The organism is Paenibacillus sp. GCM10027628, from assembly GCF_042676385.1.
Lineage (GTDB): Bacteria > Bacillota > Bacilli > Paenibacillales > NBRC-103111 > Paenibacillus_E.
This window is the reverse complement of record NZ_JBHTHA010000014.1, coordinates 115,343-166,086: the sequence shown is the minus strand read 5'-3', so window position 1 is coordinate 166,086 and position 50,744 is coordinate 115,343. Positions and strand designations below refer to the sequence as shown.

42 protein-coding genes and 2 pseudogenes (1 of these 44 cut by a window edge) are annotated in these 50,744 nt (G+C 46.5%); 7 read left to right on the top strand and 37 right to left on the bottom strand.

Annotated elements, in window-relative coordinates; all coding sequences use genetic code 11:
- Window positions 1–8,569 (bottom strand): non-ribosomal peptide synthetase (locus ACFQZT_RS14725; protein WP_379301057.1); only part of this gene is annotated, 8,569 nt, incomplete at its 3' end.
- A gap of 31 nt (window positions 8,570–8,600) precedes the next feature.
- Window positions 8,601–9,404, bottom strand: a complete 804-nt coding sequence (locus ACFQZT_RS14720) for a thioesterase II family protein (protein ID WP_379301055.1) — start codon at window positions 9,402–9,404, stop codon at window positions 8,601–8,603.
- Between the two features lie 467 nt (window positions 9,405–9,871).
- Here ACFQZT_RS14720 and ACFQZT_RS14715 point away from each other — a divergent pair, with 467 nt between their 5' ends.
- Entirely contained in the window at window positions 9,872–11,464 is a 1,593-nt protein-coding gene (locus ACFQZT_RS14715; protein ID WP_379301053.1) for a PGAP1-like alpha/beta domain-containing protein, read from the top strand.
- 97 nt (window positions 11,465–11,561) lie between these two features.
- Here ACFQZT_RS14715 and ACFQZT_RS14710 read toward each other — a convergent pair whose 3' ends face one another.
- The 11 genes and pseudogenes from ACFQZT_RS14710 to ACFQZT_RS14660 all read right to left on the bottom strand — a co-directional run bounded on the left by ACFQZT_RS14710 (window position 11,562) and on the right by ACFQZT_RS14660 (window position 21,951).
- Window positions 11,562–13,007 (bottom strand): alpha/beta hydrolase family protein, encoded by a 1,446-nt coding sequence (locus ACFQZT_RS14710; protein WP_379301051.1) that lies wholly within the window; start codon window positions 13,005–13,007, stop codon window positions 11,562–11,564.
- Between the two features lie 79 nt (window positions 13,008–13,086).
- Window positions 13,087–13,746 carry a 4'-phosphopantetheinyl transferase family protein gene (locus ACFQZT_RS14705; protein ID WP_379301049.1) on the bottom strand — a complete coding sequence of 220 codons (660 nt, stop codon included), beginning with the start codon at window positions 13,744–13,746 and terminating at the stop codon, window positions 13,087–13,089.
- Between the two features lie 45 nt (window positions 13,747–13,791).
- Window positions 13,792–14,991 (bottom strand): ABC transporter permease, encoded by a 1,200-nt coding sequence (locus tag ACFQZT_RS14700; protein ID WP_379301047.1) that lies wholly within the window; start codon window positions 14,989–14,991, stop codon window positions 13,792–13,794.
- The gene (locus ACFQZT_RS14695; RefSeq protein ID WP_379301045.1) at window positions 14,988–15,677 is read right to left on the bottom strand and encodes an ABC transporter ATP-binding protein; all 690 of its coding nucleotides are present in this window, start codon (window positions 15,675–15,677) and stop codon (window positions 14,988–14,990) included. The genes ACFQZT_RS14700 and ACFQZT_RS14695 overlap by 4 nt, the downstream gene beginning before the upstream one ends.
- Complete coding sequence (locus ACFQZT_RS14690) at window positions 15,674–16,783, bottom strand: efflux RND transporter periplasmic adaptor subunit (protein WP_379301043.1); 1,110 nt, start codon at window positions 16,781–16,783, stop codon at window positions 15,674–15,676. Before ACFQZT_RS14690 ends, ACFQZT_RS14695 begins: the two co-directional genes overlap by 4 nt.
- 104 nt (window positions 16,784–16,887) lie before the next feature.
- Window positions 16,888–18,996, bottom strand: a complete 2,109-nt coding sequence (locus tag ACFQZT_RS14685) for a hypothetical protein (protein WP_379301041.1) — start codon at window positions 18,994–18,996, stop codon at window positions 16,888–16,890.
- A gap of 178 nt (window positions 18,997–19,174) precedes the next feature.
- Window positions 19,175–19,345, bottom strand: a complete 171-nt coding sequence (locus tag ACFQZT_RS14680) for a hypothetical protein (protein ID WP_379301039.1) — start codon at window positions 19,343–19,345, stop codon at window positions 19,175–19,177.
- A 98-nt stretch (window positions 19,346–19,443) separates the two neighbouring features.
- A pseudogene (locus ACFQZT_RS14675) lies at window positions 19,444–19,587 on the bottom strand (epimerase); the annotation flags it as partial.
- A 91-nt stretch (window positions 19,588–19,678) separates the two neighbouring features.
- Window positions 19,679–20,461, bottom strand: a complete 783-nt coding sequence (locus ACFQZT_RS14670) for a transporter substrate-binding domain-containing protein (protein WP_379301037.1) — start codon at window positions 20,459–20,461, stop codon at window positions 19,679–19,681.
- A 16-nt stretch (window positions 20,462–20,477) separates the two neighbouring features.
- Window positions 20,478–21,254 (bottom strand): amino acid ABC transporter ATP-binding protein, encoded by a 777-nt coding sequence (locus ACFQZT_RS14665; RefSeq protein WP_379301035.1) that lies wholly within the window; start codon window positions 21,252–21,254, stop codon window positions 20,478–20,480.
- A 19-nt stretch (window positions 21,255–21,273) separates the two neighbouring features.
- Window positions 21,274–21,951 (bottom strand): amino acid ABC transporter permease, encoded by a 678-nt coding sequence (locus tag ACFQZT_RS14660; RefSeq protein WP_379301033.1) that lies wholly within the window; start codon window positions 21,949–21,951, stop codon window positions 21,274–21,276.
- A gap of 184 nt (window positions 21,952–22,135) precedes the next feature.
- On the opposite strand from ACFQZT_RS14660, the gene ACFQZT_RS14655 reads away from it, so the two are divergent.
- Complete coding sequence (locus ACFQZT_RS14655; RefSeq protein ID WP_379301031.1) at window positions 22,136–22,498, top strand: winged helix-turn-helix transcriptional regulator; 363 nt, start codon at window positions 22,136–22,138, stop codon at window positions 22,496–22,498.
- A 2-nt stretch (window positions 22,499–22,500) separates the two neighbouring features.
- Here the strand turns inward: ACFQZT_RS14655 and ACFQZT_RS14650 are convergent, their stop codons facing one another.
- The 15 genes from ACFQZT_RS14650 to ACFQZT_RS14580 form a co-directional block, all read right to left on the bottom strand.
- Window positions 22,501–23,925 (bottom strand): hypothetical protein, encoded by a 1,425-nt coding sequence (locus tag ACFQZT_RS14650; RefSeq protein WP_379301029.1) that lies wholly within the window; start codon window positions 23,923–23,925, stop codon window positions 22,501–22,503.
- A gap of 225 nt (window positions 23,926–24,150) precedes the next feature.
- Window positions 24,151–24,888, bottom strand: a complete 738-nt coding sequence (locus ACFQZT_RS14645) for a gamma-glutamyl-gamma-aminobutyrate hydrolase family protein (protein ID WP_379301027.1) — start codon at window positions 24,886–24,888, stop codon at window positions 24,151–24,153.
- A 19-nt stretch (window positions 24,889–24,907) separates the two neighbouring features.
- Window positions 24,908–25,762, bottom strand: a complete 855-nt coding sequence (gene opp4C / locus ACFQZT_RS14640) for an oligopeptide ABC transporter permease (protein WP_379301071.1) — start codon at window positions 25,760–25,762, stop codon at window positions 24,908–24,910.
- A 76-nt stretch (window positions 25,763–25,838) separates the two neighbouring features.
- The gene (locus ACFQZT_RS14635; protein ID WP_379301069.1) at window positions 25,839–26,789 is read right to left on the bottom strand and encodes an ABC transporter permease; all 951 of its coding nucleotides are present in this window, start codon (window positions 26,787–26,789) and stop codon (window positions 25,839–25,841) included.
- A gap of 24 nt (window positions 26,790–26,813) precedes the next feature.
- Complete coding sequence (locus tag ACFQZT_RS14630; RefSeq protein ID WP_379301025.1) at window positions 26,814–27,788, bottom strand: ABC transporter ATP-binding protein; 975 nt, start codon at window positions 27,786–27,788, stop codon at window positions 26,814–26,816.
- Window positions 27,785–28,795 (bottom strand): ABC transporter ATP-binding protein, encoded by a 1,011-nt coding sequence (locus ACFQZT_RS14625; protein ID WP_379301023.1) that lies wholly within the window; start codon window positions 28,793–28,795, stop codon window positions 27,785–27,787. Before ACFQZT_RS14625 ends, ACFQZT_RS14630 begins: the two co-directional genes overlap by 4 nt.
- The gene (locus ACFQZT_RS14620; RefSeq protein ID WP_379301021.1) at window positions 28,792–30,210 is read right to left on the bottom strand and encodes an amidohydrolase; all 1,419 of its coding nucleotides are present in this window, start codon (window positions 30,208–30,210) and stop codon (window positions 28,792–28,794) included. Before ACFQZT_RS14620 ends, ACFQZT_RS14625 begins: the two co-directional genes overlap by 4 nt.
- Window positions 30,211–30,230: 20 nt before the next feature.
- Complete coding sequence (locus ACFQZT_RS14615; protein ID WP_379301019.1) at window positions 30,231–31,895, bottom strand: ABC transporter substrate-binding protein; 1,665 nt, start codon at window positions 31,893–31,895, stop codon at window positions 30,231–30,233.
- A 53-nt stretch (window positions 31,896–31,948) separates the two neighbouring features.
- Window positions 31,949–32,755, bottom strand: coding sequence for a carbohydrate ABC transporter permease (locus tag ACFQZT_RS14610; protein WP_379301017.1), 807 nt, complete (start codon window positions 32,753–32,755; stop codon window positions 31,949–31,951).
- Window positions 32,756–32,767: 12 nt separating this feature from the next.
- The gene (locus tag ACFQZT_RS14605) at window positions 32,768–33,634 is read right to left on the bottom strand and encodes a carbohydrate ABC transporter permease (protein WP_379301015.1); all 867 of its coding nucleotides are present in this window, start codon (window positions 33,632–33,634) and stop codon (window positions 32,768–32,770) included.
- Window positions 33,634–35,001, bottom strand: coding sequence for a sugar ABC transporter substrate-binding protein (locus ACFQZT_RS14600; protein ID WP_379301013.1), 1,368 nt, complete (start codon window positions 34,999–35,001; stop codon window positions 33,634–33,636). Before ACFQZT_RS14600 ends, ACFQZT_RS14605 begins: the two co-directional genes overlap by 1 nt.
- Window positions 34,998–35,942: an amidohydrolase family protein gene (locus tag ACFQZT_RS14595; protein WP_379301067.1), complete on the bottom strand. Its 945-nt coding sequence runs from the start codon at window positions 35,940–35,942 to the stop codon at window positions 34,998–35,000. The genes ACFQZT_RS14600 and ACFQZT_RS14595 overlap by 4 nt, the downstream gene beginning before the upstream one ends.
- A gap of 2 nt (window positions 35,943–35,944) precedes the next feature.
- Window positions 35,945–36,193, bottom strand: coding sequence for a hypothetical protein (locus ACFQZT_RS14590; RefSeq protein WP_379301011.1), 249 nt, complete (start codon window positions 36,191–36,193; stop codon window positions 35,945–35,947).
- A 479-nt stretch (window positions 36,194–36,672) separates the two neighbouring features.
- A complete protein-coding gene (locus tag ACFQZT_RS14585; RefSeq protein WP_379301065.1) occupies window positions 36,673–37,221 on the bottom strand; it encodes an AAA family ATPase in 549 nt (182 codons plus the stop codon).
- A gap of 354 nt (window positions 37,222–37,575) precedes the next feature.
- A complete protein-coding gene (locus tag ACFQZT_RS14580; protein ID WP_379301009.1) occupies window positions 37,576–38,937 on the bottom strand; it encodes a DJ-1/PfpI family protein in 1,362 nt (453 codons plus the stop codon).
- 308 nt (window positions 38,938–39,245) lie between these two features.
- On the opposite strand from ACFQZT_RS14580, the gene ACFQZT_RS14575 reads away from it, so the two are divergent.
- The 3 genes from ACFQZT_RS14575 (at window position 39,246) to ACFQZT_RS14565 (ending at window position 41,291) form a co-directional block, all read left to right on the top strand.
- Entirely contained in the window at window positions 39,246–39,920 is a 675-nt protein-coding gene (locus ACFQZT_RS14575; RefSeq protein WP_379301007.1) for a cysteine hydrolase family protein, read from the top strand.
- Window positions 39,921–40,002: 82 nt separating this feature from the next.
- On the top strand, window positions 40,003–40,125 hold the full coding sequence (locus tag ACFQZT_RS14570) for a hypothetical protein (RefSeq protein WP_379301005.1): 123 nt from the start codon (window positions 40,003–40,005) through the stop codon (window positions 40,123–40,125).
- 659 nt (window positions 40,126–40,784) lie between these two features.
- Window positions 40,785–41,291: a hypothetical protein gene (locus ACFQZT_RS14565; RefSeq protein ID WP_379301003.1), complete on the top strand. Its 507-nt coding sequence runs from the start codon at window positions 40,785–40,787 to the stop codon at window positions 41,289–41,291.
- A gap of 115 nt (window positions 41,292–41,406) precedes the next feature.
- Here the strand turns inward: ACFQZT_RS14565 and ACFQZT_RS14560 are convergent, their stop codons facing one another.
- The 9 genes and pseudogenes from ACFQZT_RS14560 to ACFQZT_RS14520 all read right to left on the bottom strand — a co-directional run bounded on the left by ACFQZT_RS14560 (window position 41,407) and on the right by ACFQZT_RS14520 (window position 48,949).
- Window positions 41,407–41,769, bottom strand: coding sequence for a hypothetical protein (locus ACFQZT_RS14560; protein WP_379301001.1), 363 nt, complete (start codon window positions 41,767–41,769; stop codon window positions 41,407–41,409).
- Window positions 41,770–42,181: 412 nt separating this feature from the next.
- Window positions 42,182–42,991, bottom strand: a complete 810-nt coding sequence (locus tag ACFQZT_RS14555; protein WP_379300999.1) for an alpha/beta fold hydrolase — start codon at window positions 42,989–42,991, stop codon at window positions 42,182–42,184.
- Window positions 42,992–43,136: 145 nt separating this feature from the next.
- A complete protein-coding gene (locus ACFQZT_RS14550; protein ID WP_379300997.1) occupies window positions 43,137–43,823 on the bottom strand; it encodes a hypothetical protein in 687 nt (228 codons plus the stop codon).
- 322 nt (window positions 43,824–44,145) lie between these two features.
- Entirely contained in the window at window positions 44,146–44,352 is a 207-nt protein-coding gene (locus tag ACFQZT_RS14545) for a hypothetical protein (protein ID WP_379300995.1), read from the bottom strand.
- A gap of 66 nt (window positions 44,353–44,418) precedes the next feature.
- Entirely contained in the window at window positions 44,419–44,715 is a 297-nt protein-coding gene (locus ACFQZT_RS14540; protein ID WP_379300993.1) for a DUF5316 family protein, read from the bottom strand.
- A 136-nt stretch (window positions 44,716–44,851) separates the two neighbouring features.
- Window positions 44,852–45,149 (bottom strand): annotated as a pseudogene (locus tag ACFQZT_RS14535) (ApeI family dehydratase); the annotation flags it as partial.
- Window positions 45,150–45,308: 159 nt separating this feature from the next.
- A complete protein-coding gene (locus tag ACFQZT_RS14530) occupies window positions 45,309–46,988 on the bottom strand; it encodes a peptide ABC transporter substrate-binding protein (protein ID WP_379300991.1) in 1,680 nt (559 codons plus the stop codon).
- Between the two features lie 397 nt (window positions 46,989–47,385).
- Window positions 47,386–47,730: a hypothetical protein gene (locus ACFQZT_RS14525; RefSeq protein WP_379300989.1), complete on the bottom strand. Its 345-nt coding sequence runs from the start codon at window positions 47,728–47,730 to the stop codon at window positions 47,386–47,388.
- A gap of 352 nt (window positions 47,731–48,082) precedes the next feature.
- Window positions 48,083–48,949, bottom strand: coding sequence for a helix-turn-helix transcriptional regulator (locus tag ACFQZT_RS14520; protein ID WP_379300987.1), 867 nt, complete (start codon window positions 48,947–48,949; stop codon window positions 48,083–48,085).
- Window positions 48,950–49,092: 143 nt separating this feature from the next.
- Between ACFQZT_RS14520 and ACFQZT_RS14515 the strand changes: the two genes are divergently transcribed.
- Both ACFQZT_RS14515 and ACFQZT_RS14510 read left to right on the top strand, forming a co-directional pair.
- Window positions 49,093–49,755 carry a nitroreductase family protein gene (locus ACFQZT_RS14515; protein ID WP_379300985.1) on the top strand — a complete coding sequence of 221 codons (663 nt, stop codon included), beginning with the start codon at window positions 49,093–49,095 and terminating at the stop codon, window positions 49,753–49,755.
- 80 nt (window positions 49,756–49,835) lie between these two features.
- Window positions 49,836–50,744: the 5' portion of an aldo/keto reductase gene (locus ACFQZT_RS14510; protein ID WP_379300982.1), read on the top strand. 81 nt of this gene lie beyond the right edge of the window; only the first 909 of its 990 coding nucleotides appear in the window; the start codon lies at window positions 49,836–49,838; its stop codon lies off the right edge, out of view.

Genomic DNA, 50,744 nt, shown 5'->3' with positions numbered 1-50,744 from the left:
CTTCAGTCAGCTCCTTGCGGTTCAAATACCCGCGTGCGACGCCGTCCCCGCCTACGTACAGCTCGCCGACGACGCCGATCGGCACCAGCCTGCGCTGCGCGTCGAAGATGTAGCTCGTCAGCGTCGGGATCGGACGGCCGATGTTGCTCAGGTTCGTTTCGATTTCGCGATCCGTTATTTCTTTGTAAGTCACGTGCACGGTCGTTTCGGTAATCCCGTACATATTGATCAGCCTTGTGTCCGGATACTTCGCCTTCCACGGCTTCAACATAACCGGATTCAGCGCTTCCCCGCCGAAGATGACATAGCGGACGGCAAGCCCGCTATCTGCACGCTGCAGCTCCTCATGGATCAGCGCATAGAACGCGGTCGGCGTCTGGTTCAGCACCGTCACGCCCTCCTGCCGCAGCAGGTGCGCGAATGCCTTCGGGTTTTGCGCCGTAGTCTTCGGTACAACTACGCATCTGCCGCCGTGCAGCNACGTATAAATGATGTAGGCCATATCTTGCGGTCCGCCCATCGGTTCCAAATCTGCCGTATCCCCGGCGTACAGCTCGGTATCGCTCATGTCCAGCGTGACGCCGTCAAAAGGCACTTTTCCGATCAGATGAGGCTGTGCCAGCATAACGCGGGCACCGCTGTCCTCCAGCATGAACTGCGTGCGTTCCTGCGGATAGTCCGGATCCAGCGGCACATACGCCCCGCCGGCTTTGAGCGTCGCAATGATGCCGACGATCATGTCGAGCGAGCGCTCTGCGAGCAGGCCGACCCTGTCGTCCGGCCCAACGCCATGGCTGCGGAGTACGCGAGCCAGACTGTTTGCGCGTTCGTTCAGATCACAGTACGTCAGCTGCTCCTCGCCGCAGGTAGCAGCGATGCGATCCGGTGTCCTTAGGACCTGCGCCTCAAACAAGCCGTGGATCGTTTGATCCTGCGGGAATGTCGCCCCAGTCTGGTTAAACTCCTGCAACTGCTGAATTTTTTCCGCGTCAGTCAGCATATCGATATCCGCCAACCTGATATCCGAATCGGTAGTTACAACTTGCAAAAGTTGCAGAAAATGCTGCCCAATCCGTTCTGCAGTCGCACGCTGAAATAAAGCGGTACAGTATTCCAGGTGGAACGATAGTCCGTCATCGGTTTCGGCCGCCTCAAGCGACAGGTCGAATTTCGCGATGCCTCGTTCAAATTCATACGGCGAAACGGCAAGATCAGCGGTACGAATCGTATCATCCCCCGTATTTTGCAGCACGAACAAGACGTCAAACAACGGATTGCGGCTCAAATCACGGCGTACGTCAAGCTTTTCGACGAGCTCTTCGAACGGATAATCTTGATTTTCAAAGGACTTCAAGGACGCTTCCTTCACTTCCGATAAAAACTGCCGGAACGATTTATCGGCCTTAGGGAAGCTGCGGATCGCGAGCGTGTTGACGAACATACCGATTGTATGTTCAATATCCGCGTGCGGTCTTCCGGCAATCGGAGAACCGATGATCACATCTTCCTGGCCGGTATATTTCGCTGCAAGCACGTTATAGGCGGCAAGCAGCACCATGTAAAGCGTCGTCCCCGAATCCGCAGCCAGCTTGTGCAATTCCTTCAGCAGCACCATGCCTGTGTCAAAAGAGAGGCGTTCTCCTGCAAAGCTCTGCACGGGCGGCCTGGTATAATCAGTCGGCCAATCGAGTACGGGGATTTCACTGGCAAAAGCGTCCAGCCAGTACGTTTCCTGGCGCTTCAGCACCTCATTTGACAAGCGTTCGTTCTGCCATACGGCAAAATCTTTATATTGTAAACGGAGCTCAGGAAGGTCGCCGCCCTCATACAATTCGGCAAATTCACGAATGAGCACCGATACGGAAATACCATCGGAGATGATGTGATGCATATCGCATAGCAGCAAGTGACGTTCCGCAGACAAACTTACAAGACCAACCCTCATCAAAGGTGCTTGACCTAAATCGAATGGCTTAACGAAATCGTTTATGATTGCAGCAACGTTATCCTCATTCGCCTCGATAACTTCAACGTCGAACGGGACTTCAGCATGCACCTTCTGCACCGGCACGCCGTCCACGGTATGGAAGGAAGTACGCAGCGCTTCGTGCCTGCGGATCAGTCCCCGGAACGCGTCCGTAAACCGCTCACGATCCAGCTTTCCTTCCGCCAGCATGGCATCCGCCATGTTATAGCTTGTGCCCGTCTCATCCAACTGATGGATCACATACATCCGCTTCTGCGAAGGCGATACCGGATAATGCGCGCTTACCGGCGCGGGCTCTATGGCTAAATAACTCTGCTCATCCGAACGGAGCATGAATGCGGCGACAGCGGCAATCGTCGGCGCTTGGAAGAACGTGCGCAGCGGTATTTCGACACCGCACGCTTTGTGCATGTGCGAGATGAGCATCATCGCTTTCAGCGAGTGGCCGCCGAGCTGGAAGAAATCGTCATGAATGCCGATTTGGTCATGATCCAGCACCTCCTGCCACACGGAGGCCAGCTTCGCCTCCATCACATTCGTCGGAGCGACAAAAGTGCTTTCGAAGTGCATTCCGCCGTCGTGCGCCAACAGCGCTTTACGGTCCAATTTTCCGTTTGGCGTAAGCGGCATTTTGTCAAGCTGCACGAACTGGGAAGGGACCATATATGCCGGCAGCAAGGTTGACAGATGGCCGCGAAGCTCCGCAATCGTCAGCTCATTCCGCGCAACAAGATAGGCGCACAAATATTTTTGCTGCATGCGGTCGTCCCTGGCGATGACAACGGCTTCCTTGATGCTGCTGTGCTTCATCAAGCTAGCTTCGATTTCACCTAATTCGATGCGGTAGCCCCTTATTTTAACCTGATGGTCGCCTCTTCCGAGGAATTGAATGTTACCATCCGGCATCCATCTGGCCATATCGCCCGTGCGATACATGCGTCCCCCAGGCACAAACGGATTATCCACAAACTTGTCAGCGGTCAGCTCCGGCTGATTGTAATAACCGCGCGCAACCCCGGATCCGCCGATGCAAAGTTCGCCGGGAACCCCGATGGGCAGCAGTCTGAGCTGCGGATCCAGCACATAAAATTCCATATTCGGCAGCGGCTTTCCGATCGGCACATTGCCGAAGTACGGTAGTGTTGCTTCGGTGTGTTCGTAAAAGCTGGAATCGATACATGCTTCCGTCACGCCGTAGCTGTTCACAATTCGCATAGCACCGCCGAAGCGAGTACGCAGCTGGGCAAAATCTTCGGCAGAGCAGCTGTCCGAACCCAGAATAAGCAGCTTCAATTGGCTTACGTCCAGCCCCTGATCGTAAATATATTGCATCAAAGGCACGATGAGCGCCGGCGTCGATTCAAAAATATTGATTTGATAGTTCCGAATCAATTCGTAGAGCGAAGCCGGATCGAGCTTTACATCATTCGGACAAATGATCAGCTTGCCGCCGTTCAGCAAGGCTCTGGCCATATCCCCGGCAAATACGTCGAATGCGAAGCTCGCCATCTGCAGCAAGTTGACCTGGAACGTATCCAGCTGATACGCCTCTCTCCAGGCGAAAGCCACATTCGTGTAGCTGCCGTGTTCGATCATAACGCCTTTGGGACGGCCTGTCGTACCGGATGTATAGATGATATAGGCAAGTTGGTTCTCGCTAGGGCTGATCCCCAGATTGGACGAAGCTTCTGAGTATAACCCGTTATCCTCAAAACAGATGATTTCTTTATCAAAAACGACCCGGCCTGTAAGTGCCCGATTGGATAACAACAGCTCCGCACGGCTATCCGCCAGCATGTACCCGATCCGTTCGTCCGGATACTCGGGATCGATCGGCAAATAAGTGCCTCCCGCTTTCCAAACTGCGAGTACGCCGATCAACATATCAATTGAACGCTCCACCATAATCCCAACAACGCTCTCCGATTGAATCCCCTTCAGACGTAGCTTCCGCGCGAGCTGATTCGCCATACTATTAAGCGCCCGATACGTCAGCATATCCTGTTCGCAAACGACTGCCACCTGATCCGGCGTTTTCTTCGCCTGCTCTTCAAAGAGTTCCGGGAACGTCTTTCCTGACGGATATGCGCGGTGCGTCTCATTGAACCGTTCCAAGAGCAGCCGCTTTTCATCCCCCGTTACGATGGCGATATCCGTCAATGCGATATCCGGACTTTCCGTCACACTTTTCAAAATTTCGATATAATGTCCAGCCAGACGCTCCATTGTCGATTTCGCAAACAGCTTGGTGCTGTATTCCAGTTGGAAGACAAGCTCCAGTTCTTTCTCCGTCGCTTCCAAGGAAAGATCGAATTTGGCGATACGGTTATCCGGCATGGAAGGCACGAAAGTCAATGAATCGCCCATTTCCAGCTTCATCAGGTCTCTCATCTGTAAGCTGAACATCGTATCGAATAATGGATTCCTGCTCATATCCCTAGCGACATCCAGCTTTTCCAGGAGCAGCTCGAACGGATAATCCTGATGCTCGAAAGCAAGCAGTGCGTTCTGCTTCACATCCTCCAGAAAAGCGCGGAAACTCAAGCTTGCCATTGGCCGGTTGCGGAGCGCCAGCGTACCGACAAACATGCCGATCGTATGCTCCACATCCGGGTGCGGTCGGCCTGCCACCGGTGTCCCTACAACGATATCCTCTTGATTCCCATATTTGGCAAGCAGAACGTTGTATGCGGCAAGCAGCAGCATGTACATCGTCGTCCCCGTTTCTGCGGCAAGACGGTTTAGTCTGACCATCAATTGATGGCCCGTACCGAACATGATGCTGTCGCCTTCAAAGCTTTGCACCGAAGGTCGCGGGAAATCCGTAGGCATACCCAGTACAGGAATATCCCCGGCAAACGTTTCAAGCCAATATGCTTCATGCTTATTTAATGCGCCTGACTCCAAAGCATGGTTTTGCCAGACCGCAAAATCTGTATAAGGCACAGGTGTGGCCGCAGGTTCCATGCCCCGGTATAATGCCGCCAGTTCGCCAACGAGAATCTCGATCGACAGCGCATCGGAGATGATATGATGCATGTCAAACAGGAACAGATGGCGATGTTCGGCGATTTTGGCAAGTCCGATTCGAATTAATGGCGCTTGATCCAGTTCAAATGGCCGGACAAATTTAGAAACCAGAACCTCGATAGCGTCATCCGGCCCATGTTGATAATGTTGAATGGTAAAATTTACGTGTTCGTGTACTTTTTGCACAGGGTGTCCATCCAAGGTGTGAAAAGAAGTGCGAAGCATGTCATGACGAGCAGCCAATCGATTGAAGGCGGCTTCCAATTGACTTGGAACAAGCGGTCCTTCTACGGTAAAAACGCCAGGCATATTATAGGTCGTTCCCGTGCCTTCGAACTGGTTGAGCACATAAAGTCGCTTCTGAGATGAGGATAGAGGGTAAAATTCCTGCTGTTCAGCGGGTAAAATCGAGGTGTAAGTTTCTTTAGTCGCTTGATCGATATAAAGAGAAATCTCTGCAATCGTTGGCGTCTCAAACAAAACGCGCAGCGGAAGCTCTACGGATAGAAGCTGATGAATGCGCGAGATGATCTGCATCGCCTTTAAAGAATGTCCGCCCAGTTCAAAAAAGTTGTCTAGCAGGCCGATTCTCTCCTGCTCCAGGATCTCCTCCCAGATCAGAACAATCTGTTCTTCCGTTTGAGTGCTTGGCGGCATATATTCACGGCCCGTCACAGCGGAACCTGCTGGTCTTGGCAGTGCTTTGCGGTCAATCTTTCCATTCCCTGTCATCGGCATTTTATCCAAATGTACAAAATACGAAGGAATCATGTAGCCCGGAAGCTCCAGCGCGAGATGCATGCGCAGTTCAGAAACCATGAGCTCCGTATCGCTAATCAAATAGGCGCACAAATAATTTTGCCCCTGCGCATCCTGTTGCGCGACCACGATTACCTCCTGAATCCTGGGGTGCTGAAGCAATCTGGTTTCGATTTCGCCGATTTCGATACGGTGTCCGCGTATTTTCACCTGATTGTCGATCCGGCCCAAATACTCCATCTCACCGTTTGGAAGCATTTTGGCCAAATCGCCGGATCTGTACAACCGCTCGCCCGGTTTATACGGATTCATGATGAAACGCTCCTGCGTCAGTTCGTCACGGTTTAAGTAGCCTCTGGCAACGCCTGCTCCGCCTACGTACATTTCACCCACTACGCCCATGGGCACAAGATTCTTGTTTGGATCAAAAATATAGCAGGTCAACGTCGGAATCGGCGTTCCGATGTTGCTAACATTCGTTTCGATTTCCTGTTCGCCAATCTCTTTAAACGTAACATGCACCGTTGTTTCCGTAATGCCGTACATATTAATCAGCTTCGTCTCCGGATACTTGTGCCGCCATGGCTTCAGCATCATCGGGTTCAACGCCTCGCCGCCGAAAATGACATATCGGATCGCAAGCATGCTGTCTTCCAGCTGCAGCTCTTCATTAATCAACGCATAGAATGCTGTAGGCGTCTGATTCAGCACGGTTACATTTTCTTGCCGGAGCAGCCCGGCGAAATCTTTCGGATTTTGCGCAATAATTTTCGGAACTACCACGCATTTTCCCCCATACAATAGGGCGCCGTACATTTCCCATACCGAGAAATCAAAGCTGAACGAATGAAATACGGTCCAGGCGTCATTCTCGCTAAAGGTAAACTGCAGCTTGTCGTTAAATAGCAATCGGACCACATTGCGATGCTCGATCATAACTCCCTTCGGCTTCCCTGTCGTACCGGAGGTATAGATGATATAAGCCATATCGGACGGCTGATTGACGACCGGCAAATTGGTACTTTCACCATAAGAAAGCCGCTCCATATCGATCGCCAAAACAATCCCCGTAAACGGCGCTTTTCCCTGCCAATGTACTTCCGTAAGCAAAATCAGGGACCCGCTGTCCTCAAGCATAAACTGGATACGTTCTTCGGGATAATCCGGATCCAGAGGGACATAAGCGCCGCCTGCTTTTAATATCGCAAGGATGCCTACGATCATTTCCACAGAACGGTCTACCATCAGACCGACCCGATCGTCAGGCTTTACGCCGTAATCGCGAAGCATTCTAGCCAATCGGTTAGCGCGTTCGTTCAACTCACGGTAGGTAAGGCTCTCTCTGCCGAAACGGACCGCAATGCGATCCGGAACCCTCTCCGCCTGTAATTCAAACATCCCGTGGATGGTTTGCTCCGCCGGATAATCGGCATCAATCCCTGATAAAATATGCAACAGCCGATGTTTCTCCTGCTCCGTGCAGAACTCCAGCTCAGACAACGGCTTGCCCGGATTGTCTAGTACATCTTTAAGCAGCACAAGCATGTGTTCCAACATGGCTGAGATTTCTTCACGCGTATATAGGCCCGTACGATAATCGATATCCAGCTGCAGTTGATCGATATCCATACGATCTTTGATATGTATGATGAAGTCGTTGGCTTCGTGCCCATTGCCGAACGGTTCCGTCACATACTCGATCTGATCCTTTTTCTGCCACTCCATAACTTGGTATTCCACGAATACGCCGAACAGCCTGCTGATGTCGCTGTGCTTTTCCCGCAATTCATTAACAAGTACGTTATACGGGTATTTTTGATATCTGAAAATGTTCATCTGTTTTTTGCCGACCTTGCGAATGAATGACAGCGCGTCTAGCTCGGGTTCTACCTGCATCCGAAACGGCGTCGTGCTGACGAACATGCCCAGCATATTTTTTTCTTTCGCATTCGTACGATTGGAAAAATTGGTGCCAAGCACGAGATCTTCTTGAGAAGTAACGCGGTACATGTATGTAAATAGCATAGCCACGAACAGCGTAAATAAACTGACGTTATGTTCTTTGCAAAATCCTGTAATCTCATCGCGGAGCGCCGGTGGAATGATCATCGATTCTCTCGCCGCTTCCGTGTTGACTCGATACAAATCGTATGTTTTCAAACTTGTAAATTCCGGTATATGCTGAAATTCCTCATGCCAAAATTTTTGATCTTTCTGGTAACGGTCCGAAGCCTCGTATTCAGGCTCTGATTGAACGTAGTCCACATACGAAAACTGCTTATTCGGAAGTGTGTCCGTCCCATTCACAAGACTTACATAGATATCGATGATTTCGTTGACCGCCAGCACCATAGAGATCCCATCCGAGATCAGGTGATGTATTTTGATATATACACGACCTTCGCCACCGCTAATTTTGAGAATAGCGAACTCAAACAAGTCGGCATCGTGAAGGTGAAAAGGCACTCTCATGCCTCTTTCGCCCCATTCACGTACGAGTGCATCGGCATCATCTTGGCCGCTAAAATCATAGAATGGAATTTCGAAGGGCGCAAATTCAGCAATATACTGACGCGGTTCACTGCTGTGCTCATCCAAAACACGCAGACGAATGGAGTCGTTCAGCCTGACGAAGTCGTTGATCGCTTGTTTTAACAATTCATAATTCAAATTTGCATCTTTTAGATTTAACGTACCGCCCAGGTTGGAAATACTTTTGCCCGGATAAAATTTCTCCGTGTACCAAATTCTTTTTTGCGCATGAGTTAACGGGTGAGTCGGTTGGTTCGACATTGGGTTCCCTCCACCATGTATAGTTCTCTATCTAAAGCCAGATAACGTTTCCTGTGTGAACGACTTGCTTCTGAGTAGGGATCGCAGGGATTGGGTAAATGCTATCGATAACCGTCTGCATGACGTTGTCTTGCTCTTTATGCAGAAAGAAATGATCTCCGTCAAACATATGCAGATTAAATTCGTTAAGCGTGTGTTCATTCCATGCAGCCAAAGAGGCGATGCTGACATCGTAATCCGCATTCCCGCCGAATGCGGATATCAGGCACTGCAGCGGCTGATCCTGGGTGTAGGCATACGTTTCGCATACTTCAAAGTCAGCCCTGAGCCTTGGCAGCAGCAGCTGCATCAATTCCTGATGCTGCAGCACTGCTTCAGGCGTACCGTTCATCCGTCTCAACTCATCTTTGAACGGGGCATCCGCAAGCTGATGAAGCTTTTTCTTCGTATAAGGCAGATTAGGACCAGAACGTCCGGAAACAAATAAATGAACAGGGTGTTTTCCATATTTTTTGTTGATTTGGCGTGCTGTTTCATAGGCAATCAATGCGCCCATGCTATGGCCGAAAAATGCAAAGGGGATATGCAGCAACGGTTCGATTTCAACAACAATCGCTTGGACAATTTGCGTCAATGAGGTCATTGGGGCTTCAAGCCCCCTACTTTCTCTGCCAGGCAACTGAACGGGGCATACTTCAACTTGCTTTGGAAAAAAACGTGGCCATTCACGAAACACCGAAGCTCCGCCTCCGGCGTATGGAAAGCAAAACAAGCGAAGGTTGGCGCGGGAATTCACATTTGCGTTCAAGAACCATGAATGAAGTTTGGATGACATATCTCTACCTCTTCCACTCTTTTTTTACCACTTAGGAACCTTTAACTTCGTTAAAACCTAACAGATTGCTATTTCCCCCCAGTCACCAAAAATGTACCTGACCCTTATTTAAAGTTAATGTTGATTTATTAGCGTAGTGTTAACTGAATAAGAAATGTTTATAAAGAAAATACTGGAAATTATTAAATTTTATGTGAACGAACTATGAATTGCGAGAAAGTTAATACCGTAAAATATCAGCATTAATCTGCAAGAAGCCGCAATATACAAGCAATCCGCTCCAGCTTTGAGATTATTTAAATTAAATCTTCTTTATAAATATTAATTATAATGCAGCATAAAGCCCTCTCTTCATAAACAATTAAATTACATAATTAGGAAAATAATGCGATAATTAAATTGGCTGGCCAGCCATAATGAATCTGTACTGTAGAGTCCAAGATTGAATATGAATTGAGAGGAATGAAATGATGAAGAAATTTACCGCCTCCGTCATTCTAGCTTTCATGCTGGTAGTAAGCTTCGTGATCGCGCCTGCCACTGCCGCCGTCTCTAACCCTAACCTGTCCCGTGTCCCAGGTACATGGGCGCCTGGGGCGACGCCACCCAATCTGAATTCGAAGTTGCCCGTTATTTTATTCGTACAAGGTCTCGGCAGCAATGCCGGTTCTTGGTATGACACCAATGACATGTATCAGACAGCTTACAACAACGGATATCAGACGGCTTTTATCGAACTGAACGATTCGGGCGGAACGCCAAAAAATATGTGGGACAACGGACAGCTGTTGGCACAAAAAATTGCCGTCATTTCCCAATACTTTAACAAGAAGCTTGTGATCGTTGCACACAGCAAGGGGGGCGTGGATACGCAAGCTGCTCTTGTCCACTACAATGCTTATCCGTACGTTTCTAATGTGATTACGCTCAGCTCCCCGCATCACGGTTCTGAGTTGGCCGATCTTGCTTATTCAAGCTGGGCAGGATGGCTCGCCGACCTGATCGGCTACAAAAACGACGCAACTTATTCCATGCAAACCTCATACATGAACTACTTCCGCTCGCTTACTGACTCGAATGCGAATAGCTCTTTCAATAAGTTCTATACATTTGCCGGAACAGGCTGGGCCGAATCACCCAGCAGCTCCTACTTTGCCGGCGGTCTTTACTTATCCCTATTCGGGAATAACGACGGTGTGGTGACCGTAAACAGCTCTTATGTACCTAAAGGCACAATGGTTAAAATCGGAGAGTGGGACCATAATACGATCCGTAAAGGATCTTCGACATTTTCTTTATTCAAACCGTATTTAACCGCCACTGGCACCGCTTCAGCTAAAGTTAACGTTCCTGGCGACCTAGTCACGATAGCAAGCAATCAACCCTCCGATGCTTCGCAGGAGAAAACTGTCGGGACAGCGAGCAATTTGCTCGTACGTGGCGGAGCGCACAATGGAACAGCGAGTGAAAGCTTTCTCGTGGAAAACGATGTTCGGAGCATTACCATCGACTGGATCTCCGATCAGAAGGCAGACCAGGCGGAACTGATTTCGCCTACCGGGGCGCAAGCGAATATCAAAATTAAGTCATATCAAGAAGAACAAGTGTTCAAAAATGCTTGGCATCACATTGCCGAGGTGAAAAATCCCAAGCAGGGAGCATGGACATTCAAGGCGCAAAGCGCTAAACCCGGCGGCTACTTGATGGCCGTTCAATACGATTCCGATCTGGACAAATCGATTCAATTGAAGCTTAACAAGGAGAAGACGAAGGCTCAGATCGGGCGGGACAAGGCTTCATTCAAAGGAGGCAAGCTTAACGTGCAATACCAAGTTGACTTCACTCCTGATGGCATCCACAGTGACGGCAAAAAGCAAGCGACAAAATTAAAAGTCCTCGAATCTATAGAAGAGGACAGCGATATATCTCTTACCGACGCAAGCAGTCCGGGCGTCTACCAAGCTTCATTCATCGTAAAGGGGCAAACCGATAAGGGTGTTCCTTTCGAAAGAACAATGATTCGTTCCATCTACATCGACGAGAAGGGTGAAAGGCACTAAACCATTTCCTGTAAATGTTTGCACGATGAGTGGTACAAAGGGGCTCTCCCTCAGGTCGATTCAGACCTTGGGACAGCCCCGTTTTTTTTGCAGAATATCATTTTTTCATTACCGTTACTTCTTTAAATGGCGGTACCGGTTCATCCAAAAGCGCAGTGGGCATTTGCTTCAAATAAGTATCAAAAAATGCAAGCACATACCTATTGATAACATGTCGAGCCTGCATGGGGGATAATTGAAGTCCGTCCATGAGGCGAAGAGCCGGTGACCATAAATAATAGTCCGTAAAACTCATATGCTTAATCCCACGGATGGTTACTTCGTAGCCACGACCGTTCCCGAACAAGGCGCGATTTCGGAGCGGAATCTCTGTCTTATATTTGTCGTAAGCCTGTTTGGTAACTCCGATTTGCGCCAGCTGCTGTTCATTCGGTTCCAAATCTTTACTTGTTGCCTCTGCTTCTGTTTTCATCAGCATAAAAGGTTGCTTTAACCCGTTTACAACAGGTTTGCCGAAATGTGTTCCATCCATGTTGATACCGGCTTTTAGCCGATGATCCGCATTGAGCGTTTGAATCGTTGCCGCTCCTCCAAAGGAATGGCCCAGCATGCCGATTTGATCCAGATTTATTCTGCCGGTTAGCAGTCCTTGCGGATCTTGCTTGTTCAGCCTCTCAAATTGGTCCAGTACAAACTGCGCATCCTTCACCCAGACTTCGATCAATTGATCCCAACCGTCGATATCGATCACGGATGGGAGCTTTTTCGTCTTGGGCGCAACGCGCTGATCGGGAAATATGGTCGTCATCGCAAAATAGCTATGCTGTATGGCGGCGACAAGATAGCCGTGGCTTGCCAGCTCCTCCATTTGGGTCGTACTCGTAAACCGTGCTCCCGGCAGCCCGTGCGAGAATACGATGAGCGGATATGCAGCTTGCTCTGCAGAAAGAGGGGCATTCGCATAAGCGTTAGTTTGCACCAAACGTAAATAATGGGTCATGAATGCAGGGATGTTGTAATCCTGCTGAAGCACTTGACCTAACTGGCGGTACTCAGGTATATACAGCGCCTTTGAGTCGCCTAGTTTGTTTTGAGCAGGATACCATAATTGGACGAGAAGCTCTCTCCGATCATCAGGGGTGTCCGTCATTGTTTCCTCTCTTGAAGCGTCGATCCAGTGGTACGTGACCGTTCCGACCGAATAAGGACCGGATGGCGAATCGATTTTAAAAACGGGAATCAGGATCGGCAATACCGCAGAAACAGCCAATAAGAACGGCAGCAAGAAGCGCCGAATGGAGCTTGATCGCTTGCTTGGCTTATTATGCCGCCTTGCCTTTACCCATAAGTACAGCATATAGCCCGCTGTCAGCACATAGAACGGAATCATTTGCCATCTGTAGCCTTCGAAAATAAAGTGAAGCAGGGCCATTCCAGCAACGGCCAAGCAGCCTGCCAACCTAACTGCTTTTCGTCTAATCCAGCCATCAACAATCCATGCCACTAAATTGCTTACAAGCAGCATGATCTCGAATATTCGCATGGTCGCCTCCCTTCCGGTTGTCTCTTCCATTATGTGCCAATTGCACTCATAATATAAGAATTCGGAGGAGATTCGAAATTTATGTATCGAGCAGGTTAATGTTAACGGGAGTGACATGAGCAGGAAAATGCCGGGTTTTCGCACATAAGGATAGCTTATAGGCCGGATCAATCTCATATTGGAAAAAATGATAGTTCGGCATCTCGCCACCGGCAATCAATTGCATTTCGGAACCTTGCTTGAGGATGCTAAACGAATCCAAAGCGAGACTAAGCCCTCTCCCGTCTGCTTTGATCATACTTTCTTTTAACGTCCATATGTCAAAAAAATAATCCAAACGAAGCGAAGGAGGTGACGCTAACAATTGCATATACTCCATAGCTGAAAAAAATTGACGGGCTATTTGAAAATCAATCACCTGCATTTTCTCCACATCGATTCCCACGTCGTCAGCATCAATAGCACAAACGACCCAGTCTCCAGCATGTGAGACATTGAAGCAGACGGCGTCATTGCCGTCAAGAAACGGTTTTCCATATGCATTCACGCTAAAACGTATCAAATGGTGAGGCAGATTGGTCATCATGCCAATTGCATACTTGACCAATAGCTCCCCCACCAACGAGCGTACAGCGTCTTCATATTTCAACATCCGTCCTACCTTACGTTGCTTCTCCGGCGATAACTGATGGAACATCCGGTTAAACTTACATCTATCCAACTCTTGCGTTAGATGCACGGCAAAAACTTGCAGCGTGAGCAGATCATAACCCTCCCACTTCGCTTATTCGTATCTTAAGGATTCGATTGGCTGCATATTGGCCGCCTTTTTGGCGGGATACCAGCCGAAAAACAAACCGACAGCCGTGGAAAAACCGAAAGCGATCACGATCGTCCAGCCTGATAACACGAACTGCCACTTGGTGATCAATGAAAAACCAAGCGAACCTAGTACGCCGATGGTAATGCCCACCACGCCGCCAAGAAAGCAGAGAATGATCGCCTCCATCATAAATTGCTGCAAAATCAGCCCCGGCGTAGCTCCAATTGCTTTACGCGTGCCGATCTCTCTCGTGCGTTCTGTCACGGACACCAGCATAATATTCATGACGCCGACTCCGCCGACCAACAAGGAAATGCCCGCAATAGAACCAATCAGGATCTGCATGACATTAAATACGACATCGAGGTTACGCTGGAAGTCCTCCACCTTCTGAACTTCATAATCGCTGCTCTCTGCGTTGTGCGCTTTGGCTAAGAACTTCGTTATCGCTGTTCCCGCCTTATCCTTTTGCATCTGGGTGGTATCGGCGATGACCATGAGCGTATCGAGTTCATTGTTGGTGCCCTCTTTGAGCAGAGGCATGGCATCATAAGGCATATAAGCCGAATAATTTTTGCCGCTCAGACCGGATAAAATCGATTTATCGGACTTGTACACACCAATGATCTCGTATTTATTCCCATCCAGCGTGACCTTACGGTTCACGGCCTGTTCAGCGGAACCAAACTCGCTGACCGCATAATCCGATTCTACGACGATTACCTTTTGTCGCGATTTTTGTTCGCCTAAGGTAAAAAATCGGCCTGCTTCCATTTTCAAATTATAAAATTTGACGATGTCCGCAAAAGTACCGGTCATGTTAAATGTGATCGTCTCGTTCCCTGATTTGGAAGACATGGTTATTCCCAAAGAGCCTGAGGCTGCTTGAACGTTTTCCAGCCTGCTCACCTGCTTTAAATCCGCCGTCGTCATTTGGATTTTATCGGCTTTCGTCGCGTTCGTGGAAGGCGTAACGAAGAAAACGCCGGGGGAATATTTAGCGAGCTCCGATACGACGGAACCTTTGCCGATTTGCCCGATAGACACAACCAGGACCACCGACGCGACGCCGACAATAATGCCGATCATCGTTAACAAGGAACGGAGTTTGTTCACTCTCAAACTGTCCAAGGAAATCCATAGATTTTTCCATATACTCACAATCGTACACTTCCCTTTCGGCGATCTTCGATGATTTCCCCGTCTCCGAAACGTAAAATGCGTTTGGCATGCTCGGCTATGTCCATTTCATGGGTAATGACGATCACCGTAGACCCTTCATCGTTCAGCTGAGTAAAAAGCGCCATAATCTCATGAGATGACTTGTGATCCAAGTTTCCTGTCGGCTCATCGGCAAGCAGTATGGCCGGGTTCATCGTGAGCGCTCTCGCGATGGCGACGCGCTGTTTTTGTCCGCCGGACAGTTCGCTCGGACGGTGATGCACGCGCCCTCCAAGGCCGACTTTCTCGAGCAAGCTGCTTGCCCGTTCCTCCCGAACTGAGGATGCAACGCCTCCGTACACCATCGGGAGCTCCACATTGCTTTGAACCGATTGCCTGGCGAGAAGGTTGAAATTTTGGAATACAAATCCAATCTTCTTGTTTCGCACCTTGGCAAGTTCTTTTTCAGTCAACGATTGGACCTCTTGTTGATCCAACTTATACGTACCGCCACTCGGAATATCCAAACAACCCAGGATGTTCATGAGCGTAGATTTCCCTGATCCCGAAGGTCCGATAATCGCGACATAATCCCCTTTCTCGACAATCAGATTCGTCGGTTTAAGGGCCTGCACTTCCAATGCGCCATTGCGATAAACTTTATGAACTCCCTCCAATGCGATCATTTAATTGCCACCTGAACGCCGTCCAACACAATCGCAGACGGTCCTTCAATCAACTTCTCACCTGCTCGCAGTCCTTCGAGAACTTCGATAACTTCGTCATTTTCCTCCCCAAGCTTAACGTTGGTTCGAACGGCTTTATTGTCGACCACCTTAAATACGTAAGATTGCTGTCCTTCCCGCTTGACGGCGCTGAGCGGTACGATGATATGAGATGAACTTTCCATCGTGATTTGAACGGTTGCTTTGTATCCTGGACGAAGTTCCGGGGAAGGTTGGTCAAGATCGACCGTAAACTCTACGACCGACTCCTTGGCATCCAGCTCGGAAGCAACGGCAACCGGCGATATAGACGTAATGCTTCCGGCATAAGTATTCGAGAATGCGTCGCCAGACACTTTGACCTTCATCCCTATTTTAGCCAGATTGGCATCGTTCTCCGCCAAGTTGGCTTTAATTTGCAATTGTGAGACGTTCGTAATCATAAATGCGGACGTGCCGGTCGTCATTTCTTGTCCTTCTTTGACGGAAATCCCGGTCACAATACCATCGATTTCAGCCAGCAACCGGTTTTTTTCAAGCTTTTTCTGGATGTCATCGATGTTTGACTCCGCATCTTGAATTTTCAAATCGTACAATTTCACATCGGCAGTACTGTTTTCGTCGAAGGTTTCCAAGCTCGTTGTAGCACCCGTTTCGTTCATTTCTTTTTTCGCCGTTTCAAACGTTTGCTTTTTCACCTTTTCCTGATCCTTCAGAAACTTTTCCTTCTCGGCGAGATTCAATTGAAGTTGATACTTCTCTTGCTTCAGCTTCGCATCCAGATCCGTCGTGGACAAAGTAAGCAGCTCCTGGCCTTTTTTGACGGAATCGCCTTTTTTGACAAGAATCTTCTCAATGAAGCCTCCGGAAAATACAAAGTGTTCTTTGATGACTTTAGACTCGATTTTACCGTTCGCGAATACTTCTTTCGTGATGCTGCCTTCTTTCGCAGTGACGACTTTTACGGCAGCAGCCGTGCTTCCTTTTGAGGAAAATACGACTGTAACAAGTACTGCTGCAACTAAGACGACAATCACAAGTGCTCCCCAAAGCGCTTTTTTTAACAAGATCATTCTCTCCCTATTCTTAGACATCGTTACTTTTATACCAAAAAGCATTAAAGCTTCTTGGCAATAAAGCATGAGCTGTATAGTTGGAACCCTTCTATCGCTTAATCTGTTATAACGAACCAATCCGCCGCTTGAGTCGCTAACAGCCTTCTTTGTCCCTGAAATTCTTCGTATAAACTGAGCTTGTACTGCTTCAGGAAAGATGATTTGAAAATCAAATCGGCATCTGTTACTTGTATTTTGAAATTGTCGTGTTTGCCGAGTTTCAGCTTCGTGCCCCCTGTTTCGGGCGTTTCACCGTCCACTGGATCGATATCCTTCATCTCGAACCACTTTTCAAACGACTTTTGCCCGCTGCCGTCCTCAAATACGAGTACGAGCTTATGTCCGTCTACATTCGTTTCCAAATACCCCTCGCGACTGATTTCATAGTTGAATTTCATCGTAAACGTGCTATTTTCGATCATCGTACCAATTTGATTGAGCGATATTTGATAAGGATACACATCAACGTTCTTCAACGAGTTCTTCACATCGGTTTTCACTTCAGGAAGCATGAATGCCACTGGCTTTACATAAGAATCGGGTGCCCCGCCACTTTCCGTCAGCTTACCTTCCGTTACGGACTCACCGAGGATCAGTTGCATGTTTTCCATCGAAAATCCTTTTGGAAGCGAAGCCGATACATTCAGCAGCGCCGTGCCGTTTGGACTTATTTTATTCTTGACTTCGGCAACCAAGGCCGGGATGACCGTCCCGTCAGTTGCTCTAAAATGAGCGACCGGTATCGGGGTCACCGTATACCTTTTCTCCAAATTCGTCGCTTCCACTTGTGCGATTACCAATGAGCCCGTATTGCTTGCAAATCGATTCAGGTTGCGAATCCTATAACCGGTACTTCTTCCTTCGTCGGCAAGCGTGTACGTCTGATTCAAACGATGGAAGGGAATCGCCTGCAGCTCGGACTGGCTGGTAAACTCAACGACATCCGTAGTGACCGTGTCGCTTTCCTTCTCCTGCAGCACCAGTTTGACTCGCGAATACTTCGATGTGTAAGGGATTTTACCTACCATTTGCAAACTTAAGGACGAGCCGGACGCTATGCCGACTACATTCGCCGTTTGCACTACATTAGCTGCGATTTTAACTGCATCATCGAGAAGGAAGTAACCGGTCAAGTTCGGAATAGACAGCGTATCCGGGCCTTTGTTGCTTAAGGTCATATCGGCGCTCAACAGATCCTGATCCTCCCATGGAAGGCGGTATAAAGCATTCAATTCGGCGGTGTAAACGCCGGATTTGCTCGTGAAAGAGTACGCTTGGCCGATGGAACCACCATCATTTAGTGATGCGCCAGGTAGCTGAAATACGGCAATCGGCAGGTCTATTTTCAGATCCGGCAACGTCTCCGTGATGACAAGCTCCCAATGATCCGTTGCGACGGCAACCGGAATCGTTCCGGATAACTGGATTTCTTTGCTTTCTTTCGGCTTAATAGCTAAATCTTTAATTCCTTTCGCTTCCAACGGATACAGAAGTCCCTCCGGGGTGCGGATCGAAAACATATAAGCCGGAATGGCAACCGCCTTCGTTCCCATATTCTCCAATGTCAAATAAACGGACGGTACGTGGTATTTTTCGTTCTTATTACTGACAAACTTCTTGATCGAGGCTTTGATGTCCGTTTCTTCTACTTGGAAGATGGTCCCCTCTTGGGGTGGAGTCACATCCGTGTAAGCTTCAGGTACGGAGACCTCACCAAGTACTTTTTCAAATTTGGGCCGGTTCAAATCCCAGTTCATAAACGCTACAACCAAATCCTGGAGTTGCGTGTTTTCATTCACATTCGCGTAATAAGTAAGATCTACACTCGAGCCTGGAGCAACGGAAGTCTTGTCTTTATCGGAAGGAAGCGAACGTGCGGAGAACTGGCTGCCCGTTTTGTTTTTTAATCGGATCCAATAATCGATCACTTTTAAAGCGCTGCTGCCTCCGTTATGCAGAGATACGTGAATCACAGCCAGCTTACCATTCTGAGAAGTCGTCAAGTGAATTTGTTTTAATTCAAAATAGCTTTGTTCCGAAATGGCAACCTTTCCAAGGATCGCGGATTCCTCCCCATTGGCAATAGCGGGGGTTACAGTGCTTAGTGACAGCGATACGGAAAATGCCAATGCAGCCAGCTTCATGAATGGGGGCTTCATTTTCACAATTTCATCCTTTCTCTTTTATGGGATTTTTTGTATGTATTCGTTTTTGCCGGGGATATTCCTCTCCCTTAATAAATACTTCATGTAGAAAGCGTCCAGGTGCAAATCGCATAAATAGCCCTTGATCTATCCATCAGGAGTAATCAAGGGCCGCATGTTGTTATATAAAGTTAATTGATCACCGAACGAGACCGATTCTATTCATAAAACGCGGTTGTAATTTGCTCAACCAACTTGTTTCGTTTTCTTTGTTCACTTTTTCCAAGTTCCATTCGGTTGGCACGGATTGCTGAATGTTCATCTTACTTTGTTCCATCATTTTTTCCAAAGCATACATATTGATATCCATGAGTCTTTCTCCCTTCGAGATTGATCAACATGTCTACTTTATAACGCATTTATTTGCATGGTATTAAATAAAAATAGCTTTATTGTAAATGTTTGCCTGATCAACCGTTCATATTTATCCCCGCTCAAGACTAGCGGCTCTTCGGTCAAATAGAGCATCTCCACTACTTCCTTCATGACCGGCACGGCCATGCCGAGCCAAGACAGCCCGAATCTTCCGAGCGGAATGACCGGTTTGGAGCTTCTGCGAATCGGGAATGAGACAATGCTTCGAAATTGAAATAACCTAGCGATTCCCGCTAGGTTATTTTGCCTATTAATTAGATACTGGAAACTACTGAACCCCCTCAGAGATATCCTTTCCGAACCATTTGGAGGAAATCGCGGCGTAAGTACCGTCAGAGTGCATATCATTGAGTGCTTTATTGAATGCATTGATGACTTCCTCATTGTTTTTCCTGAAAGCGAACGAAGCGGTATCCAGTTCCTTTGACTTGTCTACAATTTTTATTTTTAGATCAGGCCGATTTTTCTTCAAATCCAAGTAAAACAAATTGTTAAAAATAAGTGCATCCACGCGTTTCGTCTTCAGCAGATCCACAGCCTCGCTGACATCAGGCTCTAAAATCGCGCCATACTTGAGAGCAAGCGCCCCTTGCACGGATTCGGCCGTGCCATTCGTTTTTTTCCCCTTTAGATCTTCGAACCGATTGATATCTTTGTTCTCCTCCAGCGTAATTAACGATAAGTTGGAAAACTGATACGGATTAGAAAAATCGTACTTTTTCTTCCGCTCCTCGGTAGCGGTTAGCTGAGGGATCGTATCAAACCTGCCCGCATCAAGTCCGGAAAACATACCCGCGAACTCCACAATTGAGAATTGAGCCTTGATTCCCAGACACTTGGCAATCTCAGTTGAAATGTCAATATCAAACCCCGTTAGCCCGCTGCTGCCTTGAAATGAGTACGGAGGGTAGGTCCCAGTCGTAGCAACGACGATCTCACCTTTCTGCTTCAGTTTCTCCAGCGAGTTCGGTTTGCTGTCGGCATTTGGCTGGCTGCATCCGATTAACGTAAGGAGTAGTACGAGTGGTAATGTGAAGTAACTTGTTCTCATCGAAGATATCCATCCTTTATTGGTTAGTTGCGGTCGCCTGGAATAACTCCGGGGACAAACGTTTTACAAAATATCGAAGCCTCTCATTATGAATATTGGTAAAGATCTGTGCGGGAGTGCCCGTTTCCGCAATATAACCGCGGTCCATAAAAATAACGCGATCCGCCACTCGGCGTGCGAACTCCATCTCATGTGTCACGATGACCAGGGTCATCCCATCGCGCGATAAATCCTCCATGACCTCCTGCACTTCCTCGACCAGTTCCGGATCAAGCGCCGAAGTCGGCTCATCGAACAGTAATACTTTCGGTTCCATAGACATAGCTCTTGCAATGCCTACCCGCTGCTGCTGCCCCCCGGAAAGCTGGTGCGGATAACGATCCATGTACGATCCGAGCCCAACTTTATCCAACAATCCTCTTGCTTTGACGAGTACATCCGCTTTGTTTTGTTTTTTAACGACAATGGAGCCGACCATCACATTTTCCAATGCTGTCATGTGCGGAAATAAATGATTACCTTGAAAGACCATCCCTGTTTGCTGGCGAAAGCTTAAAATCGTTTTTGGGCTAAGCTTTATCGAGGGCGAGAACTGAAGCATAGTGCCGTCTAGCCAAATCGTCCCTGCTGTCGGCGGCTCCAGCAAATTCAGGCAGGCAAGTAAAGTCGATTTCCCAGAACCGGAAGGACCGATAACAATCGTTTTTGTTCCTTGCTTAATGTCCAAATGAATGTTCTTGAGCACCTCAACCTCGCCAAATCGTTTGCATAGGCGCTCTATCTTCAGTAACATGGCCTAATCTTCCTTTCCGCTACGTCTTCATGTGTCCGAACTTTGTTTCCATGCGGCTCTGGCCTAACGCTAAGATCGAGCAAAGCACCAAATAAAAGAACCCGGTAATCATATAAAGCAGCATCGGTTCATAGGTGGAAGACGCGATCAACCTCGCTGCGCCGAACAAGTCGGGGATCGTGACAAGTGCCGCAAGAGACGATGATTTAAACAGTGTAATGAATTGATTGCCGAACGTCGGAATACAGATCCTAAAGGACTGGGGCAAAATGACTTTCTGCAAAGTTTGGAAGCGGGTCATGCCCAATGCGTATCCTGCCTTCCATTGTCCTGACGGAATGGACTGTATAGCAGCCCTGATCACTTCCGAGGAATACGCAGCTTCGGAAAATGTTAGAGCGATCACGACGCTGATAAAGGGAGACAGTACAATGCCCACATTCGGCAAACCGTAGAAAATAATGAACAATTGGACGAGAATCGGCGTAGAACGTATCATCCATACATAAAAACGAGCCGGCTGGCGCAAATACAATTTCGTCGACATACTGGCCAACGCCACAAAGAAGGCGAAGAACAGGCCTAATACGAATGAAACAATAGACAGTGGAACCGTATAATAAATTGTCCCTTTTAGCAGCGGCAGTATGGAGGTACCGATGATTTCCATAATGCGGTCAAAACGATCAAGCGTCATGTAAGGAACCACCTTTTCTAATGCTCTAGTACAAGCAATATCCGGTTAACACATTGATTTACCCGGATTTATTCCAAAAAAGAAAAAACTGAATTTTTTCCTTGTTCCCCTTGGATTGTTTTTGTTATAATTTTCATTAATCCGATACGCATAATTGGTTATTGGATTGAAGGGGGTTATTTCTTTGATACATTTTAAAGATGATACGTACCGCTGCACCTCAGAAATTGTTCTGAAGCTAGTGAGCGGAAAGTGGAAACTTGCCATTTTATACGCATTGTCTACGAGGTCAATGCGCTTTAACGAGATTCAAAGGTTACTGCCTGACGCTACCCAGCGGGTGCTGACCCTGCAATTAAGAGATCTCGAACAAGATTTGCTTGTCGTACGCAAGGTGTATCCGGTTATACCTCCTAAAGTCGAATATTCTCTCTCGGAATTAGGATTTGAGATGGTTCCGCTATTGAATATTCTTTGCGATTTCGGAACCACTTATTTGTCAAGCACGTTTCATCACGACTCGTATATCAGAGAAACAAACAACTAAGTTTACCAAATCAGAAACTTGGTTCCGAAGCCTTTACCTATCGAGCCGGCATCAGCGAACGAATCTTCTTCCGCACTCTCAAGAAGAATGACATTCTCGGGATACAACTTGCCCAGCAACGCCCACTTCACAAGCGGATTATCGTTCGCTTTCACGAAGTGAACTCCAGAATCATTCGTTACTAATCCCGGTAATCCGAGTAATGATTTTGGGTGATGCACTTGGGCTTTCACTTGCTGGAACGGTTGGGCTTCTTGAATGTCTTTGGAGCCCGATTTCTGAAGATACATAAACCGTTGACCTCGGAACGCCTGACCGAGATCGACCTCAGCACTGCTTCCATCGCTCCATTGCAGGCGATAGTTAATCAAGATTCGATCGGCATCAACGCTATTTACAATCAGGTTAGCTCTCTCAATAGCCTCCGACGCCCAATCGGACGATTCAAACTGAAGGTCCCAGTCCTTCGTCTCACTGCGTGGAGCAGCGTAATAATCGCTGTAGCCATAATCAAAGGAAACAGAAGGCAGTTCATGGGTACCGTAATCATGTTCGCTAGTCTGTACCGGATACCAATGAAGAAGATACCTCGAAGCTGTCTCCGGCTCGCTGCTCAGGCTTGCAGGTAGTATGGTTCCGAGCTTGTATTGAAAACCGTAGCCTATAGTTGTGAGCCTCGGGCTAAGTAACCTTTGAGCAAATCGAACTATAGATTTATGCGTCAATCTTTTCGCCAATAGAGCAGATAAAAATTCGGTATGCGCATCCTCGATAAATCTTAACCCCTTCTCATCTTCCCGCTCCGTAATCTCAATCGGAACTTCCTCCCAATTATCGAAAACAATCAATGCGTTTCTCAGCAGCACGAATTGATGAAGGTATTCATTATAAAGCTGCATGACGATGGGCCCCCCATGCGGTCCGGTAAGTATGCCGGTGGCTTTCGGCGTCCACAAATGATTGTTGCACTTACTCCTGAATTGAAGCTCATTCAATGCCGAATGGCCATATCGTTCCAGTGCCTCCTTCCGGGAATGATTTTCACGCGCCCAACGTGTTAACGCCTCGCCGATCTCCTGCGCTTGTTTGGTCAGCTCGATTCCAGCCTTATCCCCAAACGCTAGCGAACCGAGCGGAAGGGAGGATTCTCGTCCCTCGATCGCCAGATTCGCCTCCAAAGTATTCAGGAGCGTTTCCGCATTCGCTGCATCGCCCAGTTGAATAAGTATGGCTTGTAAAAGAGTGTCCAACTCACTAACAATGTCCTTGGCTCGATATATGCCTGCCGGCAGATTCCAATCTGTGCGCTGACCTCCATTGTGTTGGTTGATCGATTTTGCTTTGGAATGGACGAGCAGCGAATCGATATCAAGCTGAGTGCCCCATTCGACATCTCCGTCACGTAAGTTCAATTTAAATACGGACATCGTAAATACCACCTTTCTTTTCATTTTTAATAAATGTAACAGCTCCTATTTCACTTGAAAAGTACGCACATTTTTGTAGTTAAGGATTCATTTTGTAGGTTAGGATCAAATGGTATCCTGTAAAAAAGCCAAAAAAAGTGACGGGCCCTATCCAGAAGACAATGAAAAAAAGATGCAAGCTTCTATTTCATAAATAGAAGCTGCATCTCCTTTGATCCATCAACATTATTTCCGTGCCTTATTTTCTGCCCGCTCTTTACTTTTAGCTATGAATTCTTGAAAAAGCTTTTGCGTCAATAGGTCAGTCTCAAACATCGATTCCGGATGCCATTGTACGCCAACGGCAAATATCCGGTTTGGATTTTCAACTGCTTCTATCACGCCGTCCGGGGAGCTAGCTGTTACAACTAAGTCTGTGCCAATGGCGTGCAGCGCCTGATGATGAAGACTGTTGACACGAACCTGATTTTGCCCGAAAATCCGTTCCAAATAGCTATTCGGGGCGATGTCCACCGAATGGGAATCCTTTTCTCTGGCTATTCCGCGTTGAACATGCGCAAGCGAACCGGCAAATTGACTCGGCAGATCTTGATAGAGCGTTCCTCCTAATGCTACATTCAGCACTTGCACTCCACGGCAGATGGCCAACAGCGGTTTATCGGCATCCATGGTATAGCGTATCGCCTCTAATTCAATGCGGTCGCGTTCCGGAAAAGTCGCCCCAAGTTCTGGAACCGGCTCCTCTCCATATGCCGAAGGATCAACATCCTCGCCTCCTGTGAAAATGACCCCATCGCATAAATCGATCAATTGTTTGAACGTTGCAGGTGAAGTAAGAGGAAGTACAATGGGCAGACCTCCGCTGGCATCGATGGATCGGTGATAATCCTTGTGGACGTAAGCGCCCTCGCTGTATTCGTGCAGTTTGACGATCGTGCTTGTTATGCCAATAATAGGTTTCATTGCGATCTCCTTGTCCTGCTTATTGCCGGGAATCCAGCGCGTCGCGCAAACCGTCTCCCACAAAATTAATCGCCAGCACGGTAATCAGAATCATGGCTCCCGGCGGAACCCAAAGCCAGGGCTGATCCGTCAGCACCGTCAAGGATTGCGCGTCCGTGAGCATATTGCCCCAGCTTGCCGTCGGCGGCTGGACTCCCATCCCGAGGAAGCTGAGTCCGGCTTCGCTCATAATCGCCGAAGCAATGCCGAAGGTGGCATTGACGATAATGGGGCCGATCGCATTCGGGAATATATGCTGAAACAAAATACGCGGTGTGCTTAGTCCAAGCGCAACACCCGCCTTAACATAATCGAGCTGCTTAATAGCCAGTACGCTGCCTCTAACCAGTCGTGCAACGCCCGGCCATGAGAACAAGGCTAGCACGAGAATGATGGTTGTCATATTCGAGCCGAGAACACTAATGATGACCAGGATAACCATCAGAAACGGAAATGCCATGAACATGTCCGTAATCCGCATGACGGCCATATCCAGCCATCCGCCGAAATAGGCAGAAACGATGCCAACTAACGTGCCGAAGGTCACGTACAGAGCTACTGTAACAAAACCGACAATCAGCGAAACTCTTGTAGCGTAGATAAGACGACTTACCACGTCCCGCCCGACCTGATCGGTTCCCAGCCAATGCTTTGCCGATGGCGCCGCTGAGAAGATGCCTGTTACTTCTTTCGGATCGTTTGGTGCAAGAAGTGGAGCCAGCAATGCGACAAGAATAAGCAGTAGGGTAACAACAAGTCCAACTAAGGCCAGTTTATGCCGGATAAATCGGCTCCAGACCTGCCGGATCGCGATATCTGCGGCATGTTCTTCCAAGGTTCCGGCGAAATCCTGCTGCAAAGGACCGTTGTTCAGTTCATATTCGGATAAGGCCACACCTCTCACCTCTGAATTAGTTGTAGTTGATGCGGGGGTCTGCCGCCGAATAGAGAAGGTCCGTAAGCAAATTCGTCACAAGCACGATCAAGGCAGCTACAAGATTCAGACCCATCAGAGTCGGGTAATCTCTGGAGAGAATCGATTGAATGGTAAGCTGACCAATTCCGGGCCATTGAAAAATTTGCTCGATCAGGATGCTGCCTCCCAGCAGCAGCGGGATCTCCATCCCGACCACCGTAATGATCGGAATAAGAGCATTGCGCAGCGCATGCTTATTCGTCACAATAAACGGATGAAGGCCTTTGGATTGCGCCGTGCGCAGGTAATCCTGCTTCAATACGTCGAGCATGCCGGCACGCACATACCGCACCTTCTTCCCCGCGATCACGATGCCCAGAACGAAAACTGGAAGAATCATATGACTCATGCGATCCCAAATGCCGCCGGAACCTCCAAGTGTAATCATTCCGCCCGTCGGCAGCCATTTGAATTGAACAGCAAATAAATAAATGAGACCAAGTCCAAGGAAAAACTGTGGAATGGATGTACCGACAAAGGACAGTCCAGTCATGATATAGTCAAACTTCGTATTTTGCTTAACCGCGCTGATGATGCCGATAGGAATAGCAATGAAAAGCCCAAAGACCATTGCTGTAGAAGCAAGCAACAAGGTAGGGCCCAGCCTTTCTCCAATCATTTTCGTCACAGGCGCATAAGAGCTGAACGAATAACCAAGCTGGCCGTGAAACAAATTGAAGAGCCACTTGAAGTACTGCAGCACAATCGGATCATTCAGTCCGAGCAGCTGCTTTCTCGCGTCGAGAAGCTCCTTTGGCGTATTCGGATCGATGAACATATCTACGGGGTTCCCAGGCGCTAATTTTATAATGTAGAAATTAATAATGGTGATTCCAAGCAATACGGGTATGGCAATAAGTGCACGCCGAACGATGTAGTGAAGGATCGTAACTCCCCCTATCCAAGCTTTCTAGTTTATAGGAAAATGGCAAGCAACCGCATGCGCTCCGCCCGTAAGCGGCGGTTCCTCCTGCCGACATCGCTCCTGGACGTAAGGACAGCGGGTATGGAATCGGCACCCATGCGGAGGTGTGGCGGCACTCGGAACATCCCCTTGAATAATGATCCGCTTACTGGAACGCAAAGTAGGGTCGGGCGCAGGATAAGCACCCAGCAAAATTTGTGTATACGGGTGTTTCGGACGCTTGAATAGTTCGTTCTTGTCTCCGATCTCAACGATTTTGCCCAAGTACATGACGGCGATCCGCGTGCTGATATATTTGACGGCCCCGATGCCATGAGCAATGAACAAGTAGGTCAGGTTCAACTCTTTTTGCAAATCCACGAGCAAATTAAGAATTTGCGCTTGGATGGAAACGTCAAGTGCAGACACCGGTTCGTCGCACACGATCAGCTTAGGCTCGAAAGAAATAGCTCGCGCGATGCCGATACGTTGGCGCTGACCGCCGGAAAACTCATGCGGGTACCGATTTTTATAGGCACGAGGGAGACCGACCATATCAAGTAGCCGATCCACCTTGCCTTGCACTTCATTCCGCGGGACCAAGCGATGTGCAATGAACGGTTCGGCTATAATCTCATGGATCCGTTTGCGTGGATTCAGCGACGAAAATGGGTCTTGAAAGATGATTTGCAGCCGAGTGCGGATGGGCTTCAATTCTTTTTGCGATCGATGCGTGATGTCTTCGTTCTGGAAAAGGATACGGCCCTCGAACGGATCTTCGAGCCGCACAATTGAACGGCCGATCGTCGACTTGCCGCAGCCGGATTCGCCGACAAGCCCGACAGTTTCGCCTTCATAGATATTCAGGCTAATGTCGTCAACCGCTTTGATGTGACCGACTGTGCGCGACAATATGCCCTTTTTTATCGGATAATACGTTTTTAACCGATCGATTTGCAGCAGCGGCGGGTTGGTGGTCATGCTCCGACCTCCTGTAGATTAGGAAATTTGGGCAGCAATGCTTGTTCTTGCGTGACCCAACATCTCACCTGATGATCGGGGCCTACGGCTTTAAGTTCAGGCTGATCTCGCCGGCACTGATCCGTTGCAAAGGCACAGCGTGTATGAAAACGACAGCCAGTCGGCATGAGCCGGATCGACGGGACGGCTCCGGGAATCGCGGTGAGCCGGTCGATGTCTCCCTCCACTCTCGGTATGGAGTTCAGCAATCCCTGTGTGTATGGATGCAGCGGTTCGCGGAACAGTGTAAACACATCCGCCTCTTCCACGATTTGACCCGCGTACATGACGACGACTTTGTCAGCCATTTCGGCTACGACGCCCAGATCATGCGTAATGAGCATAATGGCTGCGCCGCTTTCTTCACGAAGCTCTTTCATAAGCTCCAGAATTTGCCCTTGGATCGTCACATCGAGTGCCGTTGTGGGTTCGTCGGCAATGAGCAGTTTCGGCTTGCAGGCTAACGCCATCGCAATCATGATCCGCTGGCGCATCCCGCCAGACAACATATGGGGATATACGTTCATGATCGCTTCGGCCTGGGGAAGGCCGACCTTACGCAGCATGTCGATCGCGTAAGCTTTCGCTTCTTTGCGTGACAGGTTCTTATGCTGCCGGATCATCTCCAGCAATTGATTCCCAATCGTAAAGACAGGGTTCAGTGAGCTCATCGGCTCCTGAAAGATCATCGAGATGTCCTTGCCCCGCAAGCGGCGAAGCTCGGATTCGGACCACGTAACCAAATCAGAGCCGTTGAAACGGATTTCGCCCTGCTTGATTCGGCCATTCCGGCCAAGGAGTCTCATGATCGACAACGACGTTACGCTCTTGCCGCAGCCGGATTCGCCTACAATCCCGATGGTTTCTCCAGGTCTAAGCTTAAAGCTGATCTCATCCACCGAAGTCACTTCATCCTCTCCCGTCCAAAAGACGGTTTGAAGCCTGTCGATTTCTAGCAAATACTTCATAGGGCCGCACCCACAGGCGCCTTCACGTCATTGGGAATGGCCGGTATGTAGGGCTTGCCTTGCGTAGACCGTAGAAACTCCGCTCTCGCCTGCGACAGCAAAATCCCACCGTCAGTCAACAGGTCGTAAGCGGATAGTGCAAGCAGCTTGGCTGCATGATGCATGCCCTTCAGTCCAATTGGGGAGCCGAAAGCAGCCGTCGCCTGCCACGTATGCACCTGAACGCCGAATGGTGCGCAGGTGGTTGTGATTTGACCAAGCGGCGTAATCCACGACACATCGCCCACATCGGTTGAGCCGCCACCCGTGATTTTGGTGGTTGGCTTGAAATTGACGAATGCGGTAGGTAGCAGATCACTATCTGCCAAGCCCAGCTCAGTCTGCCGTTTCTTCGCGTACTGCTTTAAGGAAGGATCCAGCGTTGCAGCCAGAGAAGCTGCCAACTCGTGATCTTCTCCCGTAAATACAAGTGGTCCAGCTTCATCCTTTTGGTTAAAAAGCAGCCCGTTAAGCGTCTCGTTCACGTTGAGATCGTAAGCGCCGGCTTTGATTTCCCAAGTCACCTCCGTTTCCGTCATGAGCGCCCCGCCCTGCGCAATCTTGATCAAGCGCTCAAGCAATTCATCGACATGCGACCGGTTGGCTCCACGGAGGTAGTACCAGACGCTGGCTTTATCAGGAACCACGTTAGGGGCTTCCCCGCCATTCGTGATCGTATAATGAATACGGGAGCCGTCGACCACATGCTCGCGCAAATAATTTGCCCCGATATTCGTCAGTTCGACGGCATCCAGCGCGCTGCGCCCCAAGTGCGGAGCTGCGCCTGCGTGAGCCGCCCGACCTTGAAAGAAAAACTCAACCGATGTGAGTGCTGAACTTGGAATGTTCCATGGCGTATTGGAATTGCCGGGATGCCACGTCAAGGCAGCATCCAAATCATCGAAAACACCCGCGCGAGCCATGAACGTTTTGCCGGAAAGCACTTCTTCAGCGGGGCAGCCGTAATAACGGATCGTTCCCGGCAATCGCTCCTCTTCGATGCGCTGCTTGAGTGCGATGACGGCCTCAACGCCTGCCGTGCCGAGAAGATTATGCCCGCAGCCGTGCCCGGGGCCGTTCGGTGTAACCGCTTCTCGTACTGGGCTTACTTTCTGCGATAATCCCGGCAGCGCATCGAATTCGCCCAAGATGCCGATAATCGGTTTGCCCGTGCCGTACTCCGCCACGAATGCCGTCGGCACACCGCCAATACCGGAAACAACGGAAAATCCTGCTTCTTGAAGCACGGAGATTTGCAGCTTAGAGGCGAATACTTCCGTATACGCAACCTCAGGGCGCGCCCATATTTGCAGCGCGTGATCTTCAAACGTGTTTTTGTTTTCATCCAGCCACTCAACCAATTGCTTTTTCCCCATGAGCAATCACCTCAACATCCTTATTTCTTCAAGTCCCATTGATTAATGTTGTTAAACATACCGATATCCAGAGGCTTGCCGACGAGTACGTTTTTCGATACGGCCAGCAGTCGTTTCTCCGAATAAACGGCCAGTGAAGGCAAATCCTGGTGCAAAGTTTCCTGCAGCTTATTATAAATGTCATGGCGTTTCACCGGATCTGACTCCGTCTCGCCCTTCGTGATCAGCTCATCGACCACCGGATTTTTGTACTTCGTCACGTTGCTGGCATTGTCGCTTTTGAACCCGGTAAAATAGGAACTCGGCTCAATATAGAAATCACGCGTAAAAATAGTGAGATCATATTCGCCTTTGCGAACCTTTTGAATTAACGTTGCAAAGTCAAATTTTTGCACCTCAATTTTCAATCCGACCGCCGTTAAATTTTGCACCAAAATATCCGCCGCCTGTTCACGGATTTTGTTGCCGACCGGAATGAGGAACTGGATCGGTTTATTCGTGTCCCATTTGGCTTCTTGCAGCAGCTTCTTCGCCTTTTCCGGATCATAGGTATAATTCGCAATGTCTTTGTTATAGTATGGGTGGTAGCTCGGGATCCCGCCACCGATGATTTCGCCCTGACCTTTAAGCAGCTGCTCCACGATAAGCTGGCGGTTCAACGCATAAGCGATTGCCTGACGCACCTTCGGATCGCTGATTTTCTCCGTATTAAAGAAAATCTCAGGTGGAACGGATGGGTTGCCGGATGCCAAGTCAACATTAGGGAAGCCTTTAACTTTCTCATAGTCTGTGATTGGAATAAGTCCGACAGGTACGGAATTCAATTGAATTTCACCCGTTTGCAGTTGTGCGACCAAGTTCGTCGCCGGCAGCACCTTGACGAAAATTTTATCGAGCTTAGCGACCTCGCGATAATAGTTCGTATTTTTAGCCACTTCCACATACTGTCCTTTAGCAAAATTAGCGAACTTGAACGCACCTATCGTCACTTCAGGTTTTTGGAAATAAGGATTCGTTGCCAGTTGTTCAGGCGCAACATCTTTCAAAATATGCTGCGGCAAGAAAAACACTTTAGTTCCGAAACGCTCTTTGAAAATAAGCGGATCCACCGGCGTTTTCGTTTTTACTTCGAATGTTGTGTCGTCTACGATTTTCAGTCCGCTAATCTCGGTCTTCCCCTCATCCAACTTGCCGGCTGCGTTCAAGCCTTCAATGAAATTCAGTTTGAAATTCGTCTCCACCTTAGGGTGAAGAGCTGTCTTGAGCGTAAAAGCCACGTCGGCCGTTGTGAACGGCTTTCCGTCATTCCATTTAGCCGCTGGATTCAATTTCACTGTAAACGTCTGATTGTCCTTGGTTTCTACAGACTGAGCCAGCTTAGGCAGGAACTCGAACTTTTCATTTAAGTCCAACAGTGAATCGTTAATCAGCGCAATCACATTATCCGAAGCCGAGTCCCCCTGATCGTTAATTTGGTTTAACGTAACAGGCGCATTAACGATCCCGATATAGACGGTTTTATCTCCTTGAGACTGTGGTGCTTCAGAGGCTTTAGCCTTCTCCGCCGCCGCTGGGGCCTGGGTCTGCGAGGCTGTGGGCGCCGTGCTCGGTGTACCGCAAGCGGAGATTATCAACATAAGTGCAGTAATCGCATAGAGCATCGTATTGCGGTAATAATGTTTCATTGAATAACCCCCCATAATTGATTAATCCCATGGATAAAGTATGATTTATGACATTATTTAAACCCTGTAAGAGCAATACCTCGAATAATTTGTTTCTGGAAAATGAAAAACAAAACAATCAGCGGAATGACGGATAAGGAGGCTCCGGTCATGATCAACACCCAGCTGGCGCTGTCTTTTAACTCACTGGAGAAGTAAGAGATTCCCACTGGAATCGTCAAGCGCTCCGGGGTTTGCGACACAATCAGCGGCCATATAAACGCATTCCAACTGCCTAGAAAAGATAATATGCTTAGCGTGGCAAGCGCTGGCTTTACAAGCGGAACGGCTATACGAAAGAGAATATTCCATTCATTCATGCCGTCGATTCTTGCAGCATCCAGCAGATCTTCCGGCAATGATTCCATAAACTGTTTCATTAGGAAGATACCGAATGCTGAGATTAGACCTGGAAATAAAATACCTGCATACGAGTCCACCCAGCCGAGCTTCACGGTAAGCAAATACCATGGAATGATAAGCATTTCGGTGGGGACCATCAATGTGCTCAGAATCGCAACAAAAATAAGTTTCTTGCCTCGAAACGAGAATTTAGCCAGAATATACCCGATCACACTGTCAAAAAAACAGACGCTTAACGTTGTTATGATTGCTATGATGACGCTGTTTAGCACCCATTGCGAAAAGGGAGTCCGTATAAACACTTCAGCGTAATTCGACCATGTCGCCTGTTTCGGAATTAGGCTTAACGAAAAAGCGTCAGCCGGAACTTTCAATGATGTCGATACCATCCATACAAAAGGAAAAATCATTCCCAAGCTGCCAATTGCCAGTAAAATCAACCGGAGCATTTTACTCATCGTAATGCCCCCTCAATATTCGATCTTCCTGTTTAATATTTTCATTTGCAGGAGAGAAAGCGATAAAATGATCGCAAACAGGATAATCGTTGCAGCTGCCGCCTCCCCCATTTTAAAATACTTAAACGCTAAATTGTAAATGTAGAGGACTAACGAAACGGTTGAGTTCAGCGGCCCGCCGTTTGTCATATTCAGAACTTGCGTGAACGATTGCAGAAAGCTAATACTTGCGATCACGACTGAAAAAACGATCACGGGATTCAGCAACGGCAACGTGATGTGCCACAATCTTTGCCAATAGCCTGCGCCATCGATGGCAGCCGCTTCCTCATAGGACTTCGGTATCGTTTCCAGCCCCGTCAGGAAAATGAGCATTTGAAACCCGACATTTTGCCAAATCATCACGGCAATAATGATATAGATTCCTTGTGACGGGGACCCGAGAAACAGCTGCGGCTCGAATCCGAGCTTGATCAGCACAGCGTTAAGAATGCCGTTCTTCATTAAAGTCCAACGAAACACCCAGCTCACGGCCACAACACTTGTCACATAAGGGATAAAATAAACCGTGCGGAACAATCCCTTGAACCTGTTCACCCGATGCAGGAGGAGAGCGATCACAAGACCGACCATCAGCTGCGCCGGTACGCCAGCAATTACGTAAATGAGCGTATTGCGGAGCGATGCGATAAACACTTCATCATGAAATAAATGAACAAAGTTAGATAAGCCGACAAAAGGCTTCTCTTCCGAAAGCATATCCCATTCCCTGAAACTGATGTTAAAAGAGTACAGGATTGGTACGATCCGAATACCGAGAAAAAAGAGCAGCGGAATGAATAAACAGCTGTATATGAAAACATACTTTTGTCTAACCATTATTTTTTATCCTGTTTCGCCCAATACTCGTCATACAGCTTTTGCGTTTTCTTGACCAAATCGTTAAAAGCTTTTTCATACGGAACTTTGTTCAACACGACTTCATCGACGGCTTCCGTGAAATAATCTTTTTCGAGCTTCTCATCCACAAAGTAATGCGCATGTGCATAGGAAAGCTGGCTGATGAATGGTCCCAGTTTCTCATCCTTCGTATACTTATCTTGGAGCGCCACCTCTTTTTTGGCCGGTAGTTCGCCAACTTTCTCCACCCATTGCTCCTGAACTTCCTTACTTGTTAGGAACTGTAAAAAGGTGGTGGCGGCTTCAAGCTTTTTGCCTTGCACATTTTTAGTAATCGCGTTCGCCCAGAATGAAACCTGTGTAGCTTTATCTTTATAGGAAGGCAGTGGCGCAATGGCGTAATTAAGGTTTGGAGCATCCTTTTTAATGCCTCCCAGTTGGAAGGAGCCGTCAATATTCATCGCAGCGTGTCCGCCTTTGAACGCCGTGATATCATCATTGTAAAAATCTTTCGTCCCCAGCTGATGAACGAGCGACAAGTCAATTAAATATTTGAATGCCTCCAGACCTGCGGGGGACTCATTCCATAAAATCCGGCGACGGTCATCGCTGATATCCTTACCGCCGGCTTGATAAATAAGCGCATCGCGGAACCAGTGATGCAGCTGCGCTCCCGGCTGCCAAGCAATACCCTCCACGACGAATTGGCCATTTTTATCTTTCTCAGTCAGTTTCTTCCCGTAAGAAACCAGCTCATCCCACGTGGCAGGCGGCTTGCTCGGATCAAGCCCTCCTTTCGTATATAAATCTTTGTTGTAAAATAAGGCGAGCGTTCGCACCGCCGTCGGAATCGCAAAATATTTGCCGTTCAGCTTCGCCGTCTCAACAAAAGGAAAAAACTCCGATTTAATTTTGTCCTCTGAAAATACGCTATCCGGCAAAGGCTGCAGGTAGCCCGACGAGACATACTTGGGCAGCCAGCCATAATACAGATTGATGACGTCGGGCCCTTTGCCGGCCGGTACGAGCGTCGCTACTTTTTCGTTGTATTGATCATAAGGAAAATTCGTCTGTTTCACCGTAATGTTCGGATATTTCTTTTGAAAATCATCGATCAGCTTGGTGATCAGCTCAACTTTGGCCGGATATTGGTATTGCCAGTATTCAATGGTCACTTTCTCGTCAGCACTAGTTGTGGCGGCCGCAGATGCTTGCGGTGTGCTCGAGCTGTTAGCTGCCGCATTCGAGGCGGATTTACTATCTCCTGCCGAACATCCGGCTAATAAAATAATGAAGCCTAGCGATGTTAAAGCAGCACTTTTGACAGTATGGTATGTAGTTGTCATCCCTTTCTTTCCCCTCCACTTACTACCGAATATGTACCGACTTGCAGCAGCTTTCTAGCGTTATCTCCAAAAATAAGCTCGATCTCCGACTCGCTGAAACGTAGATCTCTGCATACCCGAACCTGGTCTTGTAGATATCGGTATACAAACCCCCTGGGAAACGTGCTTGAATCCGTGCCGAATATGATGCGCTCCGGTCCGATGAGCTCATAAGTCTTTCGGAATAACGTCTCCAGCGTCAATTCATAAGGGGTCCAGCGGATCCATTGGTTTGAGCCTGACGTATCGATATAAATATTTGGACAACTCCAGCAAAGGTGCAGCAGCTCCTGGAAATACCCTGCTCCAAAGTGCGGTATGATGAATGGAATATCCGGATATTCTCTAGCCACATTGAAAATCGCAAGCGGATTGATGTTCAAATGCTGTACAATACCACCCGTATGGCCTAATAAGCCAAAATGAATTAATACCGGGAGCTTCCTCTCCGCCAGAAACCGCCACACCGGAGTCAAACGAGGATCATGAAAAGGAATCTCCACGAACGGCCCGAATAACTTGTAGCCCTTCAGTCCAAGTGAATCAACTGCTCTTCGCAGCTCTTCCGCAGCGTTCGGCTCTTCGATAGAATGATGGGCAAACCCTGTGACACGATCCGGATATTTGCGAATTTGCGCAGCCATATCATCGTTACTCCATGCCGTTAAAAAATTAATCCCTTGGATCGAATAGCGGTCTAATTCATCGATCCACCGATCGATAAGCGGACGGCCCGCTTCCTCTTCATTGTCAGGTTGGGAAGGGAAGTCCCACGTTAAACGCATACGCTCCGATCGCTCTGCCTTATGCCGGTCAATGAACTCGTTGCGTCGTGCAGCTAGTGGCCATGAATAAGGCAAATGAGCATGAATATCAAAAGCACGGAAGTCATTATCAAACAAAGTCAAGTCATTCTCCCCCTCCTGCGAAAACTGTGGTTAAAATATAGGTATCCGATATTTATTTCCTTCGCTTGCGTAAGGACTGCCTCCGAACTAAACAAGTCAATATGCAGAGGCGGCTCCTGAATGGATGCTAACGTAATTTTGTTTTGCTTTAATGCAGATAACAGGGATGGAATTAGCTTTTGATCGGTGCCGATCAAATTAACGGGCACCGGAACTTCATTGTAAGAAATGTTGATTTGATTCATAGTCTCATTCACTCCTCCGTAATTGATTCTTTTGGGAATTCACATACCAGAATTCGGAATTAATGATTGATTCGATAATCGGGCCATGAACCTTAGGAATATTCTCCACATAAGTGAAAACATGTTCCGATATCGACTGTGAGTCAGTTTTTTTCTTCTCGAGGAACTTTACGGAATTCAGCAACAATCCCATGGCTGCACCTCCTCTCACAATGATGTATGCGCTCATATTTTGAACAAAGAATTAAGGTCGTTATTAGTGAGCAAGTTTGACGCTAAATCAGCATTTTGCATAATTTCCGATGCAATGAAAAAAGCATGGATTCAGCATCCATGCTTCCGGTTATCCGGTCAGAATAAGATTTTATTATATTCCAATATGTTTACTCGGTATTAAATTAATAATAACACCGCCATCCAAAATTTGTCAACGAAAACCATTAATTCTTACCGACCTCGGTATTCTGTCGACCCTCCTCCTATATTTTCCAAAGAAGCGCCTCATCCTGAAATCTCGTTAAAATTTCAATAACAGTTTCTTCAGGTGTCAATTCAGATGAGTCCAGCCACATTCCGATTCGGGATGTTTCATTTCTTAACAGACTGTCCAGCCCTTCCACAGTCCAGACACCGTACCCTTTTTTTAAACGGGCCGCTTCCCTCTGTGTGACGGTTGACGAGTTCGGACAAAGAACTACAACATAAAAGGGGCGGCTTTGAATGAAAGAAATAAAATCGTCCAGCATTGGACCAATTACAACATCCTGAACAACAACTGTAAATCCGGCTTGAAAATAAGCATCAGCAGCCTGGGCTGTCAATCGATACCGGAGCCGTAATTGATCCAGCTCTTCGTTTCCCGCGTCTGGCTGCATCTCTTTGCGGTTATTAACGATCATTCTCCGAAAAATATCTCCCCGTAGATGTACCGATTTCTCAAACCGTTCGGAAAGTAACTGTGCAATCGTTGATTTTCCGCTTGCCATTATACCTGTTACTAGAATAATGCAAGGAAGTTCTAAAAGCATAGTCATCGCTTCTTTCTTCTTTTTTCCTTTATTATAAGTGTAATAAATGAACTATTTAAGGGCGAGTTTGGTTTTAATAAAGCTTCAATCCGTAACGATGAAAAACATCAGTAGGGGCTCGATTCACATTTTCTCTTACGTCTGTAACGATGAAAATCATCGCTATTGCTTCGATCTGGCTCGCTGTACTGGTATTTTCTACTCTGCAACGATGGAAATCATCACTATTCACTCGTTTCCATTTACTTTTACGTCTCCTAACACTGAAAAACATCGTTAACGCATCGCTCAGCGTCACATCAGAAAAAAGCATCCAGACACGCTGTCTGCGATGCTTCTTACTGCCGTCCACTTTTAAGCGGGAACCGTCTTTCTCCTTATGAAACGCCGCTCCAGGAAGAAAACGGCGATCAAAGACAATACACCGACTCCGATCGGTACTCCGAACGCTTCGTACGAAAATGGCGCTCCTTCAAGCTGAAGATGGCTTGTGGCGCGATATTCCAGCCGTTTGGCGGCAAACTTGGCCGTTCGGACATCCTCCTGCTTCGCCAAATCTTCAAAGGCGGGCTCCATCGCGAATCGGTCCGGCGAAGCGCTGTGCAGGAACAACTGTGCTGCCTTGCCGCTGTTCTCGTTCCAACTGCGGATATCGTCCGCAGCCTGCGTTTTCACGTCAGCTCCGACAAAAATCATTTTGTCGAGCGCCGGCGCGTTTGCGATTTGATAACGGGCGATCAGATTCAGCCCGTGCCGGGTCGCAATCGGTTCGTTTTTGCCCGATACCGTTAATGTCGTTGTCGTGCCGGAAGCACCGTATGTATCGAATGCCGAAGAAAGCGCCAGCTCGTCTGCCCCAGCATACAGCAGAACCCCATTCTTTTTCTTGCTCCATTGAAACGCGTTATTCAACATATAGTCAATATCGCTTAAGCCCGCTGTAAATGGCACCATCTGCGGATGCTGGACGAAATCGTAGGAAGGGTAGTTCATTTCCTTCGCCACTTTTGCCGCTGCCGACTCACCGCGTTGCCGGGATATGACGTACAGCGTGGCATCGATCCCGGACGTCAGGCCAGCCGAGGACACCATGTTGCCATCAGGCACATAACGCTGGTCCCTTTTCCAGTGAACCATGGCATATTGCTTTTCCAATCTGCCGATATCTCCCCAATGCGTTGCCGCAGATTTTCCGTTCAAGAGGCCGGTATCCGCCAAATTTTCCGCTCCGTTGCAGATCGACAACAGGGTCGTTTCCGGGCCGGAATGCTTTCGTATCCATTCGCGCACAGGCTTGTATTTCGACTCGTCCAAAATCGGCATGAAAGGGATCACGATAATATCCGGACCTTTGCCCGCCATTTGGTCCAATTCGTCGAACGTATAATGCGGCACGACATCGAGACCGCCCGTTAACGACTTGATGTTTTTGTCCGGAGCAACGGCAAAAACATTATAAGATTTGGTCATCGAGAACATTTCATAAGGAACAAGAAAATCGAACACCTCGGTCACTTCATTAGCCAAAATTACGGCCACGGTCGGCTTTTTCGGATCATATGCAGGGGGTTGGATGCGCTGTACAGAAGCGGGAACCGGCTTATCGTAAACCGACATGGCCTGCTGCATCGTGCTGGCAAAACCGACTGCCCCCGTCCCTCCCACAACTGCAACGAAAATGAATAAATAAATGATAATACGCAATACTTTTTTCAAATGCTCCCTCTCCCTTGATTTTATTAATCTGCTAATCTAAATTTATTTACCTCCTTAAATTAAGGATAGCGATTGAGGGCACATTTATTAACTCGCCCGAAGGCGGTTTTTTCCCCGGTCTAAGGTCCAGCTATCGGCCGCACACCCGGCGAATGCGCGGCAAACGTGACTTTTCCAATTAAGCATAACTGACAATTTCTTCAATGCATATGGCTCGATCGGGCTATACTCAGAACCAGAATAACGAATCTTCACTTGTAATAATAATTGCATTTAAATGGAAAAATAATCATTGAAAAGGATCTTGAATGATCGAGGATAATAATAACGAGAAGGTGAATGTGCTGGAGAAATTGAAAAGTAACTTAGAACAGAAAAATACTGCTGTGATCGTTGTGGACGTGCAGAATGATTATTGTCATATTGAGGGGGCAATAGCCAAATCCGGCAATGATGTTAGCTCAGTAAAGAAAATGATGCCTAATTTGCACAGCCTGTTAGATTCGGCTCGGAAGCATACAATTCCCGTTATTTTTCTTCAGACAAACCATGAGAAAGCAACCGATTCGGAAGTTTGGCTTTCTCGATTTAAGGATGGCATAAATCCTATTTGCCATACAGGAAGCTGGGGAGCAGAATTTTTCGAGGTTGCTCCACTACCCGGTGAAATTGTTGTAAAGAAACATAGATATAGCGGGTTCATTCATACAAGGCTTGAATCCGTTTTGCAGACATTAAAGATTGAAACACTTATCATGACAGGTGTTAGTACAAATCTTTGTGTAGAATCAACGGCACGAGACGGTTTTATGCTAGATTATCGTATTGTGTTCATGAAAGATGCTTGTGCTGCTTTTTCTCAAGAAGAACATGATATGACCTTAAAAACCGTCGATACCTATTTTGGAATGGTGGCTGATACCAAAGAGGTAAATTCCTTTTGGCAGCAACAAGTAAATAAATCTCTTCAACATGTAACCTAGTATTCCCATCGTGTATTTTTTTTCATGATATAACCTAAATTAACAAAGCTTATATCATCAAAGTAAAAAGGAGGAATTCTCAATGTCCGAAAAAGCTAAAACTAAGATCACCAAATCTCAGCGAACCGTAGATAAGGAACTGCAATCTCGCAAATCACCTGACCTTTCTGCACAAAAAAATCAACACGATCAGATCAAGGAATAGGAAAAAACGCGCAACGACCTCTTTCACTTAACCATGGCTTGGCAAAGTCCTTTAAAATGCCCCTTAGTTCTTTGAACAAAGGGGCTTTTATATATCATTACCCTGTCTTTCTTATGCATAATCCGAATGTATATGGGGAAAATTAGACTCCAAATATTTACAGGGAAGGGAAGACATCTTACATTGGTAGCCGTCATTTTTCTCATGTTCGCCTGGTTCTGTATCCTCATCCAGATTACTCTCCCGAATAAGCTGCCGTTGTTTGTCAACTTCCTTTTGTTTATGGTAATTGAAATTATACTAACTAATAAACTGACCGTTGTCGGTTTCAATCTAAGACTGTTCCAAATCAATACAACCAGCATCCCCCACTTCCTATCCTTGATCCTGCACAATGACTTCACCGTTACTTTTGTCCTCCTTACCTTTGCCAACGTATTCCTAACTACCTCCAAAGCCGGCATCCGCCTAGGAATATCGGTCTATGCGTTTCTCTTCCAAATGTTCTTAGGATCGATGCTCCGATGGAACCACGTGCTTACTGATAGTGGCTGGAATTTCGTAAAAGAGTCGATAATGATCATTGTTGTAATGATCTATACTTTGATTTTGGGGTGTCTTTTTCAACGAATGGCCTCTAAGGAGGGATGGGTACGTTGATGGAAAATATCGTTTATGACAATCATTTTAATGAGAATGAGTGGTTCGTTATCGGGATAATTGTACTTAGTTTGGCTCCGATTTGGTTGTTTCCCCGTCGGTTTTCGCCTGCCCAAGTTACCTTTAATATGCTTATTGGCATCGCATTCGGACTCGTTTTCGATCATACAATCGAGATACCTCCATTTGACCTTTATGATTTAGGAGATCAATCAAAATTTGAGTTGTTTGACCTGTTCTCTTATTTAATGTATGGGCCGTCCGGATATTGGTTTATTTATTGGTATGAACGCACACGGATGTTCGAAATAATGACGATTGTTTATATACTCTTTTGGGTAGCAATGGCACTCGGGATCGAATGGATGGGCGTAAAGACTGGAGAATTCCATTACAAAAACGGATATCAAATAGGTTACTCCTGCCCTATTTACTTGTTTTTGATGAGTATTCATCTTTTAATGTATCGTATGGCGTTCGCATCGGATCGATGGCAAAGGAAATAGTAGTTTACTAAACATAGCGCAATAATACTCGTTCTGTAAAAACAAAATCCCCCGCGTGCTTGGATGGTCAAAATCCAAGTCATGCGGGGGATCTATTTTGATGCCAGCAACCATTTTATTCTACGAGCAATTTATCTTCTTGTTCATCCCACATCGCGAACAATGAATGTAATTCAGCCCCTTTATAGGCACCAACCACTCTTACATTTCGATGTACCAGCTGTACTCCAATTATAACAGCGACAAACTCATCTTCTGCTCGTAGTTGGGCCACAGTCTCCTTATCCCCTGTGATAAGGACGAAGCCGTTGAGATCACTGCCGTGAGGCTCAAGAACAACTACCTCAAAGCGGTCGATCTTTCCTTCTTGTTGCAGTTGTATACAGTATTGCATTGCATTGTTGAGCGTGGCCTGTGCTGCCTTCTCACGCCCCGGGATGATTTCACCCCAACCAACGACCAGTGAACCTTTTGCCATATCAGTCTCTCCTTTTGTATAGGTTAAATTTAACTTATTACAAATTTAACACATTATCATTTATAAATCAACAATAATATAGGTTAATTTTAACTTATGTTTTTTTGTTGCTGTTATTGATATCTGATGGAAATAAAAAAGGAATATACCGGTGGCGGTTGCACAGAACTCCCGTAACATAGAAAAGCAGCCGATCTGAGATCAGCGGCTTCAAATCCTTTATTAGACTAAGGTGTCCTGTTAGCACGACAACCCACATACAACATTTCCTGAGAAATGTAGATATATGCGTTATATAAAACATGGGATTTCACCTTGACAGGCAAGTTCGTTAGCGCAATAAGGGAGCAAATACCTTAGTCGCATTGTTATTTCGGTAAGGTTGCCATTATCGGATAAAATTCCGTAGTCATCACTCCCGCGATAACGGCAGGATCTTTGGCGATGAGTTGTGGGACTTGGTCTGCATTCTCAACCTCAATGATTTAAGGAAATCTAAAATGATATCATTTACGAATACTGGATTCTCCCGACTCATATGAGGGCGGTGGCTACACTCAGGTACGATAACATAACGGGAGTCACGAATGAGATTGGTTACTCGTTTGAGTTCTTCCTCAGGAGCAAATTCATCATTCTGTCCAGCAATAAACAAAGTGGGGCATTGGATGCTACCTAATTGTTCATTATTAAGTTGCGGATATGTCCGCCAATCCCGCAATTTCTGTCGTAAGAATTCTTGCCAATTCCCTCGATGGGCCTCCATATGTCTTTCAATCATTGAATTAATAAAATCATTCCGTTCATTCCGTACTAACCATTCAGGTTCAAATTCCTCAGAACCCTGGGAGGCAACAAATCCACTTTGTCCAATTGAAGTCAATGATGCAATTCGATTAGGATGATTGATTGCACAATACAACGCAACTCCCCCACCCATTCCATAACCTATTAAATGAGCTTTGGAAATCTGCAATTGATTCATAAATGCAACAATATCTTCGGCATGTTGTGGAGTACTCCATTCAAGACTTTTGCTTCTGGTTCGACCGTGCCCACGAAAATCAGGGAAATAGCAAGTATATTTTCTTTGAAAATCGAGTATCTGACTAGCAAACGCTAATATTCCACGTGAAAAGCCGCTATGTAAAAATATAACGGGCTCACCGATACCCATCTGTTCATAAAACATTTCGATGTCGTTACATTGTAAATGTGGCATCCTTACTAATACCCCCTATTAGCGACATTGAAAAAACCTATTTTTCCCAATATAACAAACATATGTTCCTATGTAAATGAAAAAATTAGACGTTTTAGGCAAAATTCTACCACGCTATACCGTAAGCGTAACGAGGCTGCCGCCATTATATATCGTTAGGCTTCACTTGATTTGTACTATTCAGAATCATTGCCTTTTTCTTCGGATCATATCTGAAGTGGTAGACGTTAATGAAATCCTGTCCAGCCCCATATCCACCAATCACGATAAATTCTCCATTGATAATCTTGAATGGATGGTGCGGTAATTGGCTTATAGACGCCCAATTCACTCCAGGTTTTATCTCAAGTGAGATCGGAAAAGCCTTCCCATTACTTACTCCAAAAAGGTAAGTTTCGAGACCATGACAATCTGTATAACGAGGAACATATGCAAATATATCCGTATCCTCTTGGGTAAATGACTGCATGATGACTGGTGAATTATTCTGTTGTACAATTTCGAAGTCAATTGGAAATGTACTAATTTGGGTTGTAATTCCCTCCGATTTGGATTCCCATACCACCTCATAGTCTCCTGACCAACGGAGATCAGTCTCTACCCCATAACAGCTAGGTGCCCCCAGAGGGGTTACTCTCGCTTTGTTCGCGGGTTTGACGAGCAGTCGCCCATCCGAATTCATCCCTATTGCTCTGATTGAGTCATCTTCTTTTGCTATGGTTGCCTCTGCATCTGGCGGAGATGCGCCATTTTCAAGATTCGCCTTCCTGTCCACACATCCCGTAAACATAATGAAGAGTATTAGTATCCATAGTGAGATAACGATTTTCATTCATATAGTCTCCTTTAGCTGCGGGACTTCTTAAGCATGTGAATCCTAATAAATCATTTTCTGCAAAAAGAGACCCACAGCAACGGGCTGCGGGTCTAAGTTTTATATTTTAAAGGGGGTCAAGTTTTATTATAGGCTTGATTTATTAATGCTGTATGAAAATAAGATTTCATTTTTATTACATTTATCGAAAAAATGTCCCTCATTAGTTGAATGAACATCCCCTGGCAAACTCCTGATTTTGCCATGAACACTTACACCTACCGCATTTTAAAGATTGTTAAAGGCGAGACATAGAACCATATTGGATTAAATAATTTTTTTAGTCAGAATGATTTCCAATATGTTCATGAATGGTGTGTTGTCCCAAATATCCGTACCTCATCCATCCGAAATAATTTTCATCCTCGTCCCGCAGAATATATATTTCATTTCCCTTAATTTTTTGTATTATTAAGCCCTGTAATATGTGATGGTCGCGTTGTTGTATATATCCATAGTCAGAATTATTTGCAACAGCGATTCTCATCTCTTTCCCCCTTCCTATATACCCTATTCCATATTTTTCGATCTCCCGTTAACTCAATCGATTGTTTCACTTGAAATATTTAAGATATCCCCAAAGAAGTAAAATCGGGATAGCTGCAAGAAAACATGCTATAGAGATATTGTCCCTTTGTTTTTTATCATCGGTGATATCTCTATTATCATTAGCTCGTTGGCGATCGCCTGATATCAGTGCACCACTTGTAATAACAGTAGAAATTATAAGAATTAAACCAATGTAGCCCGATATTAGTTGACTAATACCACTGTTTAGAAATAATGACAAAATAAAAATAATTAAGGTAACAATGAGTCCACTTAAAAATGATAATTTAACTGTTTTCAAGTTTAAATGCCTCCCCTAAGCCTATACCCCATTTTACCTCATATTGGAACTAAGCTGCCAGTTAGCACAACTCGGCTACCATTCAAACCGGTAGCCGCGTTTTCTTAAGATAGTTTCCGTTAAAAGCTCAAGATGCTTATATTGCAATGATTGCAAACATAATCTCAGCTTCACAAGCAAGTTCTCCACTTACCCTAGCAGTTCCTATCCCTTTTGCGATTTTATTATCAATGCCGGCTAATAATCCTATTTTGCTGCTGGTTTCTTCTTTTTGGAACATTGCGATTCCACCTACCTACTTGCGCCAAAGCCTCCACTATTAAAACTCCTGGTATTACTGGATAATCAGGGAAATGCCCATTAAAGAAGGGCTCATTAATGGACACATTTTTAATGCCGACTGCTCGTTTTGTCTCTTCAACTTCTAAAATTTTAGCTGCCTTCTCGTGTCTTTATTAAGCTCGTCGAAATATGAGGTCAACCAGTTTTTACTGGTTGACCTCATATTTCGAATGGAAATTTAAACATTCAGAAGGGACCGTTCCAACAAGTTGCGGACGGCCCCTTCCCATTATCAATATTAACAGTTTTCTTTATTTCACGCTAACCCACTTGAGCTCGAACTCCGGACCGCCTACAGGAAAGAAAAAGCCTTCGACGCTAGGTCTTTTCACGTATGGACGGCTGCGGAAGTATAGGGGATATACCCCAGCGTCGTCAATGATGATTTTCTCTGCATCCACCATTAATTTGACGCGTTTGGCCGGATCTGCCTCAGTTTGAGCAGCTTTTACATTCTTATCATAGACGGGATTGCTATAATCGCCTTCATCAAACGATCCGCCCGTGATAAACATATCAAGGAATGTCATTGGATCGTTGTAGTCAGCGCCCCAACGGGATTGAACAATGTCAAAATCATGATTGTTGGAAAGAGCCAGACGCAGCTTGTGAGGAACCGGGTTAACTTCAACTTCAAAGCCAAGATTTTGTTTCCACTGTGCAGCAATGAATTCTAAACCTTTTTTGTCAATCTCGGAATCATCGCCAAGAAGTTTCAACTTCGGAAGAGCGGTCAGATTCATTTCCTTCAGGCCTTCTTGAAATAATTGTTTAGCTTTAACGGCATCGAATTTAGCTTGTACTTCACCTGCAGTTTTACGGAAATCTCCACCAGCTCCATCAGCAGTACCATTAGGTACTAGCCCTGCCGGGGAAACGAAAGTGCCCGTGCTAACGGTATCGGCATAACCATCACGGTCGATAGCCATCCCTAAAGCTTGGCGGATTTTCTTATTCGCTAGAGCAGGAACTTTTTTCTCTTGGAATTGAAGATAACCATTTGTTAATTCCTTTTTAATGAGAAGATCCGGCTTACCTTTGTATGGAGGAATTTGATCTCCTCTAATCAGAGCTAGATCAGATGCGTTAGTTTCATATAGATTTAAGCCTGTATTTGTATCTTTAACTACATTGAGCGTGGCTTTAGTCAGTTTCACGTTAGCCGCATCCCAATATTTATCATTCTTTTCAAGCACAATCGTTTGTTCATGCTCCCATTTGGTTAATTTGAAAGGACCGGCACCAATAACCTTATCGGCTTCCGCACCATTTTTATCGCCTTGAGCTTTCACAAAATCTTCTCTTTGTGGGAAAAAGATTGGAAAAGCAAGAAGCTCTGTAAAGAAAGTAACAGGCCTTGACAAAGTGATTTCCAATTGTTTATCCGTTACCGCTTTTACGCCAACTGCATCAAGTGCAGCTTTTAATTTATCAGGACTATCAGCCGCAAGCGCCGCTTCCCCGCCTTTAAGCCATCCCACCATGAAACCATAAGGAGCTTTTGCAGCAGGATCCAAAGTACGCTTATAAGAATATACGAAATCTTGCGCTTTGACAGGAACGCCATCAGTCCAATTGGCATCGCGAATGTCAATCGTATACGTTAAACCGTCAGCGGATATCTTAGGGAAATCTTTGGCAAGACCCGGCACGGCTTTACCGTCTTTATTAATACGGAACAAACCTTCGTTAACAGCATTCATAATCGTGAAAGAAGCTTCCGAATCTGCAATGGAACCGTCCAGAACCGGCGGTTCCGCAACAATGTTCATCGTAACTTCCTGAGGTTTGGATGGCGCTGCAGATGGTTTGGCTTCACCGGATGCTGCTGATGTCGGCGCCGGCGAATCTTCTTTTTTGGTACAGCCGATAGCCACACTTCCTACTAGTGTTAATGCTACCGCAGTGGAAACCCACTTTTTCGCTTTCATAAAATTCCTCCTTAAAATATGCACTTCTACGGTGTTTAAGCATATCACCTAACATATACCTAACACAGAAAATCCAAAAACGTAACTTAAGCTCAATTTCATGTAATATATTATAACGTATATGAAGCATAATATATGATAAATGCATCTATGTCCACAATTAATTTACCAACGTTAAATTATTTCAAATAATTACCTTTTACCAATCACTCTCCTCCGATTGAAAACCGACGAATCTTCAAAAAATCGAAAAACGTTTCATATCCAAAGAAAATAAAGTGTTAGACTGACCCTAGAAATTGAAACAGCGACAGCCAAGGACAAGAAATAAAGTCCTAGACTGTCGCTGTTTCATTGAACTATCGTTTCCGTTAGTTGAATCTGAACCTTCAATTAATTAATACTCACCATTGTATTCTACGTAGCTGGTTTGCTTGACGCGGGCAATATGATGTGGCATATAACTACTCTTTGCATGTGGCGACAAGTCTTCAATAAAACTAATTGCCGCTTCTACCATCTCATCAGATATAAAAACATTTTCATTTAAAAAACCGCTTAGCAATGCAGCTTCGCCTTTAATTTTCAAACAAAGATATCCATATCCTGGATCAACTATGACAAGATTAATTATTTCATCTTCATTTTGTTCTTTTGATTTATCATAAAATCTTACTACAATATTTTCATCTTTATTAAATATCTCTACATCACAGGAAAAACTATTAAATATGAACTTCATAAGATTGACTCCCTAATCAATTGGATCTATGTACTGCTCTAATTAAGGCGAGGGGCTGTCCTAGATGTTCTTTTCGTTCCTCGACTACATACCATTATTACAAAATAAGCAACCATGGCAAGATTGAATAACTTTATGCTTAGAACATTGAGGGAAACCAATAGGAATTGTAGGTTCCTCATCTAACTCGTCTGTGGTCGACCAGTAAATGTAATGACTCTCATCTACTAATTCTTCTTTAAAATTGGTTATTAATGATTTAGGGGGTAATCTAAATCTTCCCATCTGTGTTTATTAATTGCACCGTCAATAACAGACAACAAAAATCTCTTTAGCTCGTTAAAATATTAAGTTAAGGATTCAACTTGACCGAATGTTGGTGCTGATTATCATTTAATAATTGCTGCATCTTTTCAAGTGTACCGTCCCTACGAGGAAAGTGGATACAAACCGATAAGTTAGTATTCTCGGAGTATTGAAATGTAACATGATCAAAATTTAGGATTCCTATATTTGGACAACGAAGGGTCTTGGGAGCATCTGTTGCATCGAGAATCTCTTGAGAATCCCAATACCCCCGGAATTCTGGGCTGGATTGGCACAACGCATCGAATTGTTCAGACCACCAAGGATCGTCAGCATGACGGGCATAATCTGCATGAAATTTGGCGGCTATTCGGCGTGCGTGCACCTCCCATTCGTCCCCCTTCATGTAACGAAAACGTTCAGAGTTAAAGGTCATCCAAACAATATTACGCTCCTCTACCGATAAGGATGCGATATCCTCGAATAATGCGCAGTAGGCCTCATTCCAGGCAATAATGTTCAATCGTGCATCCATGACTACCGCCGGAGAAAAACTCTGGCTATCCAAAAAACTTTGAAGTGAAAGACTCACTTGAGAAGTTATCTTTGGTTCTCCTAATGGGAGTTGTTTACTTGCGAGTAAAAACAGATGCCTGCGTTCTGGCCCATCGAGTTTAAGCACAGAGGCAATCCGCTCAAGGACTTCAGCGGAAACATTAATATGACGGCCTTGTTCCAAATAGGTATACCAATCTATGCCCACGTTCGCTAATATGGCAACCTCTTCGCGTCTAAGTCCAGGCGTGCGTCTGCGTCCAGAATTGGGCAGCCCCACTTCCTTAGGCGTAATTCTTTCCCTGCGCGTTCGCAAAAAACGAGACAATTCGGCATAACGATCCAATTGCCTTGACATGTTTGACTGCCTCCAATCTAAAGATAAGTAGGATTCCTAATCCTACGATAACCCAATCTCTTCCTGCCTCGGTTGCATCAATTTATACTATTGTATGTCATCGTTCTGGATTAACACAAGAAAGGAAAAGGGGAGAGAGTACCATGTCCGTTACGCAACAAACAAGATCAGACGAGCATCAACTTTTTTTCGATGTGATTCGGCAGCGGCGTTCCGTCCGCAGCTACGATCCGGAATTTAAAATTTCGCAGCAGGAATTAAGCGAAATTTTGGGGTTTGCCACCCTCGCTCCGTCGTGGTCCAACCTGCAGCCGTGGCGCTTCCTCGTGATCGACAAGCCGGAGCTCAAGCAGAAGATACCCTCGATCGCGAACAACCAGCAGCAAGTCATCGAAGCTTCGGCGGTGATCGCCGTACTCGCTGACCTAAAGTGCTATGAGCGGCTTGAAGAAATATATGGTCAGGCGGTCAAAGCAGGCTATATGCCGGCGGATACGTCCAAGTCGTTCGTCGAGCGTTTTTCTGACATCATGCCAAACCTGCCGTCCGATGTTCTGCACCAAATCGTTAATGTCGACAGCGGCCTAGCAGCGATGCAGCTCATGCTCGTCGCCCGGGCCAAAGGCTATGACACGGTGCCAATGGGCGGCTACGACAAGGCAAAGTTTATGGAATCCTTCAACATACCGGACCGCTATCTTTCGGTTATGTTGATCGCCATCGGCAAGGCGGTTAAGCCCGGACATCCGACCACGCGACTGCCTATCGACAATGTAACTTATTTCAACGAAATCCCTCAGTCTTAAAACCCGGAACCTCACATTTCGTACTATGAGAGGTAACCTGCAGCTTGCGGCTGCCTTTAGAATAACTGGAGGTACTTACGATGACCTACAAAAAAAATGGTGAACATCTTAGGGAAGGAGCTCGATTGGGTTTAGGCTGCGCCGGCATGTCAAATATGAATGAAACCATCAGAAGAGAAAGTATGGCCACCATCGATGCAGCGTTGAATGCTGGAGTTACTTTTCTAAATACTGCGGATTTTTATGAAGCCGGACAGAGTGAAATGATAATTGGTGATGCCATAAAAGGCCATGACAGGGATAAGATATACCTATCGTTAAAGTTTGGAGCAATGGTAGCGCCTAACGGTTCAATGTATGGGATGGATGTAAGACCCTTGTCGGTAAAAAATTATCTCACATATTCGCTGAAGAGGTTGAAGGTTGACTATATTGACCTTTATCAACCGGCGAGAATTGACTTAGACATACCTGTTGAAGAAACAATAGGTGCAATTTCTGAATTGGTTCAGGCCGGCTTTGTGAGGCATGTCGGGATTACCCAAGTGGATGCTGAAACCTTAAAAAAGGCGCATGCCACCCATCCCATCCGTTTTATAGAAACGGAATATTCTCTCTTTAACCGTAAAATAGAAAAAGAACTTCTGCCCGTTGCACGGGAACTGGGGATCGGTGTCGTTGCTTTCGGAGTCATGGCCCACGGAATGCTGGCGGGGACGTGGACGAAAGAACGTATTGAGCGTGCTAAAGGCGGATACATCCCGTTATTTTATGAAGGTAACATTGAAAAAAATGTTGCGCTGGTCGACCGACTGCGTGAAATTGCAGTGGAAAAACAGACGACGGTATCACAGCTTGCTTATGCATGGTTACTATCCAAAGGGATGGATATCATCCCCTTGATCGGTACCAGCAAGCCCGCTCATTTTGAAGAAGCTATGAAGGCTTTGGACATTACATTGAATAAGGATGAAATTGAAAGAATCGAG

Excerpts from the sequence above, each read along its gene's own strand:
- ACFQZT_RS14720 (WP_379301055.1), bottom strand. The coding sequence starts at position 9,404 with ATGTCATCCAAACTTCATTCATGGTTCTTGAACGCAAATGTGAATTCC.
- ACFQZT_RS14715 (WP_379301053.1), top strand. The coding sequence starts at position 9,872 with ATGATGAAGAAATTTACCGCCTCCGTCATTCTAGCTTTCATGCTGGTA.
- ACFQZT_RS14710 (WP_379301051.1), bottom strand. The coding sequence starts at position 13,007 with ATGCGAATATTCGAGATCATGCTGCTTGTAAGCAATTTAGTGGCATGG.
- ACFQZT_RS14695 (WP_379301045.1), bottom strand. The coding sequence starts at position 15,677 with ATGATCGCATTGGAGGGAGTTCATAAAGTTTATCGCAATGGCGCATTG.
- ACFQZT_RS14680 (WP_379301039.1), bottom strand. The coding sequence starts at position 19,345 with ATGGATATCAATATGTATGCTTTGGAAAAAATGATGGAACAAAGTAAG.
- ACFQZT_RS14670 (WP_379301037.1), bottom strand. The coding sequence starts at position 20,461 with ATGAGAACAAGTTACTTCACATTACCACTCGTACTACTCCTTACGTTA.
- ACFQZT_RS14665 (WP_379301035.1), bottom strand. The coding sequence starts at position 21,254 with ATGTTACTGAAGATAGAGCGCCTATGCAAACGATTTGGCGAGGTTGAG.
- ACFQZT_RS14660 (WP_379301033.1), bottom strand. The coding sequence starts at position 21,951 with ATGACGCTTGATCGTTTTGACCGCATTATGGAAATCATCGGTACCTCC.
- ACFQZT_RS14650 (WP_379301029.1), bottom strand. The coding sequence starts at position 23,925 with ATGTCCGTATTTAAATTGAACTTACGTGACGGAGATGTCGAATGGGGC.
- ACFQZT_RS14645 (WP_379301027.1), bottom strand. The coding sequence starts at position 24,888 with ATGAAACCTATTATTGGCATAACAAGCACGATCGTCAAACTGCACGAA.
- ACFQZT_RS14630 (WP_379301025.1), bottom strand. The coding sequence starts at position 27,788 with ATGACCACCAACCCGCCGCTGCTGCAAATCGATCGGTTAAAAACGTAT.
- ACFQZT_RS14625 (WP_379301023.1), bottom strand. The coding sequence starts at position 28,795 with ATGAAGTATTTGCTAGAAATCGACAGGCTTCAAACCGTCTTTTGGACG.
- ACFQZT_RS14620 (WP_379301021.1), bottom strand. The coding sequence starts at position 30,210 with ATGGGGAAAAAGCAATTGGTTGAGTGGCTGGATGAAAACAAAAACACG.
- ACFQZT_RS14615 (WP_379301019.1), bottom strand. The coding sequence starts at position 31,895 with ATGAAACATTATTACCGCAATACGATGCTCTATGCGATTACTGCACTT.
- ACFQZT_RS14610 (WP_379301017.1), bottom strand. The coding sequence starts at position 32,755 with ATGAGTAAAATGCTCCGGTTGATTTTACTGGCAATTGGCAGCTTGGGA.
- ACFQZT_RS14605 (WP_379301015.1), bottom strand. The coding sequence starts at position 33,634 with ATGGTTAGACAAAAGTATGTTTTCATATACAGCTGTTTATTCATTCCG.
- ACFQZT_RS14600 (WP_379301013.1), bottom strand. The coding sequence starts at position 35,001 with ATGACAACTACATACCATACTGTCAAAAGTGCTGCTTTAACATCGCTA.
- ACFQZT_RS14590 (WP_379301011.1), bottom strand. The coding sequence starts at position 36,193 with ATGAATCAAATCAACATTTCTTACAATGAAGTTCCGGTGCCCGTTAAT.
- ACFQZT_RS14585 (WP_379301065.1), bottom strand. The coding sequence starts at position 37,221 with ATGCTTTTAGAACTTCCTTGCATTATTCTAGTAACAGGTATAATGGCA.
- ACFQZT_RS14575 (WP_379301007.1), top strand. The coding sequence starts at position 39,246 with ATGATCGAGGATAATAATAACGAGAAGGTGAATGTGCTGGAGAAATTG.
- ACFQZT_RS14570 (WP_379301005.1), top strand. The coding sequence starts at position 40,003 with ATGTCCGAAAAAGCTAAAACTAAGATCACCAAATCTCAGCGAACCGTA.
- ACFQZT_RS14565 (WP_379301003.1), top strand. The coding sequence starts at position 40,785 with ATGGAAAATATCGTTTATGACAATCATTTTAATGAGAATGAGTGGTTC.
- ACFQZT_RS14560 (WP_379301001.1), bottom strand. The coding sequence starts at position 41,769 with ATGGCAAAAGGTTCACTGGTCGTTGGTTGGGGTGAAATCATCCCGGGG.
- ACFQZT_RS14555 (WP_379300999.1), bottom strand. The coding sequence starts at position 42,991 with ATGCCACATTTACAATGTAACGACATCGAAATGTTTTATGAACAGATG.
- ACFQZT_RS14550 (WP_379300997.1), bottom strand. The coding sequence starts at position 43,823 with ATGAAAATCGTTATCTCACTATGGATACTAATACTCTTCATTATGTTT.
- ACFQZT_RS14545 (WP_379300995.1), bottom strand. The coding sequence starts at position 44,352 with ATGAGAATCGCTGTTGCAAATAATTCTGACTATGGATATATACAACAA.
- ACFQZT_RS14530 (WP_379300991.1), bottom strand. The coding sequence starts at position 46,988 with ATGAAAGCGAAAAAGTGGGTTTCCACTGCGGTAGCATTAACACTAGTA.
- ACFQZT_RS14525 (WP_379300989.1), bottom strand. The coding sequence starts at position 47,730 with ATGAAGTTCATATTTAATAGTTTTTCCTGTGATGTAGAGATATTTAAT.
- ACFQZT_RS14520 (WP_379300987.1), bottom strand. The coding sequence starts at position 48,949 with ATGTCAAGGCAATTGGATCGTTATGCCGAATTGTCTCGTTTTTTGCGA.
- ACFQZT_RS14515 (WP_379300985.1), top strand. The coding sequence starts at position 49,093 with ATGTCCGTTACGCAACAAACAAGATCAGACGAGCATCAACTTTTTTTC.